General features: G+C 63.4%; 52 protein-coding genes and 1 pseudogene (2 of these 53 only partly in view). 27 read left to right on the forward strand and 26 right to left on the reverse strand.

Annotated features, from left to right (window positions below; genetic code table 11):
- From A4R29_RS23450 to A4R29_RS33370, 4 genes are all read right to left on the reverse strand, one after another.
- Window positions 1-3,768: the 5' portion of a beta strand repeat-containing protein gene (locus A4R29_RS23450; RefSeq protein ID WP_063172996.1), read on the reverse strand. It extends 1,227 nt beyond the left edge of the window; the window shows 3,768 of its 4,995 coding nt (coding positions 1-3,768); the start codon lies at window positions 3,766-3,768; its stop codon lies beyond the left edge, outside the window.
- 195 nt (window positions 3,769-3,963) lie between these two features.
- Entirely contained in the window at window positions 3,964-4,479 is a 516-nt protein-coding gene (locus tag A4R29_RS23455) for a helix-turn-helix transcriptional regulator (RefSeq protein WP_063173788.1), read from the reverse strand.
- A 12-nt stretch (window positions 4,480-4,491) separates the two neighbouring features.
- Window positions 4,492-4,779 (reverse strand): hypothetical protein, encoded by a 288-nt coding sequence (locus tag A4R29_RS34685; RefSeq protein WP_063172997.1) that lies wholly within the window; start codon window positions 4,777-4,779, stop codon window positions 4,492-4,494.
- A gap of 614 nt (window positions 4,780-5,393) precedes the next feature.
- Window positions 5,394-5,594 (reverse strand): hypothetical protein, encoded by a 201-nt coding sequence (locus A4R29_RS33370; RefSeq protein WP_082826544.1) that lies wholly within the window; start codon window positions 5,592-5,594, stop codon window positions 5,394-5,396.
- A 308-nt stretch (window positions 5,595-5,902) separates the two neighbouring features.
- Here A4R29_RS33370 and A4R29_RS23470 point away from each other — a divergent pair, with 308 nt between their 5' ends.
- The 4 genes from A4R29_RS23470 (at window position 5,903) to A4R29_RS23485 (ending at window position 9,968) form a co-directional block, all read left to right on the forward strand.
- The gene (locus A4R29_RS23470; RefSeq protein ID WP_063173789.1) at window positions 5,903-7,366 is read left to right on the forward strand and encodes a phospholipase D-like domain-containing protein; all 1,464 of its coding nucleotides are present in this window, start codon (window positions 5,903-5,905) and stop codon (window positions 7,364-7,366) included.
- A gap of 108 nt (window positions 7,367-7,474) precedes the next feature.
- The gene (locus A4R29_RS23475; RefSeq protein ID WP_013529834.1) at window positions 7,475-8,323 is read left to right on the forward strand and encodes an endonuclease/exonuclease/phosphatase family protein; all 849 of its coding nucleotides are present in this window, start codon (window positions 7,475-7,477) and stop codon (window positions 8,321-8,323) included.
- Between the two features lie 62 nt (window positions 8,324-8,385).
- Window positions 8,386-8,721: a hypothetical protein gene (locus A4R29_RS23480; protein WP_013529833.1), complete on the forward strand. Its 336-nt coding sequence runs from the start codon at window positions 8,386-8,388 to the stop codon at window positions 8,719-8,721.
- Window positions 8,722-9,107: 386 nt separating this feature from the next.
- The gene (locus A4R29_RS23485) at window positions 9,108-9,968 is read left to right on the forward strand and encodes a hypothetical protein (protein ID WP_024502664.1); all 861 of its coding nucleotides are present in this window, start codon (window positions 9,108-9,110) and stop codon (window positions 9,966-9,968) included.
- A gap of 62 nt (window positions 9,969-10,030) precedes the next feature.
- On the opposite strand, the gene amaB is transcribed toward A4R29_RS23485, so the two are convergent.
- From amaB to A4R29_RS23525, 8 genes are all read right to left on the reverse strand, one after another.
- Entirely contained in the window at window positions 10,031-11,545 is a 1,515-nt protein-coding gene (gene amaB / locus A4R29_RS23490) for an L-piperidine-6-carboxylate dehydrogenase (protein ID WP_063172998.1), read from the reverse strand.
- A 185-nt stretch (window positions 11,546-11,730) separates the two neighbouring features.
- On the reverse strand, window positions 11,731-13,005 hold the full coding sequence (locus A4R29_RS23495) for an RNA polymerase sigma factor (RefSeq protein ID WP_013529830.1): 1,275 nt from the start codon (window positions 13,003-13,005) through the stop codon (window positions 11,731-11,733).
- Window positions 13,002-13,376 carry a YciI family protein gene (locus A4R29_RS23500; RefSeq protein ID WP_013529829.1) on the reverse strand — a complete coding sequence of 125 codons (375 nt, stop codon included), beginning with the start codon at window positions 13,374-13,376 and terminating at the stop codon, window positions 13,002-13,004. Before A4R29_RS23500 ends, A4R29_RS23495 begins: the two co-directional genes overlap by 4 nt.
- Window positions 13,377-13,483: 107 nt before the next feature.
- A complete protein-coding gene (locus A4R29_RS23505) occupies window positions 13,484-14,590 on the reverse strand; it encodes a DNA topoisomerase IB (protein WP_063168907.1) in 1,107 nt (368 codons plus the stop codon).
- Window positions 14,591-14,674: 84 nt separating this feature from the next.
- A complete protein-coding gene (locus A4R29_RS23510) occupies window positions 14,675-15,559 on the reverse strand; it encodes a transglutaminase family protein (protein WP_063172999.1) in 885 nt (294 codons plus the stop codon).
- Window positions 15,560-15,562: 3 nt separating this feature from the next.
- Window positions 15,563-17,974 (reverse strand): circularly permuted type 2 ATP-grasp protein, encoded by a 2,412-nt coding sequence (locus tag A4R29_RS23515; protein ID WP_063173000.1) that lies wholly within the window; start codon window positions 17,972-17,974, stop codon window positions 15,563-15,565.
- 6 nt (window positions 17,975-17,980) lie between these two features.
- The gene (locus tag A4R29_RS23520; protein WP_063173001.1) at window positions 17,981-21,340 is read right to left on the reverse strand and encodes a transglutaminase family protein; all 3,360 of its coding nucleotides are present in this window, start codon (window positions 21,338-21,340) and stop codon (window positions 17,981-17,983) included.
- 112 nt (window positions 21,341-21,452) lie between these two features.
- Entirely contained in the window at window positions 21,453-22,649 is a 1,197-nt protein-coding gene (locus tag A4R29_RS23525) for an acyl-CoA dehydrogenase (RefSeq protein WP_024502670.1), read from the reverse strand.
- 137 nt (window positions 22,650-22,786) lie between these two features.
- Between A4R29_RS23525 and A4R29_RS23530 the strand changes: the two genes are divergently transcribed.
- The 3 genes from A4R29_RS23530 to A4R29_RS23540 are packed head-to-tail and all read left to right on the forward strand — an operon-like array spanning window position 22,787 to window position 24,306.
- Window positions 22,787-23,683, forward strand: a complete 897-nt coding sequence (locus A4R29_RS23530; RefSeq protein WP_063173002.1) for a LysR family transcriptional regulator — start codon at window positions 22,787-22,789, stop codon at window positions 23,681-23,683.
- A 53-nt stretch (window positions 23,684-23,736) separates the two neighbouring features.
- Window positions 23,737-23,991, forward strand: a complete 255-nt coding sequence (locus A4R29_RS23535; protein ID WP_063173003.1) for a type II toxin-antitoxin system ParD family antitoxin — start codon at window positions 23,737-23,739, stop codon at window positions 23,989-23,991.
- Between the two features lie 3 nt (window positions 23,992-23,994).
- Window positions 23,995-24,306 carry a type II toxin-antitoxin system RelE/ParE family toxin gene (locus tag A4R29_RS23540; RefSeq protein ID WP_024502672.1) on the forward strand — a complete coding sequence of 104 codons (312 nt, stop codon included), beginning with the start codon at window positions 23,995-23,997 and terminating at the stop codon, window positions 24,304-24,306.
- Window positions 24,307-24,364: 58 nt separating this feature from the next.
- Here the strand turns inward: A4R29_RS23540 and A4R29_RS23545 are convergent, their stop codons facing one another.
- The 8 genes and pseudogenes from A4R29_RS23545 to A4R29_RS23580 form a co-directional block, all read right to left on the reverse strand.
- Complete coding sequence (locus A4R29_RS23545; protein ID WP_063173004.1) at window positions 24,365-26,692, reverse strand: Tex family protein; 2,328 nt, start codon at window positions 26,690-26,692, stop codon at window positions 24,365-24,367.
- A gap of 126 nt (window positions 26,693-26,818) precedes the next feature.
- The gene (locus tag A4R29_RS23550) at window positions 26,819-28,000 is read right to left on the reverse strand and encodes a serine hydrolase domain-containing protein (protein WP_063173005.1); all 1,182 of its coding nucleotides are present in this window, start codon (window positions 27,998-28,000) and stop codon (window positions 26,819-26,821) included.
- Window positions 28,001-28,037: 37 nt separating this feature from the next.
- Window positions 28,038-29,233: pseudogene (locus A4R29_RS23555) on the reverse strand (serine hydrolase domain-containing protein).
- 64 nt (window positions 29,234-29,297) lie between these two features.
- Window positions 29,298-30,332: an ABC transporter substrate-binding protein gene (locus A4R29_RS23560; protein ID WP_027161445.1), complete on the reverse strand. Its 1,035-nt coding sequence runs from the start codon at window positions 30,330-30,332 to the stop codon at window positions 29,298-29,300.
- 23 nt (window positions 30,333-30,355) lie between these two features.
- A complete protein-coding gene (locus A4R29_RS23565; protein ID WP_013529816.1) occupies window positions 30,356-31,156 on the reverse strand; it encodes an ABC transporter permease in 801 nt (266 codons plus the stop codon).
- On the reverse strand, window positions 31,149-32,069 hold the full coding sequence (locus tag A4R29_RS23570) for an ABC transporter permease (RefSeq protein WP_013529815.1): 921 nt from the start codon (window positions 32,067-32,069) through the stop codon (window positions 31,149-31,151). Before A4R29_RS23570 ends, A4R29_RS23565 begins: the two co-directional genes overlap by 8 nt.
- A 2-nt stretch (window positions 32,070-32,071) precedes the next feature.
- Complete coding sequence (locus tag A4R29_RS23575; protein WP_013529814.1) at window positions 32,072-33,166, reverse strand: ABC transporter ATP-binding protein; 1,095 nt, start codon at window positions 33,164-33,166, stop codon at window positions 32,072-32,074.
- A gap of 141 nt (window positions 33,167-33,307) precedes the next feature.
- A complete protein-coding gene (locus A4R29_RS23580; RefSeq protein ID WP_063173006.1) occupies window positions 33,308-34,987 on the reverse strand; it encodes an amidohydrolase in 1,680 nt (559 codons plus the stop codon).
- A 154-nt stretch (window positions 34,988-35,141) separates the two neighbouring features.
- On the opposite strand from A4R29_RS23580, the gene A4R29_RS23585 reads away from it, so the two are divergent.
- The 4 genes from A4R29_RS23585 (at window position 35,142) to A4R29_RS23600 (ending at window position 38,990) form a co-directional block, all read left to right on the forward strand.
- Window positions 35,142-35,903 carry a TetR/AcrR family transcriptional regulator gene (locus A4R29_RS23585; protein ID WP_244506862.1) on the forward strand — a complete coding sequence of 254 codons (762 nt, stop codon included), beginning with the start codon at window positions 35,142-35,144 and terminating at the stop codon, window positions 35,901-35,903.
- 26 nt (window positions 35,904-35,929) lie between these two features.
- Window positions 35,930-36,961 carry a histone deacetylase family protein gene (locus tag A4R29_RS23590; protein ID WP_013529811.1) on the forward strand — a complete coding sequence of 344 codons (1,032 nt, stop codon included), beginning with the start codon at window positions 35,930-35,932 and terminating at the stop codon, window positions 36,959-36,961.
- A 551-nt stretch (window positions 36,962-37,512) separates the two neighbouring features.
- The gene (locus A4R29_RS23595) at window positions 37,513-38,223 is read left to right on the forward strand and encodes a helix-turn-helix transcriptional regulator (protein ID WP_013529810.1); all 711 of its coding nucleotides are present in this window, start codon (window positions 37,513-37,515) and stop codon (window positions 38,221-38,223) included.
- On the forward strand, window positions 38,220-38,990 hold the full coding sequence (locus A4R29_RS23600) for a helix-turn-helix transcriptional regulator (protein ID WP_027161441.1): 771 nt from the start codon (window positions 38,220-38,222) through the stop codon (window positions 38,988-38,990). Before A4R29_RS23595 ends, A4R29_RS23600 begins: the two co-directional genes overlap by 4 nt.
- 34 nt (window positions 38,991-39,024) lie before the next feature.
- On the opposite strand, the gene A4R29_RS23605 is transcribed toward A4R29_RS23600, so the two are convergent.
- Genes A4R29_RS23605 through motA form a run of 6 tightly spaced genes read right to left on the reverse strand, consistent with a single transcriptional unit; the run spans window position 39,025 to window position 43,863 of the window.
- The gene (locus A4R29_RS23605; RefSeq protein ID WP_024502682.1) at window positions 39,025-39,462 is read right to left on the reverse strand and encodes a hypothetical protein; all 438 of its coding nucleotides are present in this window, start codon (window positions 39,460-39,462) and stop codon (window positions 39,025-39,027) included.
- A complete protein-coding gene (gene flhB, locus A4R29_RS23610; RefSeq protein ID WP_063173007.1) occupies window positions 39,459-40,541 on the reverse strand; it encodes a flagellar biosynthesis protein FlhB in 1,083 nt (360 codons plus the stop codon). The genes A4R29_RS23605 and flhB overlap by 4 nt, the downstream gene beginning before the upstream one ends.
- Window positions 40,542-40,550: 9 nt before the next feature.
- The gene (locus A4R29_RS23615; protein ID WP_013529806.1) at window positions 40,551-41,561 is read right to left on the reverse strand and encodes a flagellar motor switch protein FliG; all 1,011 of its coding nucleotides are present in this window, start codon (window positions 41,559-41,561) and stop codon (window positions 40,551-40,553) included.
- Between the two features lie 43 nt (window positions 41,562-41,604).
- Window positions 41,605-41,991: a flagellar motor switch protein FliN gene (fliN, locus tag A4R29_RS23620; RefSeq protein ID WP_023809994.1), complete on the reverse strand. Its 387-nt coding sequence runs from the start codon at window positions 41,989-41,991 to the stop codon at window positions 41,605-41,607.
- A gap of 16 nt (window positions 41,992-42,007) precedes the next feature.
- On the reverse strand, window positions 42,008-42,955 hold the full coding sequence (locus A4R29_RS23625) for a FliM/FliN family flagellar motor switch protein (protein ID WP_063173008.1): 948 nt from the start codon (window positions 42,953-42,955) through the stop codon (window positions 42,008-42,010).
- A gap of 32 nt (window positions 42,956-42,987) precedes the next feature.
- Window positions 42,988-43,863 (reverse strand): flagellar motor stator protein MotA, encoded by an 876-nt coding sequence (motA, locus tag A4R29_RS23630; RefSeq protein ID WP_013529803.1) that lies wholly within the window; start codon window positions 43,861-43,863, stop codon window positions 42,988-42,990.
- A 147-nt stretch (window positions 43,864-44,010) separates the two neighbouring features.
- Between motA and A4R29_RS23635 the strand changes: the two genes are divergently transcribed.
- From A4R29_RS23635 to A4R29_RS23710, 16 genes are all read left to right on the forward strand, one after another.
- Window positions 44,011-45,822: a DUF1217 domain-containing protein gene (locus A4R29_RS23635; RefSeq protein WP_063173009.1), complete on the forward strand. Its 1,812-nt coding sequence runs from the start codon at window positions 44,011-44,013 to the stop codon at window positions 45,820-45,822.
- 7 nt (window positions 45,823-45,829) lie between these two features.
- Window positions 45,830-46,552: a flagellar basal-body rod protein FlgF gene (flgF, locus tag A4R29_RS23640; protein ID WP_013529801.1), complete on the forward strand. Its 723-nt coding sequence runs from the start codon at window positions 45,830-45,832 to the stop codon at window positions 46,550-46,552.
- A gap of 3 nt (window positions 46,553-46,555) precedes the next feature.
- On the forward strand, window positions 46,556-47,959 hold the full coding sequence (gene fliI / locus A4R29_RS23645) for a flagellar protein export ATPase FliI (RefSeq protein WP_063173010.1): 1,404 nt from the start codon (window positions 46,556-46,558) through the stop codon (window positions 47,957-47,959).
- Window positions 47,946-48,785 carry a hypothetical protein gene (locus A4R29_RS23650; protein WP_063173011.1) on the forward strand — a complete coding sequence of 280 codons (840 nt, stop codon included), beginning with the start codon at window positions 47,946-47,948 and terminating at the stop codon, window positions 48,783-48,785. Before fliI ends, A4R29_RS23650 begins: the two co-directional genes overlap by 14 nt.
- Window positions 48,786-48,865: 80 nt before the next feature.
- On the forward strand, window positions 48,866-49,246 hold the full coding sequence (flgB, locus tag A4R29_RS23655) for a flagellar basal body rod protein FlgB (RefSeq protein WP_013529798.1): 381 nt from the start codon (window positions 48,866-48,868) through the stop codon (window positions 49,244-49,246).
- Window positions 49,247-49,248: 2 nt separating this feature from the next.
- Window positions 49,249-49,665: a flagellar basal body rod protein FlgC gene (gene flgC, locus A4R29_RS23660; RefSeq protein WP_013529797.1), complete on the forward strand. Its 417-nt coding sequence runs from the start codon at window positions 49,249-49,251 to the stop codon at window positions 49,663-49,665.
- The gene (fliE, locus tag A4R29_RS23665; protein ID WP_063173012.1) at window positions 49,665-49,991 is read left to right on the forward strand and encodes a flagellar hook-basal body complex protein FliE; all 327 of its coding nucleotides are present in this window, start codon (window positions 49,665-49,667) and stop codon (window positions 49,989-49,991) included. Before flgC ends, fliE begins: the two co-directional genes overlap by 1 nt.
- A gap of 11 nt (window positions 49,992-50,002) precedes the next feature.
- Window positions 50,003-50,791 carry a flagellar basal-body rod protein FlgG gene (flgG, locus tag A4R29_RS23670; RefSeq protein ID WP_013529795.1) on the forward strand — a complete coding sequence of 263 codons (789 nt, stop codon included), beginning with the start codon at window positions 50,003-50,005 and terminating at the stop codon, window positions 50,789-50,791.
- 3 nt (window positions 50,792-50,794) lie between these two features.
- Window positions 50,795-51,322: a flagellar basal body P-ring formation chaperone FlgA gene (flgA, locus tag A4R29_RS23675; protein WP_063173013.1), complete on the forward strand. Its 528-nt coding sequence runs from the start codon at window positions 50,795-50,797 to the stop codon at window positions 51,320-51,322.
- Window positions 51,319-52,560, forward strand: a complete 1,242-nt coding sequence (locus A4R29_RS23680; RefSeq protein WP_013529793.1) for a flagellar basal body P-ring protein FlgI — start codon at window positions 51,319-51,321, stop codon at window positions 52,558-52,560. The genes flgA and A4R29_RS23680 overlap by 4 nt, the downstream gene beginning before the upstream one ends.
- A 9-nt stretch (window positions 52,561-52,569) precedes the next feature.
- Window positions 52,570-53,151 (forward strand): MotE family protein, encoded by a 582-nt coding sequence (locus tag A4R29_RS23685; protein ID WP_027161434.1) that lies wholly within the window; start codon window positions 52,570-52,572, stop codon window positions 53,149-53,151.
- Window positions 53,148-53,855 (forward strand): flagellar basal body L-ring protein FlgH, encoded by a 708-nt coding sequence (gene flgH / locus A4R29_RS23690; RefSeq protein ID WP_027161433.1) that lies wholly within the window; start codon window positions 53,148-53,150, stop codon window positions 53,853-53,855. Before A4R29_RS23685 ends, flgH begins: the two co-directional genes overlap by 4 nt.
- Before the next feature lie 17 nt (window positions 53,856-53,872).
- Window positions 53,873-54,367 carry a flagellar basal body-associated FliL family protein gene (locus A4R29_RS23695; RefSeq protein ID WP_063173014.1) on the forward strand — a complete coding sequence of 165 codons (495 nt, stop codon included), beginning with the start codon at window positions 53,873-53,875 and terminating at the stop codon, window positions 54,365-54,367.
- Window positions 54,364-55,095: a flagellar type III secretion system pore protein FliP gene (gene fliP / locus A4R29_RS23700; RefSeq protein ID WP_013529789.1), complete on the forward strand. Its 732-nt coding sequence runs from the start codon at window positions 54,364-54,366 to the stop codon at window positions 55,093-55,095. The genes A4R29_RS23695 and fliP overlap by 4 nt, the downstream gene beginning before the upstream one ends.
- Before the next feature lie 200 nt (window positions 55,096-55,295).
- On the forward strand, window positions 55,296-56,297 hold the full coding sequence (locus A4R29_RS23705) for a flagellin N-terminal helical domain-containing protein (protein ID WP_013529788.1): 1,002 nt from the start codon (window positions 55,296-55,298) through the stop codon (window positions 56,295-56,297).
- 267 nt (window positions 56,298-56,564) lie between these two features.
- Window positions 56,565-57,450, forward strand: partial view of a flagellin N-terminal helical domain-containing protein gene (locus tag A4R29_RS23710; RefSeq protein ID WP_013529787.1) — the 5' portion only. It continues 179 nt past the right edge of the window; only the first 886 of its 1,065 coding nucleotides appear in the window; its start codon is at window positions 56,565-56,567; its stop codon lies beyond the right edge, outside the window.

Raw genomic sequence — 57,450 nt, forward strand, 5'->3', positions numbered from 1 at the left:
GGCACCGGCGGCGCCGATCGACACCTCGCCGACCGAGGTCTGCGGACCGGCGAGCGCGAAGGCCGTGTAGCCGGCCTGCGCGCCGACCGTGGTGATGGATTGCGCACCGAGCGCCACGCTGTTGATGAAGGTGCTCTGGGCGCCGGCGCCGAGCGCCACCGACTGGACACCGGACGCCAGCGAATTGGTGCCGAGCGCCAGGCCGTCGGCCAGCAACACATGGGCGTTCTGGCCGATGGCCGTTCCGCCGGGCGCTGTCAGGTCGACGATGGCGCCATTGCCGATGCCGATGCCATTGTCGCCGTTGACGACAGTCGTCGGGCCGACCGCGACCGATTCCGCGCCGACTGCGAGCGAGTCGCCCGCCGCCGAATTGGCGTGGAAGTATTTCGTCGAGGTAACCGATACGGCAGCGATGGCGCCGGCGAGCTGGCGCACCGTCACTGCGTCCTGGTCCTGCGTGCCGTCGGCCACGTTGGTGATCTGCCGGTAGGAGTTGACATCGCCGACCGAAACGGCGCCGAGCAGCGTCTTGTCGCTCGTGTTGTACTGGATGAAGTTGGACGGACCGGCCGCGATCTGGCCGGTGGCCGGAGCGATCGCGCGATCGGAGATCGAACCCGAGCCCAGCGCCACGCTGCCGTCGATGCTGGCCTTGCTGTCGCGGCCGAGCGACAGCGCGCTGATGCCGGTCGCGGTCGCATTGTAACCGACCGCTGTGGACCCGACGCCTTGGGCGAAGGAATCGGTCTGCGCCAGCCCGGCCTCGTTGGTGCGGGCGTAGCGGATGCCTATGCCGTTGGCATCGGTATAGGCCGTCGAGGTGTCGCCGGCGATGTTGTTGAACGTGTTGCCGAGATTGGTGACGCCACTGCCAATATTGGCGATATCGGTGGTGTTCTGCGTCACCTGCTGGTTGGTGGCGAAGAGCTGCGAGCCGTTGACCGCGTCCGTCGAGCCGCCGTTCAACTGTCCGGCCGCGACGTTCTGGATCTGGCGCTCGGCTCCCGCCGACCCGACAGAGAAAGCGCCGGCCGGCGTGGTGCCCGCGAAGGTGTAGTTGACACCGCCGATCGTCGTTCCGGCGACATTTGTCGTTGCGCCAGACGTGGAATTCAGGCCGATCGCCACATCGCCGGCATTGTTGGCCACCGCATTCGGGCCGACGGCGACGGAATCGGTTCCCAGTGCCTGGGAATCCGCCAGCGTCGAGTTGGCGTGGAAGTACTTGATGCCGCCGCCGACATTGATGTTGTTGAGCGTGACGCCGATGGCGTCCACCGCCTGGTTGGTGGCGAAGAGCTGCGAGCCGTTGATGGCGTCGGTCGAGAGCGCGCTGATCCGCCCCGCCGCCAGATTGGTAATGGTGCGCTCCGCGCCTGGTGCACCGATACTGACCGTCGAGGTCGGATTGGTGCCCTGGAAGGCGTAGGTCGTTCCGTTGACCACACCGCTGGCCGTGCCGACCGCCGTAGTGGTGACCGAGCCCGAACCGAGCGCGACATCGCCGGAGCTTGCCGCCGCCGTCGCGCCATCGCCCAGTGCGACGTTCCCGGCGAGGCCGGCTGCGCCCGCCGTCGAGCCGTTGCCCAGCGCCACCGAGCCTTGCCCGATCGCCTTGTTGCTGTTGCCGATGGCGACAGCGCCGTTGGCCATATTGGCGGCGGTGGCCGTCGCCGTGCCGTCGCTGTTGGCGATGTTGTTGGCGCCGCCGGTGAAGGCGCCGGTGCCGCTGGCGTAGCTGGGATCGCCGATCGAAACCGCGCCGTCGCCGTAAGCGACGTTGTCGGCGCCGATTGCGACGGCCTTCCCCCCGCTTGCGAACGCCCTGGTGCCGATGGCGACGGAGTCGGCGGTCTCAGCAAAGGACTGGAGACCGACCGCGATGGCGTTGGTTGCAGTCGCAAAGCTTTCGCGTCCCATCGCGATCGCGTCGTCTCCGGATGACGTCACGTCCGTGCCGACGGCGATGGCGCTCTGTCCGCTGGCGCTTGTCGCAAAGCTGCTCTGGCCGACATAGACGGAGTTTATCCCGGACGCACTTGTCCCAGCGCCGACAGCGACGGCATTCAGGGCGGTGGTTCGGGCACCGTTGCCGAGCGCGGTACTGCCGGCTCCGCTGGCACCGGAGTTGATGCCGGCCGCGAGGGTATTGTTTCCCGTCGCGCTGGACAGGACGCCGACCGCGGTCGCGTTGACGCCCGACGCAGTGCTGCTCAAGCCGAGGCCGGTGGACCAGGTGCCCGTTGCCTTGCTCGCGACGCCGACAGCCGTGCCGCCCTGCCCCGTGGCGACCGAGCTGTTGCCGATCGCGGTCGCTTCGAAGGATGTGAAGCCGCCGGGAAGCGCCGTGCCCGAAGCGCCGCTCGCATTGGCGAAAGCGCCGATGGCGGTCGGTGAACCGCTGCCGGTGGCAACCGCATTGGCGCCGATGCCCATGGCGATCGCCCCAGCGCCGGGGACGCCGCCGGAGGCGGTCGCCTGGGCGCCGATCGCGATTGCCGCGCCTGTCTGCGCATTGGCCTGGTTGCCAAGCGCCACCGATTGCGCGCCGGCCGAGCTGGCGCTGACGCCGGCAGCGAGAGAATTGTCGCCTGCCGCGATCGTCCCGGACCCGAATGAAGAGGCGTTTGCGCCGCTGGCAACGGCCGTGTTGCCAATCGCCGTGCTGGCTGAGCCACTCGCAACCGAGGTTGCGCCCATCGCGGTGGCGAAAGCGCCGGAAGAGAGCGAATTGGTGCCGATGGCGATGCTGTTAGGCAGGGCCGTGTTGGCCTGCACGCCTGCCTGCGCGCCGACACCGAACGCGATCGACTGGTTGCCCCAGGCGCTGGCGGTGTTGCCCATCGCCGTTGCGCCCGTTCCCGTTGCTTTGGTCAGGACGCCTATGGCGACGCTTCTTACCTGGGATGCCACCACATCCGTACCAAGAGCGATGGCGCCCTGTGCAGTAGCGCCCGCTCCTGCAAGAGTGCGTCCGCCGATGTTGATAGCGTTGATATCGGACGCCACCGCCTGAAAGCCGATAGCGATGGCATTCTGGTTGCTTGCGCTGGCCGAGTTGCCCTGGGCGAAGGCATCCAATCCCGATGCGTTTGCCTGAAACCCAAGCGCGGTGGCGCGCAGCCCGGTCGCCCGGGTAACATAGCCGATCGCCGTCGAGCTCACTCCGTCGGCACGCGCATTATTGCCAAAGGCGGCCGCGCCTGTGGTTGCAACCGAATTGACGCCAATGGCGCTTGCCGCGTCCCCGTTGGCATGGGCGTTTCCGCCCAGGGCGAGGGCATTGACGCCAGTTGCGCCTGCGAAGACGCCTATGCCTATGGAATTGAGGCCATTGACACCCATCGCATAGCCGATGGCGATCGTGCCGTCGCCCGTTGCACTGTTGGAACTGCCCAACGCCACGCTGTTATTGCCATTCGTCGCGGTGCCGTTACCGATGGCTACGGCGTTGCCGCCGGTCGCCGAACCGCCACCGGCCTGATATTGCGCCAGGGCCGGCGTCGCAGCCATGCCGATCGCGAAGGCGCTCAGCACCGCGACCGCCGCCGACATCCCGCCGACGCCGAGCGTTCCCAGGCCAAGGCGCCTGCGCCCCATGCCGAGCACGCTATGCGCCATGCGCAGCACGGCCATCAGGCGGCGGCGAACCGAGCGCGAACCATGATCGGCCCCCGCGATCCACTGCCCCGCGAAATGCGCTGTGCGACGCCGAACAAACGAACCGCTCGAAATCTGGCCGTTCGAAATCTGGTTGTCGGTCATGGTCCCTCTCCGCTGGCCGGCACGAAATATCTGACAATTCCGCTCCATCGCAGGAAGACATGATTCCTGCGTGCGGTATTTCACGATATTGCTGTCTTGTCAGAAAAGAGGCGAGCAAACCGGCATAGGTTAACGGCTCGTTACCCCTGCCAATGCTTTAGAATCAAGTAATCAAGCAACTCCCTAAGCGCCGTCTCATCTAAACTTGGCGCTAAGCTTTCCCATCCGCGCCTGCAGCGGCGTCATCTGCCGGTATTTCTTCATCACGGTGGTAAAATGGCTCTGGCTCGAAAATCCGCTGGAGTGAGCGATGTCGGCGATCGTCATGCCGCTGTCGGCAAGCAACCTTTCAGCGAAATCCAGCCGCAGACCGAGCACGTACTGATGCGGCGGCATCCCGAACGTCCTCGAGAAAGCCCGCACAAAATGATAGGGTGAAAGACCGCAAACCGCGGCCATCTCGGCAAGCGCCAGCTTGCGCGTAAAGTTCTCGTCCAGGAATTGCCGCACGCGGCTCGCGGCGCGGACGGAAAGCCCGCCTTTTGCGTTGAGCGTCGATTGTCGCGAATTGGATCCGGAAACCGGTCCGGGGACACCATCCTCACCCGGCATTTCTTGGCCTCCTGATTCGTCCCGGATGAGGTTCAACCCTAGGCTTCCTTCCGCGTTCCCCTGAAAAACAATTCGTGATTGATCGAAGCCGACCGGCATCGCCAACCCCATTCATGAGAGCGTTCCAAGATGTATTCTGGAAAACGCCGCAAGGCGCCTGTTGCGGCCTGGGTGGGTGCGCAGCAGATCGGCCGGGTCGACCGTGCCGAAAGCAGGCGGATCAAGTTCGGCGAGATCGAATTCATGCACGGCCAATTGCGCCAGCGCTTCGGGAGCGATGGAAACGACGGCGTTCTCCCGGGTCAGGGACCAGGCCGGCTTGCTATCGACACCCGCCGGATTGACGACGCGACATCCGGTCGGCGTATCGTACCGCGTGATCCGGTCGCTGCCGAGCAAGGCTCTCGATCGGCGTGCGGGCCGCAGCGCAATTCCAGTGGAATGCTCTTTGGCCGGGAATGTCTGCGAGACGGGATCGCGGGCTGAGTCTATGACACTCCGCGCCGCGGTGGCCCTCCAGGGGCCTGCGCTTTCAGGGATTATGTCCAGGACATATCGAGCTGTCCGTTCTCGATTGACGCCCTGGGAATTGCCGCCTTCCCGAGCATCGTCCGTATTTTCCATTGCCTGGCCTCAGCCGCTTGTCTGTCGCCTGAAATCCCCCTTAGCCCGACCCGGATCCAACGTAACGCACATGCTGCGGATAGTGAATAACATCCGTACGCAAACAAAAAATTTTGTTCGGGATAAAAGCCCCTCGGGGCGAGGAACCCAGGCCTTTAGGTCGCGACTACGGGTCAACAGGTTCCTTTGGACCCTTCGGCGCATTGGCTGACGGAGCATCAAACGAAAAACCCGCCTGCTCGGCGGGTCACTGGCGCAAATCAGCACCATGCACGAATATATACCTTAGCTGAGATCACCGTGTCAAGAAAAAATTCCTATCGCGAAAAGCTGCCGACGCAAAAGCCGCGACACCGCCAGCAATGCAGAGCTACCAGATTGGCTACCGGTCATTGCAGATCGTCGCGACGATTCTCATACAAATCCCATGCAAGTTCGACAAACCCCAGAAGAACGTCCTCCTCGCTCCATCCGGCAGCGACGGCCGCCTGGACGATCTCGCGGACGAGAGGCAGCAATTGGCGTTGGCATTCTGCCGACGTGTCGGCAACTATGTCATCGCCGGGAGGTTCATCGAAGTTGAATTTCATCGTTAGGCGCCCCCCTCGCCATCAATCAAAGTGTTCATATCATTAAGTTCATTCATCCTGATATACAATAGAGGTCGCACCAAAGCATAAGAGGCTTCGGAGGCTCTGAGCAGAACAGGATGATGCCAGGCTCTATGCTTCCGCTAGGTCAGGTTTGTCCTTCTGAACAGGGTCCGTTGGGAAGCTTCTACCCATCAATCTCTGCGGCTGGTCGAAACCTTCGGCCAGGGCCGCATGCCACCATCCGGCGAATGCGCGGCAGGACCGGCCGCATTGCCTTCTGCAACCGCTCGCTGGATAGTCTCGGCATGTTGGCGACCCTGGCGACTCACTGGCCGCAAATTCTGGCGATCATCTCCGTGGCGATGGCGACGGTCGGCATCGTCCATGCCGTCATGACCAAGGAAGATGTGCGCGCCGCCACCGGCTGGGTCGGCGTGATGGTGCTGTCCCCGATCCTCGGCGTGCTGATCTACGCCGTCGCCGGCATCAATCGCATCCGCCGTGCCACGATCACCGCCCAGCGCCCGTTTGCCGACGGCGTGGTGTCCGCCAAGCATGAGCGCGACGTCGCTGTCGAAGAGGCCCTGATCGTCGAGCGATACGGGCAACGGTTCACGGGCTTGCGGACACTCGGCGACAGGGTGGCGCGGCGCGCGCTCAACCCTGGAAACGCAATCGATGTGCTGGAGACCGGCGACGAGGCCTATGCCGCCATGTGCGCGGCGATCGACGGCGCCGAGCGCAGCGTCCTGCTCGAGACCTATATTTTCGACAATGACGCCGTCGGCCTGCTCTTCGTCGAGGCGCTGGCCGGCGCCGTCCGGCGCGGCGTCACCGTCCGCGTGCTGATCGATGCCGTCGGCGCCCGCTACTCGGTGCCGAGCATCCTGGGGCATTTGCGCGAGGCCAACATCCCCGCCGACGTCTTCAACGGCAACATCGTCATGGGCCTGCGCCTGCCCTACGCCAATCTGAGGACCCACCGGAAGATCCTGGTGGTGGACGGCATCGCCGCCTTCACCGGCGGCATGAACATCCGCAAAGGCTTCTCCGCCGAATTCGCCGGCTCCAACAGCGCCAGGGACACACATTTCCGGGTGACCGGCCCGATCGTCGCCGACCTCTTTTCGGTCGCCGCCGAAGACTGGCGCTTCGCCACCAACGAGGCGCTGAAGGGCGACGCCTGGCGCATTGCCCCGCTGTCGCCATCGCCAGGCGCACCGATGATGGTGCGGGCAGTCGCTTCCGGCCCGGATGCCAGCAACGAGACCAACCACAAGCTGCTGATCGGTGCGTTCTCGGTCGCCCGCAAGTCCATACGCGTGATGTCGCCCTATTTCCTGCCGGATCGGGAACTGATCAGCGCCCTGATCACCGCCGGCAGGCGCGGGGTCGAGATAGACATCGTGGTGCCGGCGGTGAACAATCTTTTCCTCGTCGACCGCGCGATGATGGCGCAGTTCGATCAGGTGCTCAAACACTATTGCCGTGTCTGGCGAACCGAGGGACCATTCGACCATTCGAAGCTGCTTTCGATCGACGGCGTGTGGGCCTATGTCGGATCTTCCAATCTTGACGCCCGATCGCTGCGGCTCAATTTCGAGATCGACTTGGAGGTGCTCGATGCCGGCTTTGCCAGCGAGATCGAGGCGCGGATCGGGTCGGCGATTGCCTCCGCCGTGCCGGTAACGCTGGAAGCATTGCGCGCCCGGCCGTTCCTTATCAGGCTGTTCGACCGGGCATTGTGGCTCGGTTCACCCTATCTCTAAGGCGGAGATGCGCTTGAGGAACTCGTCTGTCATGGAACATACGCCGAAATTGCCTATTTTGACTGTATCCGGCTTCTGAATTGAAGCCAGCGAGAACGAGCAGCACAGATGCACAGAATTGGACGCAGCCTCCCGGCAAGCATGCTTCTGTCCCTTCGTGACCGCCGGATGCAGAAAGCTAACGCCGCCGCACTCAAGACGACAGCCACCACCGGCACGCTGGTTGCCTCCTACAATGTCCACAAATGCATCGGCGTCGACAGGAAGTTCGATCCGGACCGGACCATCCGCGTCATCCGCGAAATCGATCCGGATGTCATTGCCCTGCAGGAAGCCGACAACCGCTTCGGCGACCGTGATGGTCTTCTCGACCTGCCCCGGCTCGAACGGGAAACCGGACTGGTTCCGGTGCCGATTTCCGCTACCGGCAAGGGCCATGGCTGGCATGGCAACGTCTTGCTGTTCAAGAAGGGCGTCGTTCGCGACGTGCACCAGATCAAGCTTCCGGGGCTGGAGCCGCGCGGCGCGGTGGTGGCGGAGATCGACCTCGATGGAAGCCGGACGCTGCGCATCATCGCCGCCCATCTTGGCCTGCTGCGCCGCTCGCGCTCCCAGCAGGCGCGCGTCGTGCTCGACCTGATGAACAGCCCGGACGAAAGACCGACCCTGCTGCTCGGCGACCTCAACGAATGGCGGCTTGGCAACCGCTCCGCTCTCAACACGCTGCATGCGACGTTCGGCCCGCAGCCGCCGGCGGTCCCCACCTTCCCGTCGAACCTGCCGCTGCTGGCGCTCGACCGGATCATGGCCAACCGGCATGGCATGATTGCCGCCATCGACGCGCATGACACGCCGCTTTCACGCGTTGCCTCCGACCACCTGCCGCTGACAGCTTTCGTGCGACTGGAGCGGGTGGACGATAACGCCTTGATGTCTCCCGCGTCGCAAAGAGTGTAAAATTGGTCGGAACGCCCAGTTCTTCCGCGAGTTACCATGTCTTGAACGTGTAGGAGGACGAGATGAAGAAGTTGATTCTGGCTTCCCTGTTGGCATTGGCCGCGACAGCGGCGATCACTGCGCCGACGCGAGCGGCAAGCGTGACCATCCAGTCCGACGACGACGACAGATATCTGCCGGATGACGATTCCGACAGTGGGATCGTTATTCGCCGTCACCACCGGGATCGCTATTCCGACAATCAGTATGATGGCGACCGGAACGTTCAGTATGACGATGGCGGATACCGGTACGGCGAATATCGCCGCCACCACAGGCATCATCGCTGCCATATCGAACTGGTCAAGCACTGGCGCCACCACCACAGGGTGATCGAAGAGGTCCGCGTCTGCGGCTGATCCCGATCGTACCAACCGGCCGGCCAAAGCCGGTCGGTTTGGTCGCGTATGGTGGCGAGAGATGCCGCCATCGACCAGTTGGAAACGCTACTGCAGACGACTGACGCGCGGCGCGGTTCGCGCAGCTGGATTACCTGGCTGATCTTGTCGCGATTGCGCTTGGCACGGTAACTCACTCTCCACCATCCCCGTCAAGCCGCAGATCACCGGCGCGCTTCCCAGGGCATGGCAATTGGCTAGCCGATCCCACCATGGACCGGTCGTTGCCCGACCCGTGTTCGGGTTGGGCTTGCTCTTCGCATTTGGTGCCTCTGGACACAGCCGTGGAAGGCTGAAAAATGTGGAGCGCAACTCGGCTTTTTGAGTTGAACCGGAACACCAGGAGGATGGCGCTGAAATTGGAAGATATTGCCGGCCATCCGGCGTTGCATCGCTACGTTCAGGAACAGTCCCTGGCGCTGATCCGAATCTATGAGGAGAGCCCTCGCCTGGCTTCCATTTTCGCCACGCAGCAGCGTTGGCTGATGGGTCATGTCGGCCTCGCCATGCATTTCAGGCGCGATCCGCACGACCGCCGCAAGGAACTGACGGTATCGCGGTTCATCGAGTTCGTGCACCAGCATGCGGTCGCCAGCCGCAACACGGCGGACGCTTTCATCAAGGAGATGCTGCACTACCACATCGCCGAGTATGTGTCGGGTGGCGACGGCCGTACGCACCCTTTGCAGCCGACGGCGGCAACCGTGCAGACCTTTACCGGCTGGGTCCTTGCCCATCTGCGGACGCTGGATCGCCTCGACGGCGCTGACCGCTTGGCCAGGTTCCTCGAACACCCCGAGATGGTTGCCGGGCTGCAGCCTCTGGTGGCGGACGGCCTGCTTGCCTCCAAGCCGGTGCGCGAACCCAACCAGACCTTTTCCCTGTTCATCTGGCTCAACAATGGCGGCATCGTCATGGACTGGCTGATGTCGGGCATCGACCCCGATCACGCCGGCCTGGACCAGATTCCGACCAGCGTGGTTTCGATCGGAGATTTCGCCAAATGGCTCAAGCTCTCGCGGACCCATCTGGCCCGCAAGCTGCGCGCTGCCGAGAATCTCGGCAGCATCGGCTGGCTCGGCCAGCGCGGCCATTCGGTGATGTGGGTGTCGAATACATTCTACCAGGAATACATGACAGTCCAGGCGGCCAAACTGGCCATCGTCGACACCGCTTTCAATGCCTGTTTTCCGCCGGCTGGAAGCTGATCGGTGCGGCATCCCCGTAACGGGGATGCCTTTCAATGCGGGCGATCAAAATCCCGAAGTTCTCAGTCGATGTCGAACGACACGCCCTGGGCGAGCGGCAGCGCCTTGGAATAGTTCACCGTGTTGGTGGCGCGCCGCATATAGGCCTTCCATGCGTCGGAGCCGCTCTCGCGGCCGCCGCCGGTTTCCTTTTCGCCGCCAAAGGCACCGCCGATCTCAGCGCCCGAGGTACCGATGTTGACATTGGCAATGCCGCAATCCGATCCGTCGACACCCAGGAAACGCTCGGATTCCTGCAGGTCGCGCGTGAAGATCGACGACGACAGGCCTGCGCCCACGGCATTGTGCTCGTCGAGCACGGCGTCGAAATCCGAATATTTCATCACATAGAGGATCGGCGCGAAGGTCTCTTCCGTGACAGGGGCCACCTGCTTGGGCATCTCGACCAGCGCCGGGTGCACGTAATAGGCATCCGGGTGCCCGTTCTCGACCCGTGCGCCGCCGGTCACCTTGCCGCCATGGGCGGCGGCTTCCTTCAGCGCCTTCTGCATGGCCTCGTATGCCGCCTTGTCGATCAGTGGCCCGACCAGCGAGGAGGTCTCCAGCGGATTGCCGACAGACACACTCTCGTAAGCCTTCTTGAGGCGCGGAACCAGGGCGTCGTAGACGCTGTCATGCACGAACAGGCGCCGCAGCGTCGTGCAGCGCTGGCCGGCCGTGCCCATCGCTCCAAAGGCAATCGCGCGCAGCGCCATGTCGAGATCGGCGCTCGGGCAGACGATGCCGGCATTGTTGCCACCGAGTTCGAGCACTGCGCGGGCAAAGCGCTTGGCCAGCCGCGGGCCGACGTCGCGGCCCATGCGGGTCGAGCCGGTCGCCGAAACCAACGGCACTTTGGGGTGATCGACCAGGATCTCGCCGACGGCGCGGTCGCCGATCAGCACCGGCGCCAGGCCATCAGGTGCGTCCGCGCCGAAGCGCTTGACCGCACGCTTGAAGATGGCCTCGCAGGCAAGTGCGGTCAGCGGCGTCTTTTCCGACGGCTTCCACACCACCGCGTCGCCGCAGACCAGCGCCAGGGCGGCATTCCAGGACCACACCGCGACCGGGAAATTGAAGGCGGAAATGACGCCGACGACGCCGAGCGGATGCCAGGTTTCCATCATCCGATGGCCCGGGCGCTCGGTGGCGATGGTCAGGCCGTACAATTGCCGGGAGAGGCCTACGGCGAAATCGCAGATGTCGATCATCTCCTGCACTTCGCCGAGCCCCTCGGACGGGATCTTGCCGACCTCGATCGACACCAGCCGGCCAAGCTCGGCCTTGTGCGCGCGCAGTTCCTCGCCGAGCAGCCGCACCAGTTCGCCACGCCGCGGGCCCGGCACCATGCGCCAGGCCTGGAAGGCCTTGTGCGCGGCATCGATCACCTTGGCCGCGTCAGCCGGCGAGATCGTCTTCAGCGCCGCGATCTGCTCGCCCGTCACCGGGCTGCGCACGATCAGGTCGCCGCCGACGAGCGCTTCCTTGGCCACGCCCAGTTTCGCCAGCAGTTCGGTCGTTTCCTTGCCTATCGTCATTCTTGTCCCTTTCAGATCCCGTCGCCATCATATGGCGCTGGGTTAAGCCTTCGCCGTGTCGCCCGTGTGCCGAAAGGCACTTCAGGCGCAGTCATGGCGTGGCATTACTCGTTTCAGGGGAAAATCGCCACCCCGGCATGGTCCAAGCCCAAACTACACGATTGAGCCAGATGGGGAGGTGACGCTCAGTTTGCCTTTTTCGCCGGCGGGCGCACCGCACCGTCCTTGATCAACCGGTCGATATGCATGCGGATATGGGCAGCCTCTGCCGCCGTGTTCGCAAGCGCTATGGCGCGGTCGAAGGCGACGCGCGCCTCGTCGCCCCGGTCGAGCTGCATCAAGAGGCCCCCCTTGAGCCCGAAAAAGTGGAAATAGCCGGAAAGCCGTTCTTCCAGCGGCTCGATCATGGCCAGCGCCTCCCCCGGTCCACGCACCTTCGAGACCGCGACGGCCCGGTTGAGCGTGACCACCGGCGACGGCTGCATCTGCTCCAGCAAGCGGTAGAGCAGGTCGATCTCGTTCCAGTCGGTATCCTCGGCCTTTTCGGCCCGCGCATGCAGCGCGGCAATCGCCGCCTGCACCTGGTAAGGGCCGGGCTTGCGATGGCGCAGCGCCTTGTCGACCAGTGCCAGCCCCTCATCGATCATCTTGCGGCTCCACAGGCTGCGATCCTGGTCTTCGAGCAGCACGATCTCGCCGCTCTCGTCGAAACGGGCCGGTGCGCGCGCATGCTGCAGAAGCAACAGCGCCGTCAGCCCCATGATCTCCGGCTCGGTCTGGAACAGCCGCAGCAACAGCCGTGCCAGCCGGATCGCCTCCTCGCACAGCGGTGCGCGCGCCGGCGCCTCGCCGCTGTTGGTCGAATAGCCCTCGTTGAAGACCAGGTAGACCATGGCGGCGACGGCGGCGAGCCGTTCCGAGCGCTCGACCGCGCCAGGCGTCTCGAACGGCACGCCGGCGTCCGCAATGCGCGCCTTGGCGCGAGTGATGCGCTGCTCCATGGCGCTTTCGCCAACCAGGAAGGCGCGCGCGATCTGCTTGACCGTGAGACCGGAGACGATGCGCAGCGCCACCGCGATCTGCTGCGTTGCCGGCAGATCGGGATGGCAGCAGATGAACAGCAGCCGCAATATGTCGTCGCGGTAGTGCGCCCCGTCCAGCCGCTCGGCGATATCGCTCTCGGCGTCTTCCAGATCGGAAACCTGGTCTTCCTCCGGCATCGGCGCCTGCTTGGCGCGCTTGCGCACCGCATCGATGCCGCTGTTGCGGCCGACGAAGATCAGCCAGGCCGCCGGGTCGCGCGGCGGCCCGTTCTGCGGCCAGTTCTTCAACGCCCTGAGGCACGCGTCCTGGAAAGCTTCCTCCGCCGTATCGAGATCGCGGAAATAACGCAGCAGCGCGCCCATCGCCTGCGGGCGGGCGGCGCTGATCGCGGAGCTGATCCAGGCCATTTCGGTCATGCGGAAACCGTTGTTGGGTTGAAGACCGAAACCGGCCGGATTTCATAGGAGCCGCCGCTCGGGTTGACCTCGGAAAGTTCGCGGGCGAACTCCACCGCCTCGTCGAGATCGGCGCATTCGAGCGTGTAGAAGCCGAGAAACTGTTCCTTGGTCTCGGCGAACGGCCCGTCGATGACGACCGATTCGCCTTTGACCTTCCTCAACGTCGTCGCGGCCGTGGTCGGCAGAAGCCGTGCCACCGGGCCGAGCCGACCAGCCTTGGCGTACTTGTCCTGAACGTCGAGGAGATTGGCCATGACCTCGTCGTCCTGTGCCTTGCTCCAGGAGCAGACGACATCTTCGGAGGCATAGCAGAGGATTGCGTAGAGCATGGCTGGTCCTTTTCTCTGTCAAAGGACGAAACAGTAAGACCGATCCCGACATGACGTCGATAAAAAAATCCAGATGTGACGGATTTGGCCACCGTCGGCCGCGTCGGTCAGCTTTCTCCCAGTTTCAGCCATCGCAGCACGAGAGCTTCCTCGTCATCGAGACCGGCAATCGCCCGTTTGCGCTTGTTGGCCTGCGCCATTTCATCCAGCAACCGGCCCTCGGACCACGCTTCGAAGACCCGCGGATGGATATAGCATTTGCGGCAGACGGCACGCGTATTGCCCAGCCGTTCGGCAACCTTGTCGATGACGCTGTTCATCGCCCTGTTTCGCTGCGCCTGGCTTTGCGGCAGTTCCGTTTGCGCAAACAGCGACGCGGCGTGAATGGTGCCGCCCCAGGTGCGGAAATGCTTCGAACTGAAGGCGTCACCGACCGCCTCACGGATATAGCGGTTGACGTCCTCGGAGCGGACCGGCCGCCTGTCGCCGTCCTCATCGAGATACTGGAACAGCTTCTGGCCTGGCAGGTCCTGCGCGCCACGCACAATCCTGGCGATGCGGCGGTCGGCCAGCTTCAGCTTCCACTCCTTGCCCGACTTGCCCTTGAAGGCAAAGCGCAAGCTTGAACCGACAATATCGACATGCCGGTCGCGCAACGTGGTCAGCCCGAAACTCTTGTTGTCGCGGGCGTAGGCGGCATTGCCGACGCGGATCATCGTGTTGTCGAGCAGCCAGACAACCGCGGCGACGACCCGCTCGAACGGCAAGCCACGACGGCGCAGATCGCTATCGACCCTGTGCCGCAGGTCCGGCAGGCTCTCGGCGAATGCGACAAGGCTCGAATATTTGGCACCATCGCGCTCTTCGGCCCATTGCGGATGATAACGATATTGCTTGCGTCCCCGCTGGTCCCTGCCGGTTGCCTGGATATGGCCGTCCGCGTCGGGCGAAATCCACACATCCGTCCAGGCCGGCGGAATGACGATCGCCTCGATGCGGGCCTTGGTGGCGTCCGAAACCGTCCGTCCGTCCGGTCCCTTGTAGGAAAACCCCTTGCCTGTCTTCAGCCGCCGGATACCAGGCTCGGCATCGCTGACATAACTAAGCGACGCATGATCGGCCGAGCTTTGTGCCCCGTTTTTGAACACGCCATCTGGCGATACAGCGTCCTCGCCAGCCGGTCGGCCGGGCGACATTCCGGATTTCTGCAACATGTCGGCTCCACGCGAATTCCGTAGATAAGCCACTGGCCGATCGCTGGTTCCACGCGCCGTCCGAAAACGGTGTCGAGCCTGCCTTCAGGCTTTCTCGAGCACAACCGGAATGACATCGACAGCCTGCTCGCCGACCTGTCCCCCCGTGGTCTTGAGCACGCCGACGATCGGCGCCACGTCCGAATAGTCGCGGCCGTAGCCGACGGTGATATGGTCGTTGCTGGCCCGCATGCCGTTGGTTGGATCGAATTCCTGCCAGCCTGCGTCGCGCCCGCACCAGACCTTGACCCAGGCATGCATGGCATCGGCGCCTTCCAGCCGGGGCTTGCCCTTCGGCGGGATGGTGCGCAGGAAGCCGCTGACATAGCCAGCGGGAATGCCGAGCCCGCGCAGGCCGGCGATCATGATATGCGAAAAGTCCTGGCAGACACCGCGCTTCAGCCTGAAGGCATCGCTGGCCCGGGTCCGCACCGTCGTCGCCTCGCCGTCATAGGTGAAATCACGATGAATGCGATGGCACAGGTTCATGGCCGTGCTGGCGGCGGAACCGGCGATGCTGCTGCGTGCGTAGGCAGTGATCGCATCGTCGATGCCGGCATGGGTGCTGGCCGTCAGGAAATGGTGCGGTGCATCAGGTGCCAGAGACGGCACCGCGGCGAGCTCCTGCCTGAGCCGGGCGATATCGGGCGACACGTCGAGCCCGGGCTCGGGCCGAGACACCGACACGCGGGCGCTCATCCTGATGTCGAGCGCATCATGCGCATCGCGAAAGGCGATCGAGGTGACGTTGTTGCCGAAGAAATCGGAAAAGTCGGAACGCTCGTTGGGCGCCGGCGCAAAGGACAGTGATGCGGCGATGACGCGCTGCACGCCTGATATCGTCGACGGCAGCACGCGCACCTGATGACGACCGCCGCCGGCAGCGGAAGCGTAATCATAGTGGAGATGAAGCCTGATATCGTAGAGCATGATTTATCCGAAATAGGCTTTGGCGAGGCTGTTGTAGAGGCCGCCGATTTCGTGGGCGAGCTCGTCCAGCGCCTTTGCCGTCATATCCGAAGGCTCCTTGATGGCGATCTGGGTGTTGAGCTGCAGGATTTCCTTCGCCGCCGGCGACATTTGCCCCTCCCCGCCGAGCGACGGCAACAGGCCGATTTCGGCCTTCAGCCTTTCGAGCTGGAACAGGATGGAGCGCGGGTTAAGCGGATCGAGCGCCAGCAGGTCGATCACCGTGCGCCGGCCGGCCTGCACCGGATATTGGCGGCGATGGGTCATCACGCTGTCGCCGATCTCCAGCATCATGTCGAGCGCGCCGTCCGGCGCCTTGGCGCTGGTCAGCCGCGACAGCGTGCGGGAGATCTGGATGCCGCGCTCCAGCCGGCGGCCGATCTCGAGGAAGCGCCAGCCGGCGAAGCGGTACATGTTCTCGTGCAGCAGGCCGGAAAAGCCAGCGAGCTTACGCAGGATGACTGTCATCGCCCGGGTCGCGTCGTCGCCGGGCGCGACCGTCGTTGCGAACTGATGGATGGTTTTCGACAGGTCCTTCAGCGCCAGCCAGCCGTCGGGCGAGAAGCGGTCGCGAATCTGCCCGGCGCTGTAGACCGCGCTATCCAGCGTGCCGATCAGCCCTGACGGGATCGCCGTCTCGACGTCGATGCCGAAAGGTTCGAGATAATCCCTGATGTCGGCGAGCAGCGGCATGTCCGGGTCGGACGTTTCGGCGAGCCGCACATGGTAGGCGCGCAGGATGCGCACCGTGTCTTCCGAGCGCTCGATATAGCGGCCGAGCCAGGTCAGGTTCTCCGCCGCGCGACTGGGCAGGCTGCCGGGCCTGGTGCGGCTGAAACTGTCGCCTTCCTGCGGCAGCAGCGTCTCGCGCTCCACCGGTTTGTCGCTGACAACCCAGACATCCGCCGCCTGGCCGCCACGCTGCATGGCGATCGCCGTCGGGTCGAGCGACAGGCCGATGCGGGCAAAACCGCCCGGCATCACCGTCCAGCCCTCCGGCGTTCGCGCCAGGTAGACGCGCAGGCTCGCTGGCCGCGGCTCCAGCCACCCGCCGACATAGACGGGCGTCGTCGAAAGCGTCACCGCTTCCTGGCCGACAAAATCGCCGCCATCGCGTTCGATGCGCGCCACCAGCTCCGCCCGCTCTCCGGCCGACAGCGCCGAGCCGAGCTTCGTTGAATCGTCATCCTCGAAGGCAAGTCTCGTCGACAGCGCCGGCCCGATCACCATGCGATCGATGTTGGCCAGCACATGCGCGCGTTCGGTTGCTTGCCCGCACCACCATGTCGCGACGCTTGGCAGCAGCAATTCCTCGCCCCGCAAGGCCCGTGAAATCTTGGGCAGGAAGGCGAGCAGCGCACGCGTCTCCATCAGGCCGGAGCCAAGCGCATTGACGGTAGCAACCGCGCCCTGGCGGATCGCCTCGACCAGGCCCGGCGTGCCGATCTGCGAATCCGGGCGCAGTTCGAGCGGATCGGCGAAGGCGGCATCGAGCCGCCGCCACAACACGCTGATCGGCATCAGGCCGGAAACCGTGCGTACCATGAGCCGGCCGCCTGAAACGGTCAAATCCTCGCCTTCGAGCAGCATGATGCCAAGGTAGCGGGCGATGTAGGCGTGTTCGTAATAGGTTTCGTTGAGCGGCCCCGGCGTGAGGATGGCGACGCGGCCGTCGGTCTCCTTGGCCATGCCGATCAGCGCGTCGCGAAAACGGCGGAAAAAGCCGGCAAGGCGGTGCACATGCATCTCGCCATAGATGTCGGACAGCGCGCGTGTGGTGGCGACGCGGTTTTCCAGTGCGAAACCGGCGCCGGACGGCGCCTGCGTGCGATCACCAAGCACCCACCACTGGCCGTCAGGTCCACGGCCGAGCTCGAAGGCGCAGAAATGCAGGAAGTGGCCGCCGGCCGGCTTGGTGCCGACGACAGGCCGTAAATATTCGGGGCTGGCGGCGATCAATCCCGCCGGCAGGATGCCTTTTTCGACCAGCCGGTTCGGCCCGTATATATCGGCGATGGTTTCCTCGAACAGTTCGGCGCGCTGCACCAGGCCGGCGCTGATCGCCGCCCACTCGCTCTCTTCGATGAGAACCGGGACATGCGCCAGCGGCCATTCGCGTTCATTGGCGCCGGCCTTATCATAGACGCGGTAATAAACGCCGGCATCGCGCAGATACTGGTCGGCGCGGGCAAAGCGCTGGCCGAGCTTTTCAGCACCGAGTTCCTCGAGCGCCTCGACAAAATGCTTCCAGGCCGGGCGAGGATTGCCCGATGCATCGACCATCTCGTCGACGACGCCGTCGATGGGCTGGTAGTGCTCCAGCAGGCTGTGGGTCTGCGGCTTGCCGCGTCCCCTCTTGTGATTCCCCTTTGCCATCGCTGATCAGAGTCTTGCCGGCCGCCGAAGGTCAAGGGTCATCGGGAAATCTTCCGCCGGTTGTTCTTCACGGATCACATAGGCGGATGGCGTATGACCACGCGGTTCGAAGCGGGCGAGCCGCCGAGCTTCCGCCTCGTTGCCATTGACCGGAAAGGTATCGTAATTGCGCCCGCCGGGATGGGCGACATGGTAGACGCAGCCGCCGACCGCTCGGCCCGACCAGCGATCATAGATGTCGAAGACCAGCGGCGTGTTGACCAGCAGCGCCGGGTGCAGGCCCGATGCCGGCTGCCAGGCCTTGAAGCGCACGCCTGCCACCGCCACTTCGCGATTGTCAGTGACCTTCATCGGCACGATGCGGCCGTTGCAGACGACTGCGTGGCGCTCCGGGTTCAGCCCTTCGGTCTTGACCTGCAGCCGTTCGACCGAGGAATCGACGAAGCGCACGGTGCCGCCGATCGCGCCTTGCTCGCCCATGACATGCCACGGCTCCAGCGCCTGGCGCAGTTCCAGCTTGATGCCGGCATGCTGAACCTCGCCGCAGAACGGAAAGCGGAATTCGAGCTGGGCATCGAACCATTCGGGACGGAACTCAAAACCGTTGAGCTTGAGGTCGTCGAGCACGTCGAGAAAATCGGCCCAGACATGATGCGGCAGCATGAAGCGGTCATGCAGCGATGTGCCCCAACGCACGAAACGGCCGTCGAGCGGGCTCTTCCAGGCACGGGCAATGATAGCGCGGACCAAAAGTTGCTGCGCGAGGCTCATGCGCGCATTGGGCGGCATCTCGAAGCCGCGGAATTCGACCAGCCCCAGCCGGCCGGTCGGTCCGTCGGGCGAGAACAGCTTGTCGATGCAGATTTCCGAACGATGCGTATTCCCGGTGACGTCGGTCAACAAATTGCGGAACAGCCGGTCGACCAGCCATGGCAAGGGTGCGTTGCCCTGGTCTGGATGCGGCACCTGCGCCATAGCGATCTCAAGCTCGTAGAGCGAGTCGTGACGCGCTTCGTCGAAGCGTGGCGCCTGGCTGGTCGGCCCGATGAACAGGCCGGAGAACAGGTAGGACAGCGACGGATGGCGCTGCCATTGCAGCACCAGGCTCTTCAGCAGGTCCGGCCTTCGCAGGAACGGGCTGTCATTGGGTGTCGCACCGCCGACCACGACATGGTTGCCGCCGCCGGTGCCGGTGTGGCGGCCATCGATCATGAACTTGTCTGCGCCAAGCCGTGTCTGCCGCGCCTCCTCGTAGATCGCCGTCGTCGTCGCCACGCAATCCTGCCAGTTGGAAGCAGGATGGATGTTGACCTCGATGACGCCTGGGTCAGGCGCGACGCGGATGACGTTGAGGCGCGGATCGTGCGGCGGGCCATAGCCTTCGATGTGCACGGGAAGGCCTATCGCCTTCGCCGCGTTCTCGGCCGCCGCGACCAGTTCGAGATAGTCTTCCAGCGCCTCGACCGGCGGCATGAACACGCAAAGCCGGCCATCGCGCGGTTCGACCGAAAGTGCGGTGCGCACCGCGCCGCCGATCTCGGTGATCTCCTGCTCGACCCGCTCCTGCTGGCCGGTCGCAGCGGTGAACGATGCCGCCTGCTGGCGGCGCGCCATCTCGTCGGCGCCTTCCAGTTCGGCTGGAGCCGGTCCGGCCAGTATGGCTTCACGCGCGGGCAGCGGGCCGCGTGGCAGTGACGGATCGACCGGCACGATATAAGGGAATTGCTCCGGCGGCACATAGGGCAACGTGCCGAGCGGCAGCCGGTAGCCGACCGGTGAATCGCCTGGCACCAGGAACAGCCGGCCACGCCGCGTCTTCCATTTTTCCGAACGCCAGCGCGGATCCGATGCCTGGCTGTTCCAGCGCTGGACGGGGAGCACATAGCCGGACGGTTTGGTCAGCCCGCGCTCGAACACTTTCGCCATGCGGCTGCGTTCTTCCGGATCCTCCAGCCTGGAGTTGGACGGATCGACATTGTCGGGCAGCTTGCCTTCCTTGAGCAGCCATTCGGCCGGATCCTCATAGGCTTCGCTGACCATGGCTTTGTCGATGCCGAGCTCGCCGGCAATCGCGGTGAGCAGGCTTTCGGCCTGCTTCGGGCCGATATCGGCCTCGCTCTTTTCGCGTGCGATCAGCGACGGATCGCTCCACACCGGCTGGCCGTCGGCACGCCAGTAGAGCGAAAAGGTCCAGCGCGGCAGGCTTTCGCCCGGATACCATTTGCCCTGGCCGTAATGGAGAAAGCCGCCCGGCGCAAAGCGCTCGCGCAGTTTACGGATCAGTTCGTCGGCCTTTTCGCGCTTGGTGGGACCGACGGCGGCGGTGTTCCATTCGGCCGACTCGAAATCGTCGATCGACACGAAAGTCGGCTCGCCGCCCATGGTGAGCCGCACGTCCCCGGCGGCAAGTGCTTTATCGACCTTGTTGCCCAGAGCGTCGAGCGCCTGCCAGCTTTCGTCCGAAAATGGCTTGGTGATGCGCGGATGTTCGGCGATGCGGTCGACCCGCATCTCGAAGCCGAATTCGACATTGGCGAAGCTCGCCATGCCGGAAATCGGGGCCGCGTTGCGGAAATGCGGCGTGGCGGCCAGCGGCACATGGCTCTCGCCGGTGAGCAGGCCCGAGGTCGGATCGAAGCCGATCCAGCCGGCGCCGGGAAGATAGACCTCGCACCACGCATGCAGATCGGTGAAGTCGACGGCGGTTCCGGCTGGACCGTCCAGCGCCACCAGATCGGGCTTCAACTGGACCAGATAGCCGGAAACGAAGCGCGCCGCGATGCCTAGATTGCGCAGGATCTGCACCAGCAGCCAGCTCGAATCCCGGCACGATCCCTTTTTCGCGGCCAAGGTCTCTTCCGGCGAGAACACACCGGTTTCCATGCGCACGATATAGGCGATCTCGCGCTGCAGCCGCGCGTTGAGATCGACCAGGAAATTGACGGTGTTGGCAGCGCTGCGATCGATGGTCTTCAGCAGCGCCGACAGCAGCGGTCCCGCCGGCTCCGGAGTGCGATAGATGGCGAGATCGTCGCGTATCTCTTCCGGATACTCGAACGGAAACGCCTCGGCCGACGGCTCGACGAAGAAATCGAACGGATTGTAGACCGTCATGTCGGCGACGAGGTCAACCTCGATCTTCAACTCCGTCACCGGCTCCGGAAAGACGAAGCGGGCGAGGAAATTGCCGTAAGGATCCTGCTGCAGATTGACGAAGTGGTTCGCCGGCTCGACCTTGAGCGAATGGCTCAGCACCTTGGTACGGGAATGCGGCGCCGGCTGCAGCCGGATGATCTGGGGCCCGAGAACCACCGGCCGGTCGTATTTGTAATGGGTCAGGTGGTAGACGGCTGCCAGAATTGCCATGGGGCCCCGGAATTCAGCGTTTCAAACGATTTCGCTGAACCCTGACACATCTGGCGGCCATTCTCCAAGCAGAGATGTTGCGGTGCACCTAATTTAAGCAACGGTTACCGGCTCAGAAAAATGCCTGCAACCCCGTCTGCGCCCTTCCCAGGATCAGCGCATGCACGTCATGCGTGCCTTCATAGGTGTTGACCGTCTCCAGGTTCTGCGCGTGGCGCATGACGTGGTAGCCGATCTGGATGCCGTTGCCGCCATGCATGTCGCGGGCCTGGCGGGCGATGTCCAGCGCCTTGCCGCAATTGTTGCGCTTGACGATCGAGATCATTTCCGGCGCCATCTTGCCTTCATCCAGCAGCCGCCCGACGCGCAAGGACGCCTGCAATCCCAACGCAATTTCGGTCTGCATGTCGGCAAGCTTCTTCTGGTAGAGCTGCGTGCCGGCCAGCGGCTTGCCGAACTGCTTGCGGTCGAGACCGTATTGGCGGGCGCGGTGCCAGCAATCCTCGGCGGCGCCCATCGAGCCCCAGGAAATGCCGAAGCGAGCCCGGTTGAGGCATCCGAACGGTCCGCCAAGGCCCTTTGCGTTGGGCAGCAGCGCGTCCTCGCCGACCTCGACGCCTTCCATCACCACTTCGCCGGTGATCGACGCCCGCAGCGACAGCTTGCCGCCGATCTTCGGCGCCGAAAGCCCTTTCATGCCCTTTTCCAGCACGAATCCACGGATCTCGTCCTTGCCGTTCTCGCCCTTCAGCTTCGCCCAGACGACGAACACATCGGCGACGGGCGCGTTGGAAATCCACATCTTCGAACCGGACAGCTTGTAGCCGTTGGCGGTCCTCTCGGCGCGCGTCTTCATACCGCCCGGGTCGGAGCCTGCATCCGGCTCGGTCAGGCCGAAACAGCCGATCCACTCGCCGCTGGCGAGCTTGGGCAGGTACTTCTTGCGCTGTTCGTCCGAGCCATAGGCATAGATCGGATACATCACCAGCGACGACTGCACTGACATCATCGACCGATAGCCGGAATCGACGCGCTCTACTTCGCGTGCGACCAGCCCATAGGTGACGTAGTTCGCGCCAAGCCCGCCGAATTCTTCAGGGATGTTGATGCCGAGCAGGCCGGCCTCGCCCATTTCACGGAAGATCGCGGTGTCGAAGGTCTCGTTGAGGTAGGCGTCCTCGATCCGCGGCGCCAGTCTGTCGGCGGCGAAGGCGGCCGCCCCGTCGCGCACCATGCGCTCGTCTTCCGAAAGCTGGCCCTCGATCAGGAACGGGTCTTCCCAGACGAATGCGTTCTTGTCGGCGGCCATGACGTTCTCCCAAACCAATGCATGTCGCTCAAAACGATGACACGCATGAAGCAAAATGTTGGCCCGTTCTATCGGCCTGTGCCTCGAAAAAATCAAACGAAATTGATTCACTGATCAATGAGCATTAGGAATGGATCATGAGTGTCCAGCGCCGCCTTTTGCCCAACATCAGCGCCCTTGCCGCCTTCGAGGCTGTAGCCCGGCTCGGCAGTTTCACCGCCGCCGCCCAGGAGCTCGATCTGACCCAGGGCGCGGTCAGCCGCCAGATCAGGTTACTGGAAGATCAGTTCGGCCGCCGGCTGTTCGAACGCGACAGCCGCAATGTCAGGCTGTCGGCATCGGGCGAGATCTACGCCGAGGCGGTTCGTTCAGCACTTGGGCAATTGCGTGACGCAGCCCTTGGATTGATGAGCAATCGGCATAGTGGCATGCTGAACCTTGCCATTTTGCCGACCTTCGGCACGCGCTGGCTGATGCCGATGATCCCCGATTTCGTCGAAAACAATCCCGATATCACCATCAACTTCGTCACCCGCGTCGGCCGCTTCGACTTCGCCAGGGAGAGGCTGGATGCCGCCATCCACTACGGCCTGCCGGACTGGCCGGAGGCCGACTCGACACTGTTGGTGCGCGAAACCGTGGCGCCGGTCGTGTCGCCCGAATTCCTCGCCGGCCGCGCCATCGCCTCACCGGCCGATATCGGCCGCCTGCCGCTGCTGCACATGGCGACGCGTCCTGGCGCCTGGACCGAATGGTTCGAGCATCAGGGCCTGAGCGCGCCGACCGGACCCGGCATGCAGTTCGAACAGTTCGGCACCGCCGCCCAGGCCTGCATGGCGGGGCTCGGTGTGGCGCTGCTGCCGTTGATCCTTATTGCAGGCGAATTGCAGCGCGGCCAGCTGGTGCCGGCGCCAGGCCAGCCCATGCAAAGCCGCAGTGCCTACTATCTCGTCGTCCCGCACGACAAGCGCGGCCATCCGCCGGTCGCCAGTTTTCGCGACTGGCTGCTGGGTCAGGTCGCACGTCAAATTTGACTTGGCCGGTTTATCAAAAATTGATAATATTGGATAAAGCGAAAGGAGAGACCATGCCTGCAAGCTACAGCATCGGCACCCGCTATGAGACATTCGTTCGCGAGTTGGTGGAAAGCGGCCGCTATGCCAGCGCCAGTGAGGTTATGCGCGATAGCCTGCGCCTGCTGGAAGAGCGCGAAGAACAGCGCAAGGCAAAGCTTGCTGCGTTGCGCGCGGATATCCGCAAAGGCGTGGAAAGCGGCCCAGGTATCCCTGCCGAAGAGGTATTTCAGCGGCTGGAAGCAAAATACCGCGGCGGAAAGCCGTGAACTATGGCGGTCATATTTGCGCCAGCCGCCGCGCAGGACGTCGAAGAGATCAGCGACTACATCCATGCTGAAAATCCGGCTGCGGGTCGGCGCTTCATTGCCGCGCTCAGGGAACGCTGTAGCCGCATTGCAGACGTGCCGCATGGCGGCGTCCCCCGCCCGACCCTATGGCCCGGCCTGCGCTCCTTTGCATTTCATCGCTATGTTATTTTCTACACCACCGACGGCGATGAGGTGCGTGTCGAGCGCGTCTTGCATGGTGCCCGCGACATCCCAACTATTCTTGAGGGAGGACAGCCACTCAATGGCTCTTGAACTCCACGCCTCCCTGTCTCGTTGGGCTGGAACACTCATAGGGCTCGTCGCAGAATAGCTACTTTCGCTTCAGCGCATCCGCCAAAGCAGCACCGAACGCTCCCTGTTGCGCCGGCCGCTCCGGCTGGCGTTGCTGGGGTGCCGGCGAACGTGGTGCCGGCCTGCCGCCACCATTGTCGCGCGGTCCGCTGCGCGGAGCACCACCCTCGCCGCTATCCTTGCGCATGGAAAGCGCGATGCGCTTGCGCTTGATGTCGACATCGACGACGCGCACCTTCACCACGTCGCCGGCCTTCACCACCTCATGCGCATCCTTGATGAACCGATCGGCCAGCTGCGAGACATGCACCAGCCCGTCCTGATGCACGCCGATATCGACGAAGGCGCCGAAGGCGGCCACGTTGGTGACCGTGCCTTCCAGCAGCATGCCGGGCTTCAGATCCTTGATGTCGTCGATGCCGTCGGCGAAGGTCGCCGTCTTGAAGCCTGGGCGCGGGTCGCGGCCGGGCTTTTCCAGCTCCGCCAGGATATCGCGCACCGTCGGCAAGCCGAAACGCTCGTCGACGAAGACGCGTGGGTCGAGTGCCTTGAGCGCGGCACTATCGCCCATCAACGACCGCACATCGCGCCCGCAGGCAGCGACGATCTTCTTCGCCACGCCATAGGCCTCCGGATGCACCGACGAGGCGTCGAGCGGCTCGCTGCCATTGGCAATGCGCAGGAAGCCGGCGGATTGTTCGAAGGCCCGAGGTCCGAGCCGCGGCACCTTGAGCAGGTCCTTCCGGCTGGCGAAGGGCCCGGTCGCATCGCGATGCGCAACGATCGCGTCGGCCAGCGATGCGCCCAGACCTGAAACGCGCGCCAAAAGCGGCGCCGAGGCAGTGTTGAGATCGACGCCGACGGCATTGACCGCGTCCTCGACCACCGCTTCCAGCGAGCGGCCGAGCCGGTACTGGTCGACATCGTGCTGGTACTGGCCGACGCCGATCGATTTGGGCTCGATCTTGACCAGTTCGGCCAGCGGATCCTGCAGCCGCCGGGCGATCGACACGGCGCCGCGCAACGACACATCGAGACCGGGGAATTCCGCCGCCGCCGTTGCCGATGCCGAATAGACAGAGGCGCCGGCCTCGCTGACGATCACTTTCAGTGGCTTGGGGCCAGCGTCCGCCGGCATGTCGGACAGCATGTCGGCCACCAGCTTTTCGGTCTCGCGGCTGCCGGTGCCGTTGCCGATCGAAATCAGCTCGACCTTGTGCAGGCGGATGAGCTTGGCGAGTTCCGCCTGCGTGCCACGCACATCGTTTCTGGGCGGAAATGGATAGACCGTCGTCGTTGTCAGCACCTTGCCAGTGCCGTCGACCACCGCCACCTTGACGCCGGTGCGGATGCCGGGGTCGAGCCCCATCGTGGCGCGCGAGCCGGCGGGAGCGGCCAGCAGTAGATCCTTGAGGTTGCGGGCAAAGACGTGGATCGCTTCCTCCTCCGCCCGCTCGCGCAGATCGCGCATCAAATCGAGCGTCAGGTGCAGCGACAGTTTTATACGCCAGGTCCAGCCCGCCACCTCCATCAGCCATCTGTCACCCGGAAGGCTGCCGCCGATGGCATAGGCATTGGCGATCATCCGCTCGACCGGCTTCACCGGTGAGGTGTCATCGGCATCGACCTCGATGTCGAGCGACAGCACTTCCTCGTTGCGGCCGCGCAGCATCGCCAGCGCGCGATGGCTCGGCACATTTGCCCAACGCTCGACATGGTCGAAATAATCGGAGAATTTCGCGCCGGCCTCCTGCTTGCCGTCGACCACCCTGGCGCGCATGAAGGCGCGCTCCTTCATGTAGCTGCGCAATTTGCCGACCAGATCGGCATTCTCGGCGAATTGTTCCGACAGGATGTCGCGCGCGCCCTCGAGCGCCGCCTTGGTATCGGCCACCTCTTCGTTGACATAGGCCAGCGCCAGTTCGGCAGGCACCAATGAGCGGTTCGCCAAGATGGCTTCGGCCAGCGGCCCCAGCCCGCGCTCCCTGGCGATCTCGGCCTTGGTCCGGCGTTTGGGCTTGTAGGGCAGGTAGATGTCCTCAAGCTCCGCCTTGGTGGTGGCGGCGATGATCTTGCCTTCAAGCTCCTCGGTCAGCTTGCCCTGTTCGCGGATCGAGCCAAGGATGGTGTCGCGGCGCGCGTCGAGCTCGCGCAGATAGGCAAGGCGTTCGGCAAGATCGCGCAATTGCGTGTCGTCGAGCCCGCCGGTGACTTCCTTGCGGTAGCGCGCCACGAACGGCACTGTCGCGCCCTCATCGAGCAGTTCGATCGCCGCGGCCGCCTGTTCGGGCCGCGCGCTGATCTCGGCCGCGATGATGGCTGCAATGCGCTTGATGTCGGATGCCATGTCGTTCCTGCTCTCATCCAAAGAGCGGCGACCATAGGCGCAGACGTCCGGCCCGCCAACCGCCGCGCTTCGATCAGCCCGGCGGTCCACAGGAAAGCGTGCGCCAATGTGGCGATCGCGGCGCGCCTAGATCAGCCGGCTCAGCGCCTCGAAGAACGCGACGATCTCGATATCGAGCGGATCGTCGACAGGCTCCGGCTGCGACGACATCTTGGCGATCACCACTTCGGTCCTGGGATCGACATACAGCCACTGGCCATGAATACCGATGCCGCAATAGGCGCCGTTCTCGTGTCCAGTCTGGTACCATTTGTTCCGGTAACGGCCCTTGGGAAACAGTGGCAGCATCGCGCCGCGCTGCCAGGCGTCCGCACTGCCGCCAGTGCTGGTCGTGTCGCGCACCCAGGCTTCCGGTACGATGCGGCGGCCATTGGCCATGCCACCTTGCCGCATCATCTCGCCGACACGCGCCAGGTCGCGCGGCGTCACCGAAATGCCGCCGGCCGTGCGCGCCGTGCCTTCCATGTCGACGCCGATCGAGGCTTCGCTGACAGCGCCGAGCGGCAGCCACAGCTTCTCGCGCATCAGGTCGGTGAACCGCTGGCCCGACGCACGCTCGAGCAGCAGGCCGAGCAGGTCGGAATTCGGCGAGCGGTAGCGGAAGGTCTGGCCATGCGGCTCTGCAAGGCGTTGCAGGGTCAGGATGAATTCGCGCAGGCTCTCCGTGCCGCCGCCCGGATTCCACAGCGTGGCACGGCGATAGCGGGCGAAAGCACTTTCCGGATCGAGATAGGCTTCCTCGAAATCGAGACTGACGCTCATATCGAGCACATGCCGCACGCTCGCATCGCCATAGGCCGAGCCGGCGGCTTCGGGGATGTAGGCCGTCACCGGCGCTTCCGGGTCGAACATCCCCTCGCCTTCTAGTATGCCGGCAATGATGGCGGTCAGCGACTTGCTGATCGAAAAGATGATGTGGCGGGCGCCGAAATCCATATGCGGCGCGAACCAGTCGCCGACGATCCTGCCGCCTTTCATCACCGTCAGTGCGTCGGTGCTCGAACGTGCGAGAAAATCAGCCACCGTCTCCGGTGTGCCGGCGATCGTGACCTTCTCGCCGAGCAGGCCGCCCATATCGCGCACGGGGGTTTCGACAACGCCCGACGTCGCCGCCACCCGGGCGGTCGGCACCAGTTCGCCGAGATTCTGGAACGACCACCGGTTGAACGGGTTCTCGCGCCAATTGGCGAGCACGACCTGGTTGCGCCGGAAGCCATAGCGGGTTTCGAACACGGTTTTGCCGGTCATGGCGTTTCCTTCCGGGTCGTTTCTTCTTTGTGGAGGCTCAGCGAAGTGCCGTGGCGATAGCGTGCACGGCTTTCAGCGTCGCTATGGAATAGGCACCATTGGCGAAATCCGGCCAGGTCGAAAGCTTCACCACGACCATTCCGGTGTTCCAGTCGATATGGATCATCTGACCGAACACGCCGCGGCACATCAGTGCGCGCGAGCGCGGGTCCTCGATCCAGAACTGGTTGCGATAGCTGCCCTCCGGCAGGCTGGGGCTGAAGTCCGGCCCATGCCTGCCGTTGCGCGTGTCCTCGACCCAGCCGGCCGGCACGACGCCGCCACCATTGTCGAGGATCAATTGGCCGAAGCGGCCATAATCGCGCAACGTTGCATTGAAGCCGCCATCGGCCACCGCATAGCCGGCGCTGTCGACGGTGAAGCAGGCGCTTTCGTCGGCGCCGAGCTTTTGCCAGAGCTCTTCCGAAACCAGCTGCGGCAGCCGTTTGCCTGTCACCCGCTCCATGATGAAGGCGAGCACATCGGTCTCGATCGAGCGGTATTCGAATTGAGCCCCGTGCGGGCGGATCGTGTCCTTCAAGCCCAGGATCAGCTCGAACATGTGCGAGGGCCAGCGAAAATCCGGATCGCTGCCCGGCGGCACCGGCTTCCAGCCGGTGGCGACATCGACCTGGCCGATGTCGGAATAGCGGTCGGTATATTCCTCGGAGAAAACACGCCGCTCGTCATGTCGAGCACATGCTGCACATTGGCGCCGGCCCAGCCGGTGGCGCCGAGCTCCGGCAAATAATCCGTGACCGGCCTGGCCGGATCGATCAGGCGGCGCCCGACCAGTATGCCGAATACCGAACCGGTGACGGACTTGGCCATCGACTGCGACAGGTGCAGCGTGCGCTCACCCATGCCGTTGAAATAGCGCTCATAGGCTATCTTGCCGTCCTTGAGCACCAGAAAACCGTCCGTATAGGTCTCGTCGAGCAGCCCGGCGAGTGTCGTCGGCTTGCCCTCGCTGTCCTCGACCGCCAGCCCGTCAAGATCGACCTCGGCGCGTTCGAGACGGCGGCGATGGCCGTTGCCGCGCCAGACTTCGGCGGTCGGCAGAATTTCACGGATGTGCTGGAACGCCCAGCGGTTCCATGGCGGCCGGTCCCAGTCGAGCTTCGGCGGCACCATGGCGGGCGGCGAGCCCTGCATGATCGGCGGCCGCGGATCGCTGTTGCGATAGGAGTCCATGAAAGGCCATTCCCGGAAAAGAAAAGACCCGGCGGCATGTGCCGCCGGGTCTCTCATGCAGCGATTACTTCTGCAGTTCGGTCCAGATCTTGGTGTAGAGTTCCTGCGTTTCCGGCGGGCACATCTTCTGGAATTCGCCTTTCGGCTTGGCATCGGCCGGAATGACGACTTCCGGCGCATCCTTCATGTCCGCCGGCATGTATTTGTCCGAGCCGGTGATGGCGTTGGCATAGCGGTGGAAGGCCGAGAGGCCCGCCGCGTTTTCCGGATCCATGATGAAGTTCTGGAACAGCTTGGCATTGTCGACGTTCTTGGCTTCCTTCAGAACGACGACGTTGTCGCTCCACAGGCCGAAGCCTTCCTTCGGATAGTTGTAGTGGATAGCCGGATTGGCCAGCCGCTGGCGCAGCGCCGAGCCGTTCCAGTCGCTGGTCGCCTTGAAATCGCCGGCGCCCATCTTCTCGATGGTGTTGTATTCCATCGCGATCCAGTTCGGCTTGGCCGCCACCAGAAGGTCGCGCACCTTCTTCAGCACCGCCTTGTCGTCGGTGCACTGCTGGCCGCCGACATATTTGATCGCCGCGAAGATGACGTCGCCCATCTCCGGAACGACGTTGACCTTGCCCTTTAGCTCGTCTGGCGTGTTGAAGACGATGCCCCAGCTGTCGGCCGGACCCTTGTAGGCATCGGTGTTGACGACGACGCCGATCGTGCCCCAGGCCCACGGCACCGAATATTTGCGGCCCGGATCGAACTCGGGATTGGCCCATTCCGGCGCGACGTTCTTGAAGTTCTCCATCTTGCCCGGATCGGTCTCGAGCAGGAGACCTTCCTTGATCCAGATCGGCACATAGGTCTGCGACGGCACCGCGATGTCGAAGCCGGTGCCGCCCTGGCGAACCTTGGCCAGCGCGGTGTCGTTGGAATCGTAATCGGTGATGGTCACCTTGACGTTGTATTTGGCTTCGAACTTCTTGATCACGTCGGGGCTGGTGTAGTTGCCCCAATTGTAGATGTTGAGCACGCCGTCGGCGCGGGCCAGGCCCGTCGAGGCGAGCAACGCCAACCCCATGGCGGTTGCTGTTGTCTTCCAGTTCATGGTTTTAACTCCCATTTTTCGGTTCAGTCTCGTTTCCTGCTGACGAAGAAAAACAACGTGACGATGGCAACCGAGAGCAGCAGGAAGGCGGTCGATATCGCGTTGATCTCGGGTGTGATGCCGCGGCGGATCTGGCCGAGCATGTAGGTGGGCAGCGTGTCCTGGCCGCCCGATTTGACGAACTCGGTGATGACGACGTCGTCGAGCGAGATGACGAAGGCCAGCATCAGCCCGGCCAGGATGCCGGGCCACAGGAGCGGCAGCGTGATGCGCCGGAACGTCTTCCAGGGCGTCGCGTAGAGGTCGGCTGCGGCACGCTCCAGCGTCAGGTCCATATTCTCAAGCCGCGCCCGGATCGGCAAATAGGCAAAGGGAATGCAGAACGCCGTGTGCGCGGCGACCAGATAGCCGATGCCGGAATAGCCGGTGAAGATCTTGATGCGCGAGAAGAAGATCAGCAGCGCCACGCCGGTGACGATCTCGGGCACCATCAGCGGCTGGTTGATCGCCGCATACTTGAAGGTGAGGCCGGGATAGGACGCGGTGCGGGTGGTGGCGAGCGCCGCCATGGTGGCAAAGATCGTGGAGAGCACCGCCGCGATGGAACCGATCTGGAAGGAACGCAGCGTGGCATCGACGACCTGCGTGTTCTGCCATGCCGACTGGAACCATTTCAGCGAAAAGCCGCCCCATTCGGAGGTCGAGCTCGCCGCGTTGAAGGCATAGATGACCAGCACAATGATCGGCAGATACAGCACGATAAAGCAGGTCGCGGCGATCGCGCTGAATCCTGGCTGGTGCTTGATGGAAAAGTTCTTAGCCATGACGCACCCCCGACTTGCCGGCATTGCGCACATAGGCAAGCAGCGCCACCATGACGATGATCATGACGGCGATCGACAGCGCCGAGCCGAGTGGCCAGTTGCGGCCCTGCCCGAACTGCAATTCGATCAGGTTGGACAGCATCATGTTCTTGCCGCCGCCAAGCACGCTCGGTGTCACATAGGCGCCAAGCGCTGGAATGAAGACCAGGATGGAGCCGGCGATGACGCCCGGCTTGACCATCGGAAAGATAATCCGCCGCAGCACCTGGAAGCGCGTGGCGTAAAGGTCGTAGCCCGCCTCGACCAGCCGGAAATCCAGCTTTTCCATGCTGGCGTAGATCGGCAGCACCATCAGCGGCAGGTAGACATAGGCCATGCCGATCAGGATCGCCGTGTCGGTGTAGAGGATCTGGATCGGCGCCGAGATGATGCCGAGCTTGAGCAGCATTGTGTTGATGATGCCTTCGTTGCGGATGATCTGCAGCACTGCGAAGGTGCGGATCAAAAGGTTGGTCCAGAACGGAATGGTGATCAGGAACAGCCAGAGATCGCGGGTCTTTTCGCTGCGCGTCGCCATGAAATAGGCGGTCGGGAAACCAAGCACCAAGGTGGCGATCGTCGTCACCACCGAGAGCTTGATCGAGCGCAGGAAGATGGTGACGTGGGCGGCGGCGATCGAAAGCGTGTCGTCGAAGATATCGCGTTCCAGAAACACCGCTATCCAGGCTTCCGGCGAGAACTGCCACTTCACGTCGCCATAGGAGCCTGGCGTCAGGAACGAGTACACGAGCACGATCAGCAAAGGGCCGGTCGCGGCGAGGAAAATGACCAGCAGCGCTGGTGCTGACAAAAGCCAGCGGTCACGGACATCGCGCCGCTCCGCTGCCTTGGCGACTTCTTCCGCGGTCGCCATCGTCAGTCCTTCAGGACCTGGGCGGCATCGCTGCCGATGAGGATCCCGACCGCGTCGCCCTTCTCGAAACCGCAGCCCGCGCTGCGCGTGTTCTGCTGGCGTACGGTGAAGAGTTCGCCGCTGTCGAGATGAACATGGATGTGGGTGTCGGTACCGAAATAGACGATATTATCGACCCTCCCCGACAGTTCGCCCTTGGCCTTGGTCAGCTTGGCGTGTTCAGGCCGAACCACGACCGTGGCATTGGGCTTGGGCTGGAAACCCTGGGCCACGGTCGCCTCGATGGTCGCACCGGACTTGAGCGTGGCGCGCGCCTTGCCGTTGGCCATCTCGCTGATGGCGGCCGTCAGGAAGTTGGTTTCACCGATAAAGTCGGCGACGAAGCGTTCGGCCGGCTTGTCGTAGATATCCCAGGGCGAACCGACCTGGAGGATCTTGCCCGATGACATGACCGCGATGCGGTCGGACATGGTCAGCGCTTCTTCCTGGTCGTGGGTGACGAAGATGAAGGTGATGCCGGTCTCGTGCTGCAGCCGCTTCAACTCGATCTGCATCTCCTTGCGCAGCTTGTAGTCGAGCGCCGACAGTGGCTCGTCGAGCAAAAGCACCTTCGGCTGCGGTGCCAAGGCGCGGGCCAAGGCCACGCGCTGCTGCTGGCCGCCGGAGATCTGGCTGGTGCGACGACCGGCGAGTGCCTCCATCTTGACCAGCTTCAGCATCTCGGCGACGCGCGCCTTGATCTCGGCCTTCGGCTTACCCAGCATTTCCAGGCCAAAGCCGATATTGTCGGCGACCGTCATGTGCGGGAACAGCGCATAGGATTGGAAAACGGTGTTGACCGGCCGTTTGAAGGGTGGCAGCGGCGCGATGTCCTGGCCGTAGAGCAGGATTTCACCGGCGGTTGGAAAATCGAAGCCGGCGATCAGCCTGAGCAACGTCGTCTTGCCGCAGCCGGATGGCCCCAGCAACGTGAAGAATTCGTTCTCGCGGATAGATACCGAGACCGTGTCGAGGGCAGCCACCTGCCCCTCACCTGATCCGAAAATTTTGCTGACGTTTACTACTTCAATCGCATTCCGATCCGGTTTGTCCGGCACGATTACGCCTCACTGTTGACCCCGCTCTTGCTGGCGGAGCTCTTCCCCTGTTCGATGTGACCACATGGCCGGTGGGTTGGCAAGCCCGGCATTGGGTCACAGTTCAGTCAGTCATTGAGGCCTGCAAGCCCCATGCCATAGTCAGGCCTGATAGGTGATCTTGCCGCCGCAAATCGTCGTCACCGGCCGCACCTTGTGCAGATCGGCCGGGGCGGTGTTCTCGATATCCATCGACAAAACCACCAGATCGGCCATGTAGCCCGATCTCAGCGTACCCTTGCGGTGCTCGGCGAATTCGGCGTAGGCGCCCTCGATCGTGTAACCGGCGATCGCTTCATGCAGCGAGAAACTCTGGTCCGGGTCGCTTTCTGCCCATGGTTTGCGCAACACTGCCGCCTGAATGCCCAGGATCGGATCGATCGGCGACACCGGCCAATCGGATGCGAAGACGACATGCGCGCCGGCATCCTTCAAGGTCCGCCAGGCATAGCTCAGCGGCCAGCGTGCCGGCCCGATGCGCGACACCGTCGGCTCCAGCGGAAAATCCATGGCGCCGGGCGGATGCGGCGGTTGCATGGAAGCAATGACGCCGAGTTCTGCGAAACGCGGCACATCCGATGTGGTGGTGACCTCGATGTGCTCGACCCGGTGACGGCTGTCGCGCTTGCCGTTCGCCTTCTGCGCCGCCTCATAACCGTCCAGCACCGCGCGCACCGCGCCGTCGCCGATCGAGTGCACGGCGATCTGCAGCCCGCGCCTGTCGGCCGCGACGGCCAGATCGATGAATTGTTGCGGCGTGAACAGCGGCTCGCCCACCCAGTCGGGCCGGTCGGCGTATGGCTCGACCATGACAGCTGTCCAGGAGTCGAGCACCCCGTCGTAGAACACCTTGACCATGCCCGACGACAGCCATTCGCTGTTGTAGCTTTCGGCCATATCAGATGCCTTGTCGAGCATGTCGAGCGTCATGAAATTCTTGTAGTGGAACGGGATCTTGACGCGGCAGGGCAAGCCTTCCTCGGCTTCGATCTCGGCCAGCAGCTCAAGCTGATAGAGGTTGCCGTCCATGTTCTGGATCGAGGTGATGCCGTGGCGGGCGCACCAGGCGAGCCCGCGCCGCATGATGTCGCGGTCGGCGTCCCGCTCGGCCGCCGTCGGCATCGGGTCCGGCTCGCCGCCGGTCGACAGCCCCAGCCGCACCCGGCTTTCGCCGGCAAGGTCGAGCACCGGGCCAAAGGCCTCGCCTTCGCGCAATTCGCCGGCGGCCAGTCCATCGTCACCCATGACAATCTCATTGCCAGGGCCGAGCGTGCGCCCCTGCAGGATGCCGGCCATTTCCAACGCCTGGGTGTTGGCCCACATGGTGTGATGGTCGGGCGCCGCCATGCAGAACGGACGATCGGGCAAAATGGCGTCGAGGTGATGGCGCGTCACGCGCTCGCTGCCGAGCACGGTGTAGTCGACGCCTTGGCCGACCAGCATCTTCGCGTCGGGCCGGGTAGGCGCATAGTCGCGGATCGCCTTCTGCAGCGCCTCGAAGCCATGGATACCGGTGAGTTGAAGGTGGGCAAGTTCAGCCCCGCCCGAAAACAGATGCATGTGGGCTTCGATGAAACCCGGCAGGACGGAGCCGCCCTTGGCGTCGATTACCTTGGTGGCCGGTCCCTTGAACTCTTCGATGGAGGCGCGGCTGCCGATGGCGATGATTGCGCCGTCCTTGACGGCGACGGCCTCGGCGGTGGGATTGTCGTCGTCGATGGTCAGTACACGACCATTGATGACGATCAGATCCGCATTGTGACCTGCACCTGTGACAGACATCGCGACTCCGCGCTTTTGACGACTGACTGAGACCGACAACCTCTTGGCCAACGACCTGCCACTCCACCGGAGCGGCGCCATGGGACGAAAAGGAATGCCAGCGCGCTGTCTTGGAAATTCCCCTTGTCATCCCAAGAGGCAGCGTGGATAAAGAATGCGACTGATTATTCGCGTTTGTCAACATACCGAATCTGGAATGTATCGTGGACAGCAAGCTCCCACCATGTTGAGACCGGGCGGGGAACGAGGACATCGGACGGTGAAGCGCAGTCTCGACCGCAAAACCAGGATAGCGCTCGAACCGCGCAAACAGCCGCGGCAACAACGCTCCAGCAAGGTGGTCGACCGGATTCTCGACGCAGCGCTGGTCTTGACGCGGGAGCAAGGAACCAAAACGCCGACGACGCTCGCCATTGCGCAGCGCGCAGGCTTGTCGGTTGGTTCGATCTACCAATACTTTCCCAACAAGGAAGCCATTCTTCTGGACCTCGCCCGGCGCTGGCTGTCATCCTTTCCCGAGGTGATCGCCAAGCGTATCAAGGTCGCCCCGCCCACCAACCGTGAAGAGTTTCGGCAGGAAGTGCGCAAGCTCTTCATCGACACGTCCAGACTCTACCTCGAAAACGCCAGCCTGATGCCGGTGATCGAGGCCATTTCAGGCAACGCCGACCTCAGGCCGATCCAGAACGAATATGACGAGCAGATCATCGCGCTCTACGCCGCATGGCTGCAGCATGTGAACCCGGCGCTTGAAGACAAGATCGCCAGCCGGCTCGGCGTGCTGATGATGGACGTCGGGCACGCCTGCCGGCTTGTCGGGCTGAAAAGAGACCGCAAGACATACGACCTCATCGAGGACGATGTGGAAAGAATGTGGCTCGCTCTGGTGAGCCCTTATCTCAATCTTGAATCTTGACTGATTTCGCACTTCGAGAGGAATTTATGAAGACTGTTTTCTCCCCCCTTCACGCCGGCCATGCCGGTCAAATGGAATTGGTCACATCAGCCATCGTGCCGGGTTTCGAAAAGCCATCGAGGGCCGAATTCATCAAGGCACGGGTCGAAAGCGAGAAACTGGGTCCCATCATCGCGCCGCACGAACATGACCTCGCCGCCGCCAAGCGCATCCACAAATCAGACTATATCGACTTTCTCCCGATGGTCTGGCCGCAATGGCTGGAAGCAGGCCTCACAGGCACGGCGATGCCCTTCACCTGGCCGACGCGCGGCCTGCGCGGCGACGTGCCGCCAAAGCGCGTCGACGCGCTGCTCGGCTATTATTCCTTCGATGCCGGCGCCACTTTCGTCGAAGGCACGTGGGCCGCGATCAAGTCTTCCTACGACGTAGCGCTGACCGCCGCCGGCCTGCTCAAGGATGGCGAGGCTTCCGCCTTCGCGCTCTGCCGTCCGCCCGGCCACCATGCCGGGGCTGGCTTCATGGGCGGCTACTGCTACATCAACAACGCCGCCGTCGCCGCGCAATGGTTCCGCGACCACGGCGCCAAACGCATCTCGATCCTCGATGTCGACTACCATCACGGCAACGGTACGCAGGAGATCTTCTACGACCGTGCCGACGTCCAGGTGCTCAATCTGCATGGCGATCCGATGGTCGAGTACCCGTTCTTCCTCGGCCATGCCGACGAACGCGGCGCGGGTGCCGGCGAAGGCTTCAACATCAATTATCCGATGCCCTTCGGCACCGACTGGGATGCATGGAACGCCTCGCTCGAGGATGCCTGCGGCAGGCTCGCCGCTTATGCACCGGATGTCGTCATCGTCTCGCTGGGTGTCGATACGTTCGAGAAGGACCCGATCAGCCAGTTCAAGCTGAAGACGTCTGATTATCCCAAGATCGGCCGCCGCATCGCCAGGCTCGGCCTGCCGACGCTGTTCGTCATGGAAGGCGGCTATGCCGTCGAGGAGATCGGCATCAACGCGGTCGGCGTGCTGACCGGGTTCGAGGATCGGTAAATGCCTGTCGTCCAGGAGCATCTGGCGATTTTGGGACAACGACAGGCATAAGCAAAGGACCACCGGGACCGGGCGGCAACATCGCCCGGCTCCCACTATCGGGCCAAGGCACCAGTCTTCGGCACAGCAACCGGCGCGCCCGTCTGTCCAATGCTCCCGACCCTGGCGAAATCGACCAGCCGCCGAGGTGGCCGGCGAAGATTTTCGCGTCCCGGTCTTCTGTCCAGGGCGCGAAAACCGACTTGTGAGTCGCACATGAGTCCAGCGGATTCGATTTTGTCAAATCGCGTTTGATGTCAGATTCAACTGCGGGTAGATTAGACCCGAATCAGCCGGTCCTGGGGGGCGCGGCGACCACCCAAAGTCTTTTGTTCCGGAGCTTTTCCGGCACCAGACGCGGACGGCTTCGCGTTCCCTGAATGGATTCGGGATTTGGTTCGGTGCAGCCCTGCGCCACGCGTGTGTCTTCGTCAAAGTAATGCGTATTCGGGTTCGGCGGCTGGCTTCCAGTATCCGGACAGCAGAAACGATTCCGGCCAAAAGCAACAAGAATGAGCAGTCCCGCCGCACGTCTTCAATCCGACACATTGGGCTCGCGCCTGACGTCGCGCGGCGATCTCACCAGCTTTTTCATGCAATTGACCGCCGAGATCGGCGCCGACAGCTACATGTTGGTCGCCATCGTCCACGACCAGGACCGCAACGATGCGCGCATCGTCTCCTCCAACTGGATTTTCGATGCCATCGAGCTGATCGGCAAGCGATTGATCGCCGGGCTTGCGCAAGGCGCGCTCACCGTCGCGCCAGGCATCCGCCCACAGCCCCTGGTGGCATCTCGGGCACCAGAAGCAGACGGATTGGTCACCGGCGAGGAAGCCCGCCTTCTCGACGTGCTCGGCCATGCCGAAATCTATTCGCTGCGCCTCAATGTCGGCCGCCAGCGCCTGTTTGCCCTGTTCTCTGCGGCGACCGCCGGCAGCATCGACCAGCCGGCGCTGATGCGCGCGCAGCTGAAATGCTGCTACGCGCTCTCGCACATCCCGCAACTGATTGCCGCCGCCGCCATGCAGGACCCGTTGTCGGATCGCGAGCGCGAATGCCTGTTCTGGGTTTCCGAAGGCAAGACCACCGACGAGGTCGCCGTCATCCTTGGCGTCTCGTCCAACACCGTCAACAGCTACATCACCCACGCCATCCAGAAATTCGCGGCCAGCAACCGCGCGATGGCCATCGCCACGGCGATCAGGAGCGGCATCATTTGAAACACGCCGATATCAAGGAAACGGCCGAAGCCCTTTTCAACGAGCAGCGCAACCCGTTCGGGGCCTTCACCCTTGGCTCCGAAACCCATCACGCGGTCACCATTCCCGATGCCGTGCGCCGCTGCCGCTGGATCGCCGTCGACATGAATGCCTCGGCTTTCGGCCTCTTCTTCGTAAGCCCCTCGCCCGAGCGGGCGCGGCTCGTGCCATGCTTCGATTCCGATTATCCCGGCATTGCGGTGGCGACCAAGTTCATCTCAGGCGCCAACGGCGAGGAGATCGTGCGCCACACCCGCATCTCGACCGAACCGCGCTGGTGGACGGATGACGGCGTCCCTGCCACGGCGGAGCTGTTTGGCGATTTCGCCTGGACCGAGCGGATGGCGGCGCTGGTGCCCGGAACCAGCGGCATCGCTTTTCCCGTGCACGCCGACCGCGGCCAATGCGGTCTTGTCGTGTTCCTGGGCTCGGAGATGACCTTGCAGCAGGATGCGCTCTACGAAATACACGCCCGCTGCTTTTCGCTGTTCGCCGCCGTCGCCCGCATCCGTCCGGGCGATGCCGGCCGCATGCGTGCAATCTCCAAGCGCGAACTCGAATGCCTGAAGCTGACCGCCAACGGCAACACCAGCGAGGAGATCGCGCGACTCCTGAAACTGTCGGTGCACACCGCCAACCAGTATCTGACCCAATCGACCCAGAAGCTCAACGCCGTCAATCGCAACCAGGCCGTTGCCAAGGCGCTGCGGCTGGGCTTGATCGAATAGGGGAATTCGGCAGCGCTTCGAAAGCGACCGACGGTCAGCGATAGGCCAGCGGCTCGACCTTGCGGATACGCGCCTCTTCGATCACCGCTTCGAGCAGCGCCGTGTTGCGCTCCGGGTCTTCGCCCGGCTTCTCGAACGATACGTAGTTGACCGCCACCGACGCGCCGAGCTCGCTCAGCGTCAGCTGGAAATAGACGGTGACGCCGGGCGGCCTCAGTTCCAGATCGAGCACGATGCGCGGGCTGCCGCTCCAGTCGACATGCGCCTCACCACCATGGCCGAGCCGCAGAGTGCCCGGCATGAAGAACAACTCAACCGCTGAATCGACCAAGTCCGACAGGCATGCGAAATGCTCCAGCCGGATAAAGGCGATGTAGTCGGCGACATCGATCAGCCTCAGTTCGCCCACCACCTGCTCGATGGCGCTGGCGACGATGATCTCGCGGGATTTTGCGTGCGGTTGCCGGTTCATGAAATCTGTCTGCGCTCAGCCTTTTTCGAGTAGACGATCCGCACCAGTTCGGCGACGGCCTGGTAGAATTGTGACGGGATCACATTATCGACCGAAACTTGCTTGTACATGGAGCGGGCGAGCGCCACGTCCTCGAAGACCGGGATGTTGTGTTCCCGCGCGATCTCACGAATCTTGAGCGCCACCAGATCCTGGCCCTTGGCCAGCACCATGGGCGCCGAGTCCTCGTCGCGCACATATTTCAGCGCGATCGAGAAGTGCGTCGGGTTGGCGATGATCAGCGTCGCGCGCGGCACCGCCGTCATCATCCGTTTGCGCGCCCGGTCGCGCGCCAGGGAGCGCAGCCGCGACTTGACGATCGGGTCGCCCTCGGACTGTTTGAACTCGTCCTTGACCTCCTGCTTGCTCATGCGCAGATCCTGCTTCCAGTGGAAGCGCGACCAGACGATGTCGACCGCCGCGATCAACCCCATGACAAACACGATCGCTACCAGGATGTCGACGGCGATGCCGCGGATGACGAGACCGAAGGCGACCGGATTGGTGATCATCCCGGCGAGCAGCTTGCGGTGGTCTTCCGACAGGGTGAAGCTCAGCACGACGATGGCAAACCCGACCTTGCCGAGTGACTTCAGGAACTCGACCCAACCCTGGATGCCGAACAGCCTGTTCCAACCCTTGGCGATCGAAATGCGCGAGAGTTGCGGCCGGACCCGCTCGCCTACGAATTGCGGCATGTTCTGGAACACCGAGGCGCCGACGCCGGCGACGGTCAGCAGCACCATCAAGCTCAGGACGGCGCGGCCGACCTCGAGCAGGACGATCTTGTAAAGCGCGATGACGTCGGTCTCGGTGTCCATCGGCCAGGCTTCCGGCTTCTCCAGGAACATCGACAGGAACATGCCGAGATCGATGATCGCATCCTTGGCGTAGAAGACAGTGAACACCAGTATGGCAACGAACGAGGCAAAGAGCGCTGTCTCCCGCGAATGGGGCAGCTTGCCCTGTTCGATGGTGTCTCGGATCTTCTTTTCCGTCGCCTCTTCGGTTTTCGAATCCTTGTCGACCACGTCAGCCATGGCGCGGTCCTAGGCGGCGTCTTGGGTCGAGGGGAGTTCGAAGGCGCCTTCGCGCGACAGCCGGATCGTCGTCGTAACGATCGTCTTGCGGGCCGCCATGATATCGGCGAGGGGGATCCCGTCCGAGCCCTGCCCGAGCTCGGCTTCGATCATGCGCCGCGAGCGGGCGCCGATGGCCGACAGCACCGATTCTGCAAGGGCGGCCGACGTGCCACGCAAGGCCAGCGTGACCAGCTCCGTCGATAGCCCGTCGAACAGCAGCACCCGCGCTTTCTGGGTGAGCAGCGGCAGATCGTCGAAAGCAAACAGCCGGGCTCGCACGCCGTCGAGATCAGGCGTGCCGGCGGCTTCCAGATCCTGCATCACCTCCTCGAGCAGCGGCTTGTCCAGTTCGTTGAGGACGCTGGCGACACGCGCCTGTCCGGCCGAGGTATCCTTGGTCGAGGTTTCGGCCAGCACACTGGTGCGCAGCCGGTTTTCGACGATCCTGGCGGCAGCGTCGGGAACGTTGGCCATCGTCACCATGCGCTTGATGATTTCTCCACGCATCGGCTTGGTCAGTGTCAGCAGCACGCTCGCCGCCACCTGCGGCGCCAGCTTCGACAACACCATGGCCGCTGTCTGCGGATGCTCACCGGCCAGGAAGGCGCCAAGCCGCGCCGGCTCGAGCTTTTCGAGCTCGGGCCAGATCGGCGGCGGGCCTTCCGGTGCGACCTCGAATTTCCTGTCGCCCATGATCGCGCTCATCTCTTCGGGCGAGAGCGATTCGTTGAGGATGGTGTCCATCCTGTCGGCGGAATCGAGCAATCCCGCCCCTTCGGTGAATTCGGCCTCGAACTCGGCGACGATGCGCTCAAGATCGCTTTGCGGAATCGTCCGCAGCAGCCGGGCGCCCTCGATCAGAGCCTTCAGTTCTTCCTGCTTGAAGAATTTCAGCAGGCGGCTGGCCGACGGCTTGCCCATCGCCACAAGTATGGCGGCCGCCTTCTGCGCGCGGGTCAAGGTCACCGGCGTCGTCATGCCACTCGCCTCCGCTGCCACCGGCAAGCCCCGCAAACCATGTCTAGGCGCCCTTCGTGCCGGCGATGATTTCGGTCAGCCTGATGCCGAAGCGCGACGGATCGCTTTCCAGAACGGTGATCTCGCCGCGCGCGATCTTGCGGCCGTTGACCACGACGTCGACAGGTTCGCCGATGCGGCGATTGAGCGCCACGGTCGACCCTTTTTGCAGCGCCATCAGATCGGAGACCGGCATCTCGGTGCTGCCGAGGATGATCTGGACATCGACGGGGATGTTCATGATCACGCTCGAATTGGCCGACGAGGCCGCCCTAAACGCCGCATCGGGGCGTTGCTCCTCTTCATGCAGGACCCCGCGCAACTCTTCGATGGCACGGTCGAGTTGCTCGTCCGGCTGGTCGAGGTCGGCTTCCGCCTTGGTTTTGGCCATGATCGTCTCCAAATGCTCAGGCGCGTCCGGCGGCAGCCGGCATCAGCCCGTCGATAAAGTCCTGCCCGGCGTCGTAAGGTTGCCTGATCCGGACGGTGTAATTCTGTCCCAGTTTGCCGAACTCGCATACGAACAGCGTCTTGCCCCGTGCGCTGAGACGCGCCTGGGACTGGGCCGTTTCCTCGAATTCGATGACGTCGCCGATTTCGAAACCGGCGAGGTCGCCGAGCGTCAGCCGCGCCAGCGGCATCGTGGCCTCGAGCGCCACGGTGGAGCGCATCACCTCTTCCGAGAAGCGGGCGCGCCAGCTGGGGCCGTGATCGTCGTCGCTGACAGGCACGGCTCCGTCGCGGCTGGCCAGCACGACGCGCTGCGGCATCGTCACCGTCACGGTGCCACTGTCGGCCGGCGTCGAGATGCCAAGCACGATGCGGATTGCCGCGCCATCGCGCAGCACGTACCGCTTCGCCTCGATGCCCGACATTGCCCGCGGCGCGGGCAGGCGCAGGTCGAGCGAACGCTTTCCCGATCCGTTGAGGGCCTGTGCGACCTGCTGGAACACCATGGTCGAAACATCGATTTCGATTTGCGACAGATCGCGTTCGATCGGCGATGCCGGCAGATCCGGGTCGCCGCCGAACAACGTGCAGACCATGATGGCGATCGCCGGAGCATCGATCACCAGGGTCATCGCATCGGAGGACGCCGACGAGCCGATCACGGTCATCGCAAACGTGTCGCCGGCACGCGAACGCGCCTCGGGAACGCGGCTGACCTCGATCGCTTTGAGATCGACGACGACCGGAACGCCAAACTCGCTGGTCAGGCTTTTCTGCAGCAGCGGCACGGCGCGTTCGGCCATGCCGCGGCCTGCGTCGATGACCTGCGCGGCCTCGCCGCTGTCGCCGACCAGACGCTCGATGATCAGCGAGCGCGCTTCCGCTGGACTGCCCAGGCTGGTCATGACAGTGCCGGGACCGATCTGTCGCGCATCGTTCAGGCGGCCTTCTTTTCGACGGTGCCGGTATTCATCGTGCTCTGCTCGACCGCGTCGATCGTCGGCCGTTCATAGGACGAGATGGTCTTGCGGCCGAACTCGATCGCCACCTGCGGCAGCGCGCCGTTCATGTAGGCCAACAGCGTCTGCTTGACGATGATATAGAGGCGGTTCTTCTTCTCGCGCACTGTCTTGATCTTGGTGGCGACCGGTCCGACCACCGAATAGGACAGGAAGATGCCGAGGAACGTTCCGACAAGTGCGGCACCAATCAAACCGCCGAGAATTTCCGGCGACTGGTCGAGCGCGCCCATCGCCTTGACCACGCCGAGCACGGCGGCGACGATGCCGAGCGCCGGTAGGCCATCGCCCACCGCCACCATCGCGTGATAGGCCTTCATCTTGTCGGACCTGATGGTCTGGATTTCTTCGTCCATCAGCGCCTCGATCTCGTGCGAGCGGGCATTGCCGATGATGATGATGCGGCAGTAATCGCAGATGAAATGCGTCAGGTCGTGGTTATGCAGCACGGTTGGGAACGCCTGGAAAATCGCCGACTCTTCCGGATTGTCGATATGCGCCTCGACCTCGCTGCGGGATTTCGAGCGCAGCTCGCGCATCAGCGAGTGCAGCACGCCGAGCGTTTCGAGATAGTCCTGTTCCTTCGGCACCGCCTGCTTGAAGGCTTCGAGAATGCCCTTGCCGGTATCCTTGACCGTCTTCATCGGATTGGCGACGAGGAAGGTGCCAAAAGCCGCACCACAGATGATCACTGCCTCCCAGGGCTGGATCAGCACGTGAAGATGGCCGCCCATGGCCATGAAGCCGCCAAGGACGCAGCCGAGCGTTACCACCAGTCCAATCAGAATGCCCACGACAGGTCCTTCCGCATTTCACATCAGGAGCTAGGGATAGCCCCCGTGCCTTGTGTGAGGCTTGAATCGAAGGCGTCGGAGACGATTCAGTTTCGCGCAAGGAAGTAGGGGTATTGTCCGGACATAGCTTCGGCCGGAGGCACCTTTTTGCTTAATACCTTTACCAGCTACCAGCTCATCACCAGGGACATTTCAAAGTCGATCGACAGGATCGAGCAGCAGCCCGTGGTTGATCGCGACACCAAGTATTATCTGGACAACATCACCAAGGTGAAATCGATCGACGATTTCGTCAAGAATGACCGTTTGTTCAAATATGCCATGAAGGCCTACGGGCTCGAGGACATGGCTTACGCCAAGGCCTTCATGGTCAAGGCACTCAAGGAAGGTGTTTCCGATCCCAACAGCTTCGCCAACAAGCTGACCGACAAGCGTTATGCCGAATTCGTCAGGGCCTTCAATTTCGCCGCCAACGGCACCAGTACGACTGTCTACAACAAGGCGCAGCAACTGGTGACCAGCAACTATGCGCTGCAAGTCCAGATCGGCGCCTCGCAGAAGGGGCTCCCTTACTACCAGAGCGAAACCGCCTACTACGTCACCAACATCGCCAAGGTTAAATCGGTCGACGACCTGATGGGCGACAGCCGCCTGCTGACATATGCGATGGCCGCTTTCGGACTCGACGCCGCAACCGAACCTGCCGCAACCGTCAAGGCGATGCTCGAAGGTGGCGTCAGCGATCCCGACAGTCCCGCCAACAAACTGCCCGACAAGAGCTACGCCAAATTCGTCGCAGCCTTCGACTTCGCCCAGTATGGCGATCAGACGACCATGCGCGACGATGTCCAGCAGGCGGTGCCGAAAGGATACATGGCCGGAGCCGGACTGACATTGGTCGAGCCAAGCGCGCAATATATCAAGGGCGAGGCCGATTATTACGCGGCAAACATTTCCAAGGTGACGTCGATCGACAACCTCATGGCGGACAAGCGCCTGCTCACCTTCGCCATGGCTTCCTACGGACTTGATGCGTCAACCGAAACGCCGCAGCAGGTCCGCACAATGCTCGAGGGCGGCGTCAGCGACCCCGACAGCCCAGCAAACAAGCTGACGGATAAACGGTACGCCAACTTCGTCACGGCCTTCAACTTTGCCCAATATGGCGATCAGACAACGTCGCGCGACGAAGTGCAGAAAGACACGCCGAAAATCTATACGACGGAGTCGGCGCTTGGCCTGATCGCGCCGAATGCGGACTACATCAAGTCGGAGACCGCGTACTACCTTGCCAACGTCACGAACGTGAAATCCATCGACGACCTGATGGCCAACAGCCGATTGTACAACTACGTGCTCTCGGCCTACGGACTGGACCCGGCGACGGAAAGCAAGGACCTCATCCGCAACGTTCTTGCCGGTGGCATTCGCGACGCCGACAGCGTCGCCAACAAGATGACCAACAAGGCCTATGCCGGGCTGGCCGCCGCCTTCAACTTCGAACAATACGGCGAAGCGGCCACCACCATCAATCCGGCGCAGCAGCCGACCGTCGACAAATACATGCGCCAGACCCTCGAAGAGGATGCCGGCCAGACCAACCAGGGCGTGCGGCTGGCGCTTTATTTCGATCGCAAGGCCCCAACCATCACCAGTTGGTATGACGTGCTGGCCGACACTGCGCTTGCCAGTGTCGTGCGCACCGTGCTCGGCCTGCCCGATTCCTTCGCCACCGCCGATGTCGACAAGCAGGCGCAGCTGTTCGAGCAGAAACTCGACATCTCGGATTTCTCCGACCCCGAGAAACTCGGCAAGTTCCTGACGCGCTTCACCAGTATGTACGAGATCAACAACCCGACTTCATCGGCCGTCACCTCGGTCAGCGTGCTGTTTGCCCAGCCACTCACCGTCGGCATCTCCACCGACCTGATGATGGCCATGCAGAAACTGAGGTTCTGAGACCATCATGCGGGACAGCCTGTACGTCGCTCTTTCATCGCAGATCGCGCTCGAGCGGCGCCTCGACACCATCGCCGACAACGTCGCCAACGCCTCCACGATCGGCTTTCGCGCCACCGGCGTGAAGTTCGAGGACGTCGTCTCTGGCACCGGGCAGAAATCGGTGTCATTCGCCTCCCCGGGCAAGACCTACCTTTCCGGCGCCCACGGTGCCTTGAGCGAGACCGGAAATCCCTTCGATTTCGCCATCCAGGGCGATGCCTGGTTCGCTATAGAGACGCCGGTCGGCACCGTCATGACCCGCGACGGCCGTTTTTCGATGAACGAGAACGGCGAACTGATGTCGATCGAAGGCCACCCGGTGCTCGATGCCGGCGGCTCGCCGATCCAGCTTGACCCCCGCAACGGTCCGCCCAAGGCCGGGGCCGATGGTTCGTTGCGCCAGAACGATCAGCTTGTCGGATCGATCGGCCTCTACAATTTCGATCCAGGCGCGAACTTCGTCCGCTATGGCAATTCCGGCATTGTTCCGGCACGCACCCCGGAGCCTGTCACCGATCGCTCCGATATCGGCGTTGCCCAAGGTTTTCTCGAAGAGTCCAATGTCAATCCGGTGCTGGAGATCACCAGGCTGATCATGGTCCAGCGCGCCTTCGAGAACACCGCCGCCCTGATGCGCCAGACCGACTCGTCCACCGACGAGGCGATCAAGACGCTCGGCTCGAAATAGTCCATGTCGCTCGACCAGCCGTCCCTGCGGGCACTCGAAATGCAACTCCAGCCGGCACCGGAAGACCGGCTTGCCGCCCTGGAACGGGTCTGGCGGCGTTTCGCCGACGCCGAGGCACTGCTCAAGCGCGGCGGCCGCGTCATCGAAGTCACGCCCACGCACTACAAGGTGCACGGCCTTTCCAGCTTCGCCAGGCTGGGTGACATCGTCGAGCAGCCCGGCCATGCCGGTGCGCGCCGCGGCGAGATCGTCAAGATCGGCCGCGACGAGGCCGTCGTGGCACCCTTCGAACGCAGCGCCGATTCCGGCATCGGTGATGCCGTGTTCCGCCGCGGTCCGCTTGTGGTGGCACCGCATGCCTCATGGCGCGGCCGCACCATCGACGCACTCACCAGGGCGATCGATGGCGGCCCGCCGCTCGCCCGGGGAGACGACACATCGCGCGGCGCCCAGACGACGCCGGGCGCCATGGCGCGGCAACGCGTCGGCACTGCCTTCATGACCGGCGTCAAGGTCATCGATATCTTCACGCCGCTCTGCTTCGGCCAGCGCCTCGGCATCTTTGCCGGCTCCGGCGTCGGCAAGTCGACGCTGCTCGCCATGCTCGCCGGAGCCGACGCATTCGATACCGTCGTGGTGGCGCTCATCGGCGAACGCGGCCGGGAAGTCCGTGAATTCCTCGAGGACACGATCGGCGACAGCATGGCCAAGACCATCGCCGTCGTCGCCACCAGCGACGAAAGCGCCATGATGCGCCGGCGTGCGCCGGACACCGCCATGCGCGTCGCCGAGCATTTTCGCGACCAGGGGCATCGCGTTTTGCTGGTGCTGGATTCGATCACCCGCTTCGCTCATGCCTTGCGTGAGGTGGCGACGGGAACCGGCGAGCCGCCGGTCGCCCGCGGTTATCCGGCCTCGGTGTTCACCGAATTGCCCAAGCTGCTCGAACGCGCCGGGCCGGGTACGGAAGGCAAGGGATCGATCACCGCCATCATTTCCGTACTGGTCGACGGCGACGATCACAACGACCCGGTCGCCGATTCCGTGCGCGGCATCCTCGACGGCCATGTCGTGCTCGACCGCACGATCGCCGAACAGGGTCGCTATCCCCCCGTCAACCCGCTGTCGTCCATATCGCGGTTGGCCGGAAAGGCCTGGAGCGTCGAACAGCGCGCGCTGGTGACAAGGCTGAAGTCGATGATCTCGCGCTTCGAGGACACACGCGATATCCGCTTGCTCGGGGCCTATCAGGGCGGCGTCGATGCCGAACTCGACATCGCCGTGCGCCAGGTGCCGCTGATCTATGAAGCGCTGACGCAAGGGCCGAAGGATCGCCCCTCAGCCGACCCGTTCTCCGATCTCGCCCGCCACCTCAAGAGCAAGCTGAACGCCGATGCCGGAGACTGAACGCGAATACACCGAGCGCATCCTGCGCGACATGATCGCCGAGGCCAATGCCGCGCAGCAGGCAGAGGCTGACACGGCGAGAACTGCCAAAGCAAAGGCCGCCCGTGCCATCGCGGCCAAAGCCGAGGCCGTTCTGGCCAGAGCCGTCAAGCCAATCCTGCCACGGGCTGGCAAAGCCGATCCTGATCTGGCCAGGCCCGTCGAACCCGCTCTGTCCCGGGCTCCCCAGGCGGTGGCTGCCGAGATGACGCAGGCCAGCCGGGAATCGCTGATCGACGGCCTGTTCCCGCGCACCGAATGGCCGCAGCCGCCAAAGGCGCCGTTTCCCCGACTGGAGAAGAAGTCCGACCGACGCAGCGATTTCGTCATTGCCGCGCTCGGCATCGCGCTCGGCCTGATCTGCGCCCTGTTCCCCTGGTATATCTTCTTCAACCAGGACCAGTTTGGCGTCCAGGCGATGAAGTTCGGCGGCACAGGCTCTAATTCCGGGCGAGCGGGCGGCGGCGTGGTCGCCGAACGCAGCGCGCCGCTGACGGCAAAGGACGTTCCCGCGGCCAATCTCGATCTTCTTGCCACGGGGACGGTGCGGGATGATGCCGATCCCGCAGCCGCATCCGACGAGCAACCGTTTCCGGCCGACGCGGCGAAATTCCGCATGGTTCATGTCGCCAACGGCCGCGCCATGATCCAGGACGACGCTGGCCTCTGGATGGTCCAGCGCGGCTCGATACTGCCGGATTCCAGCAAGGTATCCTCCATCGAGCAGCGCAACGGCAAATGGGTCATGGTCACCAGTGCCGACCAGGTGATCGAACTGTCCCGATAAACGATCTCCGGCTTCCGGCCATCCGCAAGGCCCGCGCAAGACTGGCGGCCTAGTCTCTGGGTACCTGCTCGGAGATTCCCATGGAGCCCGTTTCCCTTTTCGACCTCGCCGCCAAGCAAGCGCAATGGCTGGCCGTGCGCCAGTCGGCCGTGGCCGGCAACATCGCCAATGCCAACACGCCAGGCTATACGGCAAACGACGTCGAGCCATTCGAAAAAGTGCTCGACCGCGCCGCCGTATCGCTGCAGGCCACCCAGGCCGGCCATCTCGGCAATGCAGCGACCAATGCCGGCTTCACCATCAAGCCGCAGGAAGATGACGGCGTTGTCATGCCGTCCAAGAACTCGGTCGTGCTGGAAGACCAGTTGCTGAAGGCCGGCGAGGTGCGCCGGTCCTTCGAGCTCAACACGGCGATCGTCAAGGCGTTCCATTCGATGATGATGATGGCGGTGAAGAGCTGACCATGGACGCACTGACCGCAGCCCTCAAAGTCGCAGCATCGGGCCTCGGCGCCCAGTCGGAACGCCTGCGCGTGGTTTCCGAAAACCTCGCCAACGCCCAGTCGACGGGCACCGCGCCCGGCTCCGACCCTTATCGCCGCAAGACCATCAGCTTCGTCTCCGAGCTCGACCGGGCCTCCGGCAGTTCAACGGTTGCAGTGAACTCGATCGATCGAGATCCCAGTGACTTTCCAGTCGAGTTCCAGCCCGGCAACGAGGCCGCCGACGAGAAGGGCTACGTCAAGATGCCCAACGTCAACGTGCTGATCGAAATGGCTGACATGACCGAGGCCAATCGCTCCTACGAGGCCAACCTTCAGGTGGTCAAGCAGGCCCGCGACCTGATTTCCATGACCATCGACCTGATGAGGAACCAGTAATGATCAGCGGTATCGGAGCCCTTCAGTTCAAGCCGTCGATCGGCGGCGATGACGCGGCGACAAGCCTGCTCCAGGGCGGCACGACACCGTCGGCCGGTGGCAATGTCGGCACCTCCTTTGCCGAGGCGCTGAGCCAGGCAGCCTCCAAGACCGTCGACACGATGCAGAACGCCGAGCAGGTATCGATGCAGGCGCTCAAGGGCGATGCCGACACCCGCCAGGTGGTCGACGCCGTGATGAGCGCGCAGCAGGCGCTTCAGACCGCCGTCGCCATACGCGACAAGGTGGTCTCCGCCTATCTCGAAGTCAGTCGAATGGGCATCTGAGGAATTCCGCCATGAAAGCACTCGCCATCGCCGCCACCGGCATGAATGCCCAGCAGACAAATCTGGAAGTCATCGCCAACAACATCGCCAACATAAATACCACCGGCTACAAGCGCGCCCGTGCCGAATTCTCCGACCTGCTCTATCAGGTCGACCGCACGCAAGGCGTGCCCAACCGCTCCAACGCCTCGCTGGTGCCGGAGGGCGTCTCGATCGGCCTCGGCGTCAAGACGACGGCGGTGCGCAACGTGCACACCCAGGGCGAACTGACCAGCACCGGCAACAGTTTCGACCTGGCGCTGACCGGCAGGGGCTGGTTCCAGATCGAGGGTGCCGACGGCGGCACGCTCTACAGCCGCGCCGGCGCTCTCAACACCAACGCCACCGGCCAGTTGGTGACGGTCGACGGCGCTGCGGTCATTCCGGCAATCAATGTTCCCGTTGATGCCGTCGAGGTCATCGTCAACAAGACCGGCCAGGTCTTCGCCCGCATCGACGGCCAGACCGACCTGCAGAACCTCGGTCAGCTTCAGATCGCCAATTTCGCCAACGAGGCCGGCCTGGCGCCGCTCGGCGACAATCTGTTCCAGGAAACCACGGCTTCGGGGCCCGCGAATGTCGGCGTGCCTGGCGATCCCGGTTTTGCCACCATCCAGCAGGGCTATCTCGAAGCCTCCAACGTCGACCCGGTCAAGGAAATCACCGAGCTGATCTCGGCGCAGCGCGCCTATGAGATGAACTCCAAGGTCATCCAGGCCGCCGACGACATGGCCTCCGTGGTCTCCAAGAACATCAGGTAACGCATGATGTCGACGCCCGGCCTCCTGTCTGCATTCCGCCGCACCGCGCTCGTCCTTGCGCTGGTGACCGGCACGATGCCGGCTTTTGCCCAGGAATCGGCCAACCAGTCGGCCACCCGGATCGCCAGCAATCAAGCTGGCGGCGAGGTGGTGCTTATTCCGAGCCGGGTTATCTATCCCGGCGAGACCATCAACCTGGCTGCCCTGAAACAGGTCACCCTTGTCGTCGGCAAGCACAAGCCGGAGGCGGTCGCCACACGGGCCGAGGAACTGGATGGCAAGGTCGCCAAGCGCACCTTGCTGCCCGGCCGCTACATTCCCTCCGCCGCCATCCGCGAGGCCTGGCTGGTCGAACAGGGTGCCTCCGTGCAGATCTTCTTCATCGCCGGCGGCCTGACGATCTCGGCGACCGCCGTGACGCTGCAACCAGGAGCCGCGGGCGACCTCGTCAAGGTTCGCAACATCGACAGCGGCAAAATCCTGTCCGGCACGGTGATGGCGGATGGAACCATCCAGGTCAGCGCTTCATGATGCGCGGGCTTACCTTGATCCTGGCAGCCGTGCTTGGCCTGCAGCCGGCGCTGGCCGACGGCCTGACGCCGAAGGCCAAGCGCGAGCTCGCCGCCAAGAATGGCGGCGTCTACAACGATCCCGAATATGATCCGGCCACCACAAGCCGCATGTTCCGGGTTTCGACCGGGCCGAGTTCGCTGCCGCCGGGCCAGGTCGCCTCGCGTATCAAGGACATCGCCCAGCTGCAGAGTTCGCGCGACAATCAGCTCGTCGGCTACGGCCTGGTCATCGGCCTTGCCGGATCGGGCGACAGCCTGCGCAACTCGCCATTCACCGAACAGTCGATCCGCGCGATGCTCGAAAACCTCGGCATCGCCACCGAAGGCGGCAGCGCGCGCGCCAAGAATGTCGCCGCCGTCATCGTCACCGCCAACATGCCGCCCTACGTGCAGTCGGGCGCCCGCATCGACATCGACGTCTCCTCGATGGGCGACGCGACCTCGCTTTCCGGCGGCACGCTGATCATGACGCCGCTGAAGGCGGCGGACGGCGAAATCTATGCCGTCGGCCAGGGCTCGGTCATCGTGTCCGGCTTTACCGCGCAAGGACAGGCCGAGCAGCTGACGCAAGGCGTGCCGACCGCCGGCCGCGTGCCCAACGGCGCCATCGTCGAGCGTGCCGTCCAAGCCGAATTCGACGATCAGGCGATCCTGACGCTGCAGCTGCGCAATCCCGATTTCTCGACCGCTATCCGCATCGCGGACGCCATCAACGACTACACCGGCCAGCGCTTCGGCATGCGGGTGGCGGCCGAGCGCGATTCGCGCACCGTCCAGATCAGAAGGCCGAAGGGTGTCTCGGCGGCGCGCTTCTATGCCGAAATCGAGAATTTGGTGGTCGAATCCGACACGCCGGCCCGTGTCGTGATCGACGAGCGCACCGGCACCATCGTCATCGGCAATGACGTCAAGATCTCAAGGGTCGCCATCAGCCACGGCACGCTCACCGTGCGCATCACCGAAGCGCCGCGCGTCGTCCAGCCCGAACCCTTCTCCAAGGGCGAGACCGCGATCGAACCGTTCACCGCCATCGACGCCAGCCGGCCCGACGCCCGCGTTGCCGTGCTTGACGGGCCCGATCTCCAGACCCTCGTTTCCGGCCTCAACCGCCTCGGCGTCAAGCCGGACGGCATCATCGCCATTCTGCAGGGCATCAAGTCGGCCGGGGCCCTGCAGGCCGACCTGGTTCTGCAATAGGCGATGCCGATGAAGCGCTCCTTCCCACGCCACGACAGACACCGGAAAGCCGCGATCCTGCTTGCGACCGCTTTTCTCGCGGCTCTGCCCTTTGCCGGCGGCACCGCGCGCGGCGAGGAGACGGTCCGCCAGGTCCTGCCGGGAGCACAGGTGGCGGCGGCGCCGCAGCAACTGACACGGGAAAAGGCGCCGGACCAAAGCGAGATCGAGCGCTTCTGCTCAAACATCGCCGACGCCGCCCGCGACCGCCGCTATGTCCTGCAGGCGCAGGAACTGAAGCAGCTCCAGGCTGGCATTGACGAGCGCATGAAAGCTCTTGATGCAAAGAAAGCTGAATACGAGACCTGGCTGAAGCGGCGCGAGGTTTTCCTGGCCCGGGCCGAGGACGGCGTCGTCCAGATCTACGCCGGTATGAAACCCGACGCCGCCGCCGAGCGGCTGGCCATCGTCAACGCCGACCTGGCTGCGGCTATATTGATGAAGCTCGATTCACGCAAGGCGAGCGTCATCCTCAACGAAATGGACCAGAAGGCGGCGGCAACGCTCACCGGCATTATGGCCAGCGCAGCCCGAAGGGTAGATCCGTCATGATCCGGAAGATGCTTGTCCTGTGCGCGGTTGCCATGCTGTCCGGTTGCGGAACCAACCTCAAGGAGGTCGGCAGAGAGCCGGCCCTGTCCCCGGTCGGCTCCGGCATCGATGGCGGCAGCACCGGCTCGCTCTATCGATATCCGCAAACGCCGCCAGTGCCGGTCAAGAAATTCTCGTTGTGGGACGACCGCCAGAGCCGGCTGTTCACCGACCCGCGGGCGCTGTCCCAGGGCGACATCCTGACGGTCAAGATCAAGATCAACGATCGCGCCAACTTCAAGAACCAGAACGACAGGAGCCGCACCGCCAATCGCAAGCTCGGTTATGACCTCAGCGCGCAGTGGGACAAGTGGAGCACCGCCGGCAAGGGCGCCGGGGCTCTCAGCTCCACCACCGACACGACGGCTGACGGCGAGATCAAGCGCTCGGAAACGCTTGAACTCAATGTCGCGGCGATCGTCACCGATGTGCTGCCCAACGGCAATCTGATGATCACCGGATCGCAGGAAGTGCGCGTCAATGCCGAGCTCAGGGTGCTGACGCTCGCCGGCATCGTGCGGCCGGCCGATATCGGCGCCGAAAACACCATCCCCTACGAACGCATCGCCGAGGCCCGCATCTCCTACGGCGGACGCGGTCGCATCACCGAGGTCCAGCAACCTGCCTACGGCCAGCAGATCCTCGACCAGGTTCTTCCGTTCTAGGATCGGGGCAGGGCGCCGTGGCAAATATTGAACAGGTTCAGCCGCGCAAGGGTCCCTCCCCTGTCATTCAGGCCGGCATGCTGCTGCTTGTGACGGCGGCCGCCATTGGCGTGGGTTGGATGTCCGGCGGTTATCTCAAGGGCGTCGGCGCACCGGCGTCGGTACCGGTCGCGCCTGAGAACGAAGGTAAGATCATGCAGCCCGCCGCAGCCGAGCAATCAGGCCTGGGCCCGATGCTTGTCGTGCTGGCGCCGATCACCACCAACATCGCCTCGCCTGCCGGCACCTGGATCAGGATGGAGGTGTCCGTCGTCTATGACGCGCCGCAGCCACAGGCAATGTCGGATGACATCCACCAAGATCTCCTGGCCCTGGTGCGCACCTTGAAGATGCATCAGATCGAGGGAGCCAGCGGCTACCAGCACCTGAAGGCCGACCTCGAAGAACGCGCCGCGATCCGCAGCCAGGGTCACGCCAAACAGGTACTCATCAGGACATTGCTGCTCGAATGAGAAAGTTCCTTCTCGCCACCGCCATGATCGCCGCCGCCACCTCCATCGCGGCGGCTCAGCAGCTCGATCTCGGCGGCATCGGCAAGGCTGACGGCACCACCGTCGGCTACATCATCCAGATGTTCGGCCTGCTGACTGTTCTGTCGGTCGCGCCGGGCCTGCTGATCATGGTGACCAGCTTCACCCGCTTCGTCATCGCCTTCTCGATCCTGCGCGCCGGCATCGGCCTGCAGTCGACACCGGCAAACCTCATCCTGATTTCGCTGTCGCTGTTCATGACCTTCTATGTCATGGCGCCGACCTTCGATCAGGCCTGGAACACCGGCGTCAAGCCGCTGATGGACAACCAGATCACCCAGACCGAAGCCTTCGACAAGATTTCCGATCCGTTCCGCACCTTCATGCTGCACAATGTGCGTGACAAGGATTTCGACCTCTTCGCCGATCTCGCCCGCGAGCGCGGCCAGACCGTTTCGCGCGACACCGTCGACCTGCGCATCCTGGTGCCCGCCTTCATGATCTCGGAGATCCGGCGCGGCTTCGAAATCGGCTTCCTGATCGTGCTGCCATTCCTGGTCATCGACCTGATCGTCGCCACCATCACGATGGCGATGGGCATGATGATGCTGCCGCCCACTGTGGTGTCGCTGCCGTTCAAGATCCTGTTCTTCGTCCTGATCGACGGCTGGAACCTGCTTGTCGGCAGCCTGGTGCGCTCCTTCAACTGACTCTGCCGCGCCGGCTCGAAATTCCAGCAATATATTTTCGATTAACCGTCCGGTTTAGCCCTTTGGTAGGGACTTGCCCGCATATTCGCTCGCAGATGGCGGGTGATCAATTTCAGAGATCATTGGCATGATGCCGCACCGTCATACCGGGAGGCCCGGTATGTCAAAAAAACACCTGTAAAAACCAAGGTACGAGTACCATGTCCAGCATCATGACGAACTCCGCCGCGTTGACGGCTCTGCAGAGCCTTAACGCCACCAGCAAATCCCTCCAGGACACCCAGGCCCGCATCTCGACCGGTTATCGCGTCTCGCAGGCCTCGGACAACGCCGCTTACTGGTCGATCGCCACCACGATGCGCTCCGACAACCAGGCAATGTCCACCGTTTCGGACGCTCTCGGCCTCGGCGCCTCGAAGGTCGACACCGCCTATACCGGCATGAACAGCGCGATCTCCACCATCAACCAGATCAAGGCAAAGCTGCTGGCTTCCTACGGCCAGACGGACGCCTCGAAGGAAAAGACCCAGACCGAAATCACCGCTCTTCAGGCGCAGATGAAGTCCTACGCCGACGGCGCCACCTTCTCCGGCACCAACATGCTGTCCGTAGACAGCGGCTCAACAGCCACGACGGCTGCCGATGTGAAGATCCTTTCGGCCTTCAACCGTGACGCGGCCGGCGCATCTTCGATCTCGACCATCGACGTCAAGGTGGAAAGCATCAAGCTCTATGAAGCTGGTACCACCTCGGGCCTCGCGAAGGGCATCCTTGACACGTACCGCCTCGGCAGCGACGGCAGTGTGGCCGCAGCGGTCTCCGGCACGCAGACAGCTCTAGGGGCGGCTGCACTGGCCACCGACACCTATTCGGCCGCCTCGCTTTCCATCTTCTCGGGTGGCACGGCTGCCAGCGATTCGCAGATCAAGCAGATGCTGACCGTCATCGACTCCGCGCTCGCCGATATGACCAACTCGGCCACCACGCTCGGCGCCGCCAAGAGCAGTATCGACCTGCAGAAGACCTTCACCTCGGACCTGATGGACTCCATCGACCGCGGCGTCGGCCAGCTCGTCGATGCCGACATGAACAAGGAATCGACCCGTCTGCAGGCCCTGCAGGTCCAGCAGCAGCTCGGCGTGCAGGCGCTGTCGATCGCCAACGGTTCCTCGCAGTCGATCCTGTCGCTCTTCCGCGGCTGATCGCCTCCGCTCAACCACGGTTCGCACTAGAAATTCGGGCCGCGCCAAAAGCGCGGCCCTATTTGCGTTTGCTCCAGCCCCGCACAATCCTCGATCCTTAACTCTCAAAAGCCAGCTTTTAACAGGCTGTTAACCATGCCGCGCTAGTTATGGTTAACCAATAGCTTACGACAGTTGGCGAATCGGTCCGACCGGCACGATGCCAATCGTTGAACAGGCCCATCCGGCATGTCTGAGCATGTCGGCTTTTGAGAAGGAGCGACTTTCTTGGCGAGCATCATGACCAACGCCTCGGCGTTAACCGCACTTCAAAGCCTCAGCGCCACCAACAAGTCGCTCGAACAGACACAGGCCCGCATATCGACCGGCTATCGGGTCTCGCAGGCTTCGGACAACGCCGCCTATTGGTCGATCGCCACCACCATGCGCTCGGACAATTCGGCCCTGTCGACGGTGCAGGATGCACTCGGCCTCGGCGCCTCGAAAGTCGATGCCGCTTACACCGGCATCACCAACGTGCTGACGACGATCGGCCAGATCAAGACCAAGGTGTTGTCCATGGTCGGCCAGACGGATGCCGCCAAGGCGAAGACCCAGACCGAGATCAAGGCGCTTCAAACGCAGATGAAGTCCTTTGCCGATGCGGCCACCTTCTCCGGCTCGAATTTCCTCGCGGTGACCTCCAAGCAGGTCACGTCCGCCAATGATGGCGTCCAGCCCGACTCGCAGATCGTGTCCTCATTCAATCGCTCTTCATCCGGCGCTGTCTCGATCGGAACGATCAACATCAATGTCGAGGGCACCAAGCTTTTCGACTACGGCCTTGCCGCCGAGGTCAAGAACCAGGGCGTCCTCGATCGCCAGACCTCCATCTATTCCACGGGCGCCGCCCAGACCCTGTATGACAACGCCTATGCTGGCGTGATCGCGGGCGGAGGAACGGATATCGCCGCGAACACTGCCGGCCAGACGGCGGCGGGAGCGGTCACCAAGGTCAACAATATTTCCGCCTACAACCTCGACATCACGGCCCCAGGGGTGACCGACGGCATCATCACCCAGATGGTCACCATGATGGACAAGGTCATGGCCCAGTTGACTGATTCCGCCACCATCATCGGTTCGGCCAAGAGCTCGATCGACCTGCAGAAGA

It is taken from the genome of Mesorhizobium ciceri biovar biserrulae, assembly GCF_001618845.1.
GTDB lineage: Bacteria > Pseudomonadota > Alphaproteobacteria > Rhizobiales > Rhizobiaceae > Mesorhizobium > Mesorhizobium ciceri.

Bases quoted from the DNA above. Each gene is read 5' to 3' on its own strand.
- A4R29_RS23650 (WP_063173011.1), top strand. From the start codon at position 47,946: ATGCCGGAGACTGAACGCGAATACACCGAGCGCATCCTGCGCGACATG.
- A4R29_RS23470 (WP_063173789.1), top strand. From the start codon at position 5,903: ATGTTGGCGACCCTGGCGACTCACTGGCCGCAAATTCTGGCGATCATC.
- A4R29_RS23625 (WP_063173008.1), bottom strand. From the start codon at position 42,955: ATGACCAGCCTGGGCAGTCCAGCGGAAGCGCGCTCGCTGATCATCGAG.
- A4R29_RS23480 (WP_013529833.1), top strand. From the start codon at position 8,386: ATGAAGAAGTTGATTCTGGCTTCCCTGTTGGCATTGGCCGCGACAGCG.
- A4R29_RS23680 (WP_013529793.1), top strand. From the start codon at position 51,319: ATGATGCGCGGGCTTACCTTGATCCTGGCAGCCGTGCTTGGCCTGCAG.
- A4R29_RS23530 (WP_063173002.1), top strand. From the start codon at position 22,787: ATGAGTGTCCAGCGCCGCCTTTTGCCCAACATCAGCGCCCTTGCCGCC.
- amaB (WP_063172998.1), bottom strand. From the start codon at position 11,545: ATGACGATAGGCAAGGAAACGACCGAACTGCTGGCGAAACTGGGCGTG.
- A4R29_RS23595 (WP_013529810.1), top strand. From the start codon at position 37,513: ATGAGCAGTCCCGCCGCACGTCTTCAATCCGACACATTGGGCTCGCGC.
- flgA (WP_063173013.1), top strand. From the start codon at position 50,795: ATGATGTCGACGCCCGGCCTCCTGTCTGCATTCCGCCGCACCGCGCTC.
- flgB (WP_013529798.1), top strand. From the start codon at position 48,866: ATGGAGCCCGTTTCCCTTTTCGACCTCGCCGCCAAGCAAGCGCAATGG.
- A4R29_RS23580 (WP_063173006.1), bottom strand. From the start codon at position 34,987: ATGTCTGTCACAGGTGCAGGTCACAATGCGGATCTGATCGTCATCAAT.
- flgH (WP_027161433.1), top strand. From the start codon at position 53,148: ATGATCCGGAAGATGCTTGTCCTGTGCGCGGTTGCCATGCTGTCCGGT.
- A4R29_RS23605 (WP_024502682.1), bottom strand. From the start codon at position 39,462: ATGAACCGGCAACCGCACGCAAAATCCCGCGAGATCATCGTCGCCAGC.
- A4R29_RS23550 (WP_063173005.1), bottom strand. From the start codon at position 28,000: ATGACCGGCAAAACCGTGTTCGAAACCCGCTATGGCTTCCGGCGCAAC.
- A4R29_RS23485 (WP_024502664.1), top strand. From the start codon at position 9,108: ATGGCGCTGAAATTGGAAGATATTGCCGGCCATCCGGCGTTGCATCGC.
- flgC (WP_013529797.1), top strand. From the start codon at position 49,249: ATGGACGCACTGACCGCAGCCCTCAAAGTCGCAGCATCGGGCCTCGGC.
- A4R29_RS23525 (WP_024502670.1), bottom strand. From the start codon at position 22,649: ATGGCCGCCGACAAGAACGCATTCGTCTGGGAAGACCCGTTCCTGATC.
- A4R29_RS23475 (WP_013529834.1), top strand. From the start codon at position 7,475: ATGCACAGAATTGGACGCAGCCTCCCGGCAAGCATGCTTCTGTCCCTT.
- fliI (WP_063173010.1), top strand. From the start codon at position 46,556: ATGTCGCTCGACCAGCCGTCCCTGCGGGCACTCGAAATGCAACTCCAG.
- A4R29_RS23590 (WP_013529811.1), top strand. From the start codon at position 35,930: ATGAAGACTGTTTTCTCCCCCCTTCACGCCGGCCATGCCGGTCAAATG.
- A4R29_RS23615 (WP_013529806.1), bottom strand. From the start codon at position 41,561: ATGACGACGCCGGTGACCTTGACCCGCGCGCAGAAGGCGGCCGCCATA.
- A4R29_RS23570 (WP_013529815.1), bottom strand. From the start codon at position 32,069: ATGGCGACCGCGGAAGAAGTCGCCAAGGCAGCGGAGCGGCGCGATGTC.
- A4R29_RS23495 (WP_013529830.1), bottom strand. From the start codon at position 13,005: ATGACCGAAATGGCCTGGATCAGCTCCGCGATCAGCGCCGCCCGCCCG.
- flgF (WP_013529801.1), top strand. From the start codon at position 45,830: ATGCGGGACAGCCTGTACGTCGCTCTTTCATCGCAGATCGCGCTCGAG.
- A4R29_RS23540 (WP_024502672.1), top strand. From the start codon at position 23,995: ATGGCGGTCATATTTGCGCCAGCCGCCGCGCAGGACGTCGAAGAGATC.
- flgG (WP_013529795.1), top strand. From the start codon at position 50,003: ATGAAAGCACTCGCCATCGCCGCCACCGGCATGAATGCCCAGCAGACA.
- fliP (WP_013529789.1), top strand. From the start codon at position 54,364: ATGAGAAAGTTCCTTCTCGCCACCGCCATGATCGCCGCCGCCACCTCC.
- A4R29_RS23510 (WP_063172999.1), bottom strand. From the start codon at position 15,559: ATGCTCTACGATATCAGGCTTCATCTCCACTATGATTACGCTTCCGCT.
- A4R29_RS23585 (WP_244506862.1), top strand. From the start codon at position 35,142: ATGCGACTGATTATTCGCGTTTGTCAACATACCGAATCTGGAATGTAT.
- fliN (WP_023809994.1), bottom strand. From the start codon at position 41,991: ATGGCCAAAACCAAGGCGGAAGCCGACCTCGACCAGCCGGACGAGCAA.
- fliE (WP_063173012.1), top strand. From the start codon at position 49,665: ATGATCAGCGGTATCGGAGCCCTTCAGTTCAAGCCGTCGATCGGCGGC.
- A4R29_RS23705 (WP_013529788.1), top strand. From the start codon at position 55,296: ATGTCCAGCATCATGACGAACTCCGCCGCGTTGACGGCTCTGCAGAGC.
- A4R29_RS23520 (WP_063173001.1), bottom strand. From the start codon at position 21,340: ATGGCAATTCTGGCAGCCGTCTACCACCTGACCCATTACAAATACGAC.
- A4R29_RS33370 (WP_082826544.1), bottom strand. From the start codon at position 5,594: ATGAAATTCAACTTCGATGAACCTCCCGGCGATGACATAGTTGCCGAC.
- A4R29_RS23505 (WP_063168907.1), bottom strand. From the start codon at position 14,590: ATGTTGCAGAAATCCGGAATGTCGCCCGGCCGACCGGCTGGCGAGGAC.
- flhB (WP_063173007.1), bottom strand. From the start codon at position 40,541: ATGGCTGACGTGGTCGACAAGGATTCGAAAACCGAAGAGGCGACGGAA.
- A4R29_RS23685 (WP_027161434.1), top strand. From the start codon at position 52,570: ATGAAGCGCTCCTTCCCACGCCACGACAGACACCGGAAAGCCGCGATC.
- A4R29_RS23560 (WP_027161445.1), bottom strand. From the start codon at position 30,332: ATGAACTGGAAGACAACAGCAACCGCCATGGGGTTGGCGTTGCTCGCC.
- A4R29_RS23535 (WP_063173003.1), top strand. From the start codon at position 23,737: ATGCCTGCAAGCTACAGCATCGGCACCCGCTATGAGACATTCGTTCGC.
- A4R29_RS23545 (WP_063173004.1), bottom strand. From the start codon at position 26,692: ATGGCATCCGACATCAAGCGCATTGCAGCCATCATCGCGGCCGAGATC.
- A4R29_RS23565 (WP_013529816.1), bottom strand. From the start codon at position 31,156: ATGGCTAAGAACTTTTCCATCAAGCACCAGCCAGGATTCAGCGCGATC.
- A4R29_RS23515 (WP_063173000.1), bottom strand. From the start codon at position 17,974: ATGGCAAAGGGGAATCACAAGAGGGGACGCGGCAAGCCGCAGACCCAC.
- A4R29_RS23500 (WP_013529829.1), bottom strand. From the start codon at position 13,376: ATGCTCTACGCAATCCTCTGCTATGCCTCCGAAGATGTCGTCTGCTCC.
- A4R29_RS23455 (WP_063173788.1), bottom strand. From the start codon at position 4,479: ATGCCGGTCGGCTTCGATCAATCACGAATTGTTTTTCAGGGGAACGCG.